We start from the raw sequence: 57,671 nt of genomic DNA on the forward strand, positions 1-57,671 counted from the left end.
TGGCAGAAGCGATCAGGGCGGCGGCGGCGGTCTTGGCGAAGAACTTGGTCATGTCGGTCTCCATCGGTTCGTTGGGGTGAGGCGTTGTTGCCTTCATGCGAACCAAGGATTGCAGCCGGAATGCCAAGTGCGGACACACCCTGAAAGTTGAGGGTTTCTGCGGCCTTTGGGTGTGTGGGGTATCTCGACTGATATATTGCATAACGCAAAAATGCGAAATGCATGTTGCTATATGCAAATACCCTTGCAAGGAGCAACTATGGTCGCTGCAATGGCACAACCTAAGCTAAAGGTTAGGTTTGTCGTGGAGGCCCGTCTATCCCCCACCCGGCACCCGCCCGCGTAACTGCTGACTTCCCGACCCTTCCTTTGCTATAATGGTCCTATCAACGCCCTCTTCGCGCCTGTCCGCATTCGGAGCTGCCGGCTTTCGGAGCTGGAAAGGTGTGAACTCCGTGAAACACCCTCTTATTTTATGGTTCACTTGGTTGCGTGGGATCGTCCGGAACGGTTAAGTCTTCCGACCCGTTCCTTTCCGGTCGCCCCTTACATGCGCTTCCTGCACGCCGCCGACATCCATCTGGACAGTCCCCTGCTGGGCCTTGCCGCACGTGCGGGGGACCGGGCGGAGATGCTGGTCGGCGCCACGCGCCGGGCGCTGGTGCGGCTGGTCGATCTGGCGGTGGAGGAACAGGTCGCGTTCTTGATCATCGCGGGCGACCTTTATGATGGCGACTGGCGCGATTTTATGACGGGCCTGTTCTTTGCCGAACAGATGGCCCGGCTGGAAAAAGCCGGCATCCCCGTCTATCTGCTGCGCGGCAATCATGATGCCGAAAGCACGATGACCAGGCGGCTGTCGCTGCCGCCCAATGTGCATGTCTTTGATCACCGCAAGCCACAGAGTTTCCGGCTGGATGATCTGGGTGTGGCGCTGCATGGCCGCAGCTTCCATACCCGCGATGTCACCGACAATCTGGTGCCCTCATATCCGGCCCCCGTTGCCGGCCTTCTGAATATCGGCGTGCTGCATACCGCGTTGGAGGGCAAGCCGCCGCACGCCCGTTACGCCCCCTGCTCGCCTGCCGATCTGAAGGCCAAGGGCTATGATTACTGGGCGCTGGGCCATGTGCATGAACGGGCCGTGATCGACCGCGCCCCCTGGATCATCTTCCCCGGCAACCTGCAGGGCCGCCACGCCAATGAAACGGGGCCGAAGGGCGCCACGCTGGTGACGGTGGCGGCGGGCCGGATCACCGATGCCGCGCATGTGGTGCTGGATGATGTGCGCTGGGTCCGGGTTGCGGTGGCACTGGACGGGGCGGAGGGGGAGCGGGATCTGGCCGACCGCATCGCCACCGCCCTGGCCGATGCGCGGACCGATGCCGGGGACCGCACCCTGGCGGCCCGTCTCACCCTGACAGGGGCCACGGCCCTGCACCGGCGGTTGAAGGCCGATCCCGTCTGGCTGTCGGCAGAGGCGGAACAGGCGGCGGCGCGGGCGGGTGGGGATATCTGGATCGAACGCATCGTTACCGATACGCGTGATCCGGCGCGGGGGCCGGCGCCCACGGGCGACGCGCTGGCCGAACTGACCGCCGTGCTGGCCGCGCTGAAGAATGATGAACAGGCACTGTCCCCCCTGCTGGACGATATCGCACAGCTGAAGGCGCGCCTGCCAGAACGTGCCCTGGCTGATCTGGGGCTGGAAGACGACGGCGCGCTGGCGGCGTTGCTGGAGGATGCGGAGGCTTTGTTGCTGGACCGGTTGTCGGCGGGGGAAGGCTGATGCGTATCAACCGCCTGGACCTGGAACGCTATGGCCATTTCGACGGGACCAGCCTGGACCTCTCGAACCCGGATGCGCGCCTGCATATCATCCATGGTCCTAACGAGGCCGGGAAATCCACGGCCCTGTCGGCCATCTGCGACCTGCTGTTCGGGGTGCCCGAACGGTCTCGCCTGGGCTTCCGCCATGGCAATAACGCCCTGCGCATAGGGGCGGCGCTGGCCCTGCCGGATGGGCGGGTGATGGAAGTGAAGCGGCGCAAGGGGCGGACGGCAACGCTGCTGGACGGTGATGGCGGGACGGCCCTGCCCGACAATATCCTGGCCCCCTGGCTGGGCGGGCTGGATCGGGCAGCGTTTGAGCGGCTGTTCGGCTTGGACCATGCCCGCCTGCGGGCCGGCGGTGAGGCCATGCTGGCGGCAGGCGGCGATCTGGCCCGCACCCTGTTCCAGGCTGGCAGCGGCCTGTCGGGTCTGGACCGCATCGTCACCCGCCTGACCGGCGACGCGGACGAGATCGGCAGCCCCCACCGCAAACAGGCCAGCAAGCCGCTGTGGCAGTCCATCGACGCCTATGCCGAGGCGGCGGCCCGCATGCGCAACGAGGCGACGAAGGCCGAAGCCTGGGAAGCAGCCGAAACGGCGGTGACGGGTGCACGCGAACAGCTGGCCGCCATCCGCGCCACCCTGGCCGAAGCGGAGACGGCGCGCAGCCGGCTGGAACGGCTGCGGCGTGTCCGTCCGCTGCTGGCCCGGCTGGACGATCTGGCTTCGGCGCTGGCCGGGGCGGGGGAGGGGCCGGACCTGCCCGAAAGTCTGGCCACCGACTGGCGCCGGGCAGAGGCGGAGATGCTGACCAGCGCCCGGCAGGCGGACGAAACGGCCAAGGCCCTGGCGGAGGCAGAAGCGGCACTGGAAGCCGCCGGTCCCGTTCCAGCTCTGCTGTCGCTGGCGGCGCCCATCGAGGCCCTGTACCAGCGCCAGGGGGAAATGGCGAAATCCGCCGCCGACCTGCCCCGACGGCAGCAGGAACAGGCCGCCGCCCTGGCCCGTCTGGCGCAGCTGGCCCGCGATATCGGGCAGGCGGAGGATATTGACCCGCTGTCGGCCCTGCTGCCCGACCGGCTGCTGATTGCCCGCATCCGCGACAAGGTGAAGGAGCATGCGCGCCTGGATCAGGCCTGGACCGACGCCACCCGCCGGCATGAAGCCGCCAGCCGGGAGGCCCGACAGGCCGAACGGCAGCAGCCCGCCACCGGACCCGATGCGGCCAGACTGGCCCGCGCCGATGCCGCCCTGGCTGCCGCCCGCCGGTTTGGCGAGGTGGAGCTGCGCCAGGACCGGGCGCGACGCGCCCTGGAGGATGGCACGGCGCGTCTGGCGCAGCTGACGGCCCGCCTGGGCCGTTTCGCGCTGCCGTCCGACCGTCTGGCAGCATTACCCCTGCCGCCGCCGGACGTGGTGGAGCGGCAGCGTCAATGTGAACAGGCGCTGGAGAATAAGCGCCTGCGCCTGATGGAGGATCAGCGCGCGGCAGAGGGGGAGGCGGGCCGCCTGCGTCAGGCGCTGCGCACCCTGTCCGGTGCCGGTGAGGTGCCGACCCCGGCCTTGATCGCCCAGGCAAGGCGGGATCGTGACGGGCATTGGGCCCGCTTGCGCCCCCACCTGACCCAGGGCACCCCGGCTCCCGCCGATGCCGTCCCGGCCTTCGATGCGGCCATCCGGGCGGCGGACGATCTGGCCGACCGCCGCGACCGCGACGCGCAGCGCGTGGCCGATTACCTGCGGGCCGAGAGCGATCTGGCCGCCAGCGCTGACCGGCTGTCTGCCTTCACCCGTGAGGCGGCAGCCCTGGAACAGGAGGAACAGCGCCTGTCGCAGGGTTGGGCCGACCTCTGGCGGCCCGCCGGCATCACCCCCGGCAGCCCTGCTGAGATGGCGGCCTTCCTGACCCAGACGGCAACAGTTCTTGCCGCACGGGATCAGCAAGCGCAGCTGCAGGAAACGCTCGACAGTGTCAGCGATGATGCCGGCCAATGTGCGGCCCATCTGAGGTTAGTCCTGACATTATGCGGGGGAGAGGATGACGGCAGCGACAGCCTGCCCGCCCTGCGCGTGGCGGCAGAGGCAGCATATGCCCAGGCGCGGCAGGCGGCGGATGCCGCCAGCAAGGCTGAACAGCGCCTGACCCTGGTCCGCGCCGCCCTGGACAATGCCGCCGATGATCTGGCCACCGCCGAGCGGGCGCTGGATGGCTGGGGCAACGGCTGGGCCGCCGACATGGCCAGCATCGGGCTGGCCGCACAGGCCCTGCCCACCGAGGCAGAGGCCGCCCTGCGCGTGTGGGAGGATATCGCGGGGGAACTGCGCCAGATCCGCGATCTGGATCACCGCATCGCCGGCCTGGATCGCGACATCGGTGCCTATCGCGCCGACAGTGCGGCCCTGCTGTCTGCGGCGGCGGAGATGGTGCCCGGCCTGGATGTGCCCGCCGATGCGGCGGCGACGGCCCTTTACGATGCGCTGCGTCAGGCCCGGACCCTGGCGGCACGCCGTGAAAGCCTGCAACAATCCCGTGATCAGGCGACCCGGCGGGCCGGGGACGCCGCACGGATCTCACGCGATGCCGCCGCCGCCCTGTCCGATCTGCGCCATCTGCATCGTGTGGCGGATGGGGATGATGTGCCGGCGCTGGTGGCGGCTGCATCGCGTCGGCGGGAGCTGCGGGCCAGCGCGCTGTCCTTGCAGGCGGAACTGCGCAAGGCCGGTGACGGTCAGGACCCCGAACAGCTTCGCCATGCCGTGACCGGCCTGGACCCCGACGCCTTGGCGGCGGAGGTGGCGGACCTGTCGACGCGGATTGAGCGTGCACAGAATGATCTGGCCGAAACCTCCGTCAGATTACGGGAGGCCGAACGCGCGCTGGAGGAAATGCGCCACCGCGCCGGCATCGGTAGGGCAGCGCAGGATGCGGCCGATGCGGCGGCGGGAGCGGCACAACTGGCGGGACGCTGGCTGCGGCTGCGGGCGGCATCGCTGCTGCTGACCCAGGCGGTCGAACGCTATCGCGACCGGAACGAGCATCCGCTGCTGCGCCGGGCGGGCGCGGTCCTGGCGGCCATGGCGGCCAGTGGGGGCAACCCGATCATCCGCCTGAAGGTCGATTACGGCGATGCCGACCACCCGGTCCTGGTCGGCGTGCGTCAGGATGGCAGCGACGCGCATGTGGAGGATATGAGCGAGGGGCTGCGCGACCAGCTTTTCCTGGCCCTGCGCATTGCGGCGGTGGAGGCGCATGTTGCGCAATCGACCCCGCTGCCCTTCGTGGCCGACGACCTGTTCATCACCTCTGACGAGACGCGGACCATGGCCGGTCTGCGGGCATTGGCCGAATTGGGACAGGCGACGCAGGTGGTTCTGTTCACCCACCATGAATATGTGGTGCAGGCGGGGCAGACGCATCTGGGCGGGCGGGTGCAGGTGCATCGTCTGCGCGCCTGACGCCCTATCCCATAGGTTAGGTTGTAGGGCTGGTTGGAGTGTCTGTTTCAATATGCAATGATATTTGCATTTTGAAACATGCATTATGCAATTTTGCAGAATGCAATATGTCAATGGAGGGTAAACGCTGCCTGAAAGGCGCGGAATCACTCAACTTTCAGGGTGTGCTCTTGGTTGGCACGCAAGCTGCATATCATGGTTCCCATGAAGGCAACAATGCCTCAGCAGTTGGAACCGATGGAGCCTAAGATGACCAAGTTCTTCGCCAAGACCGCCGCCGCCGCCGCCGCCCTGATCGCCGCCGCTGCCGTTACCCCCGCCCTGGCCCAGAACGCGTCCGGCACCATCCAGCTGAAGGGCAATGTCGCTCTGTCCTGCACTATCGCCGTCCAGGACCTGAACCAGTCCCTGGCGCTCAAGGCCGGCGAAACCGCCAAGACGGTCGGTTCGGTCACCGAGACCTGCAATTCCGGTTCCGGCTACAAGATCACACTGGCCTCGGCCAACGCCGGCAAGCTGAAGTCCGGTAACTTCACCATCAACTACACGGTCAGCTATGACAACGGCTCCGCCGGTGCGCTGACCAGCCAGATGGTGATCGACCGCGCCACGGCTCAGTTCGGCAAGAAGTCCGACCTGAAGGTCACGGTCCCGGCTTCTGACCAGTACATCGCCGGCGATTATGCCGACACCGTCACCGTGACGATCGCTGCCAAGTAAGGTCGCCAAGGAATGAAGCCCCCGTCCGGGATGTCCGGGCGGGGGCTTTTGCTATCCTCAACCCGCCCGGATCTGCGCCACGAAGCTGCCTACCTCCCGGTCGGCTACGCCGGCGCTGTCGCGGACCTGGGCTGCATTGTCCAGCGCCATGACGGCGGCCTCAGTGACCGCCAGCACCTTGTCGGCGATGCCCTGGATGGCGCGCGATGCCTCGTCGGTGCCATGGGCCGCCTCGTTGACATTGCGGGCGATTTCCTGGGTGGCGGCGGTCTGCTCCTCCACCGCACCGGCAATGGCGGTGGCGGTTTCGTTGATGGTGCGGATAGTGGTGGCGATGCCGACCATGGCCTTGGCCGCATCCGCCGACGATCCCCGGATAGAGGCGACCAGGTCCGCGATTTCGTCCGTGGCCTTGGCTGTCTGGGTCGCCAGGTTCTTCACCTCTGACGCCACCACGGCAAAGCCTTTACCGGCTTCACCCGCCCGTGCCGCCTCGATAGTGGCGTTGAGCGCAAGGAGGTTGGTCTGGCTGGCAATCTCGCTGATCAGGTTGACGACGGCACCGATGCGGTCCGCCGACTGGATCAGGGCATCGACGGTGCCGGTGGCGCTGCCCGCCTCGTCCGCCGCGCGCGAGGCGATGCTGGCCGACATCTGCACCTGGGAGCCGATTTCGGCAATGGAGGCACGCAACTGCTCGGCGGCTGCCGCCACCGTCTGCACGTTGCTGGCGGCCTCTGTCACGGCAGACGCACCCAGGGCGGTGCTTTGCTGGGTATCGGCGCAGTCGGTGGACATCAGTTGCGCCATCCCCACCATCTGCTCGGCACTTTGCGAGACGCCGCGCAGCAGGGCACCCACCTCCCGCTCGAAACGGTCGGCCAGGGCCAGACGGTCGGATCTCAGCTTGGCCTCGGCCTCCGCATCCTTGCGCTCCGCCTCCGCCCGCAGCTTCTCTGCCTCTGCCAGACCATCGCGGAAGGCGACGACGGCCTCGGCCATGTGCCCGACCTCATCGACCCGGTCGGTGCCGGGGATGGGGGAGCTCAGGTCACCGCGTCGCACCCGCACCATGGCGTCGGTCAGGGCCAGGACGGGTCGCGCCAGACTGTTGCCCATCAGCGCGAACAGCCCGGCGCCTAGCAGGATCAGCACGGTGGCGATGATGGCCAGCGTGGTGACGGACCGGGTCAGGGCGTCTGTCACGACGCTTGTCGGTACCGTCGTGATCAGGACCCATTGTTCCTGTACCCCATCAAACTTGATGGGCGTGGCAAAGATCAGCCGTTCCACCCCTTCCAGGATCAGGGTGGCATAGGTGGCCCGCCCGGCCTTCTGCGCCTGCGTCACCAGATCGGCCAGCGGTCCCTTGGCCAGCGGCTTGTTCAGAAGGCCGGCATCGGGATGCACCACCCAGTTACCATTCTGCGCCAGAAGCCGGACATCGCCGGCCTCCAGCGGGCGGAAGGCGGCGAACTGTTTTTGCAGGGCCGTCAGGGCCATGTCGGTGGTGACGATGCCGATGGGCTTGCCATCCCGGTGGATCGGCGTACTGACGGTGACCATCAGCACTTCCTTGCCCTCAATCGGATAGGGGTAGGGGGCCGTCAGCATGGTGCGGTTGGCCGCCAGCGGGTCCAGGTACCATTCCTTGATCCCCGCCTCTACTGTCATCACCAGCGCCTCGATCCCCACACTCCCATCGGATTTGCGGAAGAAATAGGGGACGAAGCGGCCATTGGCGTCGGCACCGGTATAGCCCTTGCCGCCCGCATCATTGCCGTCGAAGCCGTTGGGTTCGAAGGCGACAGTGACGCCCACAATGTCCAGGTTGGCCCCGACGGCGGCACTTGCCTGTTCGGAGATCAGTTCCCGGCTGTAGCCCTTGATCTTTAGTCCGCCCTCGGTCTGGGCGTTGATGATGCGGGCATTGTCGATGGCGTTTTCGACAAGGTCGGCGGCGATCAGGGCGAAACCGGTGGTCGCCTCCTTCAGGGCCTGACGGACCTGCTCCCCCGTCGTCCGCTGTGATTGTATCGCGGCCCCGATGGTCAGGGCCAGGCCCAGCCCCAGGCATAGCCCGACACCAGACAGAACAAGGCGGGTCTTCACCGAAGAACGAAGCGACAGGATCATGGGCCTTTTCCCTTGCCGTTGGGGAAACTGGTTTCGTCCGTGTGCTTTGAACGTTTCTATCCTGAAGTTACTGTATGTGTGTTTTGTTCCAATCGTTTGACGGTGCAGGACACTTGCCCCTTTGGCTATTGCCTTTCGTACGTGTGCAGAGGCCTCTTACACCGCTTTTTCGCAGGGCGTCACCTCCAGGCCACAGCCCTACACCGTCGGGGGACATGTTACCGTTGGGAGGGTGTCATGTCTGGCCTGGACGCACGTTTCCTTGCGCACCCTTCGCGGGCGCGGTAAGACCAGGATATCGATGGTTCCCCGCAAGGGGTGAAAAGGGAACATGGTGCGGCGCCGCAAGGTGTCAATGCCATGGCTGCCCCCGCAACTGTAAGCGGCGAGTACTGCCCGACATGGCCACTGGGAAACTGGGAAGGCCGGGCATGTGCGACGACCCGTGAGCCAGGAGACCTGCCATCGGCAATGCGTCGCGCGGCCATTGGGCGGGGTGCCCCGATGGGACGGTTCACCGTTTCGCGCTGGCGCTTCGGAAGGAGTGCGCGGGTGAACCGGTTCGATGCCGAACCCCCTTGGGGTTTACACAGGACCAGATTATCGACATGACGTGACACACGTGCCCATCGGGGCGCGGACGTGACGACATGCGCATGCCCTCCGAATTCGTCAACAAGAACGAAGCGGAGTTATGAAGTGAGCCGAGTATCCTATTTCCGCGCCGCCCTTCTGGGTGCCGCGGCCAGCCTGACTGCATCCGCTGCCCTGGCGGAGCCGATGCAGGTTGCCGAGATCATCGTGTCCGCCAACAAGGTGCCCACCGCACAGGAACGCGTGGGCAGCAGCGTCAGCATCATCGACAGCGCCGAGATTGAGCGCCGCCAGCAGGTGCAGGCGCTGGACCTGCTGAAGCGCGTGCCGGGCGTGTCCATCTCCCGCAATGGCGGTCTGGGCAGCACCTCCACTGTGCGTCTGCGCGGGTCGGAAAGCGGCATGGTCAAGGTGCTGATCGACGGGGTTGAGGTGAACGACGCGTCGGGCGCCAATAACGAGTTCGATTTCAACAGCCTGATGACCGGCGATATCGAGAAGATCGAGGTCCTGAAGGGCCCGCAGAGCGCGCTGTACGGCAATGACGCCATGGCCGGCGTGATCAATGTCATCACCAAGCGCGGTGAAGGCGAGACGAAGATCCGCGGCACCCTGGAAGCCGGGGCCTATGGCACCTTCCGGCAGCAGGCCGGTCTGACGGGCGGCACCGAGCAGGTGGATTATGCCCTGTCGGCAGCCAACCTGCACACGGACGGCTTCTCCCGCACGTTCGTCGGCAATGAAAAGGACGGCACCGATGCACGGTCGGTCAGTGGCCGCCTTGGCGTCAAGGCGTCGGACATTCTGCGTTTTGATCTGAATGCCGGCTGGTCCTGGCTGGACACTGAATTCGATCCGTTCGGCGGCGACGGCCCGTCCTCCCAGGAAAAGGAAACCTGGCAGGTCCGGGGTGCCGGCACGCTGAGCCTGCTGGACGGCGCGTTTGAGAATGTGCTGGCCGCCAGCTATGCCAGCACCGACCGCGACTTTGACGAGCCCACGGGCTTCTACCGCTTCTCCACCTTCGACAGCCGTCGCAAGGCCCTGGACTATCAGGGCAACCTGCGTCTGCGCGACGCCGATGTCGCCACCATCGGTCTGTCGGTCGATGAGGAGGATGGCAAGACCACCAATACGGTGGGCAACGCCACCAGCACGGGCCTGGATGACAGCGTCACCACCAAGTCGGCCTTTGTGCAGTATCAGGCCGCCGTGACCAGCGACCTGACCCTGACACTGGGTGGACGCGTGGATGATCATGAGCAGTTCGGGACCGAGGGTACTTGGCGCGCCACCGGTGCCTATCAGGTGCCGGCAACCGGGACCGTGCTGCGCGCCAGCTATGGCACGGCCAACAAGGCGCCGACGCTGTATCAGTTGTATGATCCGTTCTATGGCAACAAGAACCTGTCGGCGGAGGATGGCAAGGGGGCCGATATCGGCTTCGAACAGAAGCTGTTGGATGGTCGCGTCGGGTTCGGGGCCAGCCTGTTCCGCAACACCTATACGAACATGATCGGCTTCTCCAACGGCTATATCAACGTGGCCCGCGCCCGCACCAAGGGCGTGGAACTGACGTTTGAGGCGACGCCGGTGGAAACGGTCCTGATCCAGGCCAACTACACCTATCTTGACGCCAAGGACAGCCGTACGGGCCGTGACCTGCCGCGCCGTCCGCAGGACACGCTCAACGCGTCGGTTGACTGGACCGTCGTGGAGGGTATCGATCTGGGTGCCGCCCTGCGCTATGTCGGCAAGCAACGCGACACCGCCTCGGCTACGTCGCCCATCCTGGACAGCTATACCACCGTCGATTTCACGGCGCGGTGGGCCGTTCTGGACAATGTCAGCCTGTTCGGGCGGGTGGAAAACCTGTTCGATGAGGATTATCAGGAGGTTCGCACCTATCGCGCGCCGGGCCGGTCGGCCTTTGGCGGCGTGACGGTGACGTTCTGATGCGGGTCGGCGTCGCCCTTCTGGTGGCGGCCTTCATGGCGCTTCCCGTGGGGGCGGCGCCGGTCTTATCGCCCGCCACACGCGTCGTCTCCCTGTCGCTCTGCGCGGATCAGTTCCTGCTGGCGCTGGACGCGCAGACGCAGATTGCCGGGCTGACCCGGCTGGCGGGGGATGCACACCTGTCCCCCTATGCCGACCGGGCCGCCGGAATGCCCATCCATGATGGGACGGCGGAAAGCGTTTTGATGCTGAAGCCCGATCTGGTCATTGCCGGCGGTTATGCCCGCGCGCAGACGGTGGGCATGCTGGAACGGCTGGGCGTGCCGGTGCTGCGGCTGAAAACGCCGCAGACCCTGGCCGACATTCCGCCGCAGATCGAACAGGTGGCCGATGCCCTGGGCCGGGGCGGGCAGGGCCGGGCCCTGGCCGACCGGCTGCGGGCCAAGCTGTCGGGACCCAGTGACGGCCCGCGCCCGACGGCGGCGCTTTACCGTCCGGGTGGTGAGGTGCCGGGATCGCGTGGCATCGTCAATGACATGATGAAGGCCGCCGGTCTGGAGAATATCGGCGGGAAACTGTCGGGCCGGCCCAATGGAAGGGTGGCGGTGGAAACGCTGCTGCTGAACCCACCGGACCTGCTGGTGCTGGACAGCGTGCGGCCCGATCGGCCTGGTGTGGGCCAGTCGGTGATGGACCATCCCGCCCTGGCGGCGGCGCGGGGGGAAATGGCCGTCGCTGCCTTTCCCATCGCCTGGTGGCTGTGCGCCTCGCCCGCCTCGATCGAGGGGGTGGAGCGGCTGGCGGAGGTGGCGGGAAGGGCATTGGGAACGCACGAAGAGGCGGCCTATCAGCCCGCCGCCATCCCCAAGCCGTTACCTGCCGGGGAAGGATCAATCCGATGACCGTCACGACACAAGACATCCGTGCCCAATGCCGGGGACGCGGGGCGCAAGCAGCCGGCCAGTCTGGCCTTGCGCTTCTCCTGCTTCTGATCCTGTTCCCGATCCTGCTGACCGCCAGCTTCCTGATCGGTCCCGCCGATGTGTCGGCGGTGGACCTTTTGTCGGGACTGTTCAGCGGGCAGGCCAGTCCCGCCGCCCTGATCGCGTTCGAAATTCGTCTGCCGCGCGCCCTGCTGGGCGCCCTGGTGGGTGCGGGGCTGGGCATGGCGGGGGCGGCGTTGCAGGGATATCTGCGCAACCCGCTGGCCGAGCCATCGCTGATCGGGGCCTCGTCCTCTGCGTCCCTGGGGGCGGTGCTGGCCATCTATTTCGGGCTGTCGGCGACGGCGCCTCTGGCCCTGCCCGTGGCGGGAATGCTGGGGGCGGCACTTGCCATGCTGTTGATCCAGGGGCTGGCGGGGCGGGATGCGTCGGTCCTGATGCTGATCCTGGCGGGCCTGGCGGTACAGACGCTGGCGGGGTCGCTGACCTCGCTGGCCCTCAACCTTGCCCCCAATCCGCATGCCGCACTGGAGATCGCGTTCTGGCTGCTGGGCAGTCTGACCGACCGCACGAATGACCATCTGCTGGTGGCCGCCCCCTTCATCATCGCCGGCATTCTGGTGCTGGGCGGATCGGGCAGGGCGCTGGACGCGCTGGGCCTGGGCGAACGCACGGCGGGCAGCATGGGTGTGGACCTGAACCGCCTGCGCTGGCGCATCATCATCGGCACCGTCCTGTCGGTGGGGGCGGCGGTGGCGGTGACGGGCAGCATCGGTTTCGTCGGGCTTGTGGTGCCGCATCTGCTGCGCCGGGTCACGAGGAACCAGCCGTCACGGTTGCTTTGGCCGTCGGCCCTGGCCGGTGCGTGCCTGCTGCTGGCCGCCGACATTCTGGTGCGGCTCCTGCCCACCAATGACGAATTGAAACTGGGCGTGGTCACGGGTCTGATCGGCGCGCCCTTCTTCTTTCACCTGCTGCTGAAAACCAGGGAGCGGATGCGATGAGCCTGCTGTCAGCCCGCAATATCCGTTTTGCACGGGGCAACCGGCCTATCCTGGATGGTGTCGACCTGTCGGTCGGGGCCGGCGAATGTGTCGGCCTGATCGGGCCGAACGGGGCCGGTAAATCCACCCTGCTGTCGGTGATGGCCGGCCTGTTGAAGGCGGATGGCGCGGTCGCCCTGGACGACAGGCCGCTGGAGCAGTGGCCGCGGGCGGAGCGGGCCCGGCGCATCGGCTTTCTGGAACAGGGGGCGAATTGCCACTGGCCCCTGACGGTGGAGCGGGTGGTGACCCTGGGACGACTGCCGCATGCCAGCCCCTGGGGCGGGGAGGCAGAGTCCGACCGCGCCGCGATTGCCCGCGCCATGCAACAGTGCGACGTCACACACTTCGCCGAACGGAGTGTGACAAGCCTGTCTGGGGGCGAGCGGGCGCGGGTCATGCTGGCCCGTGCGCTGGCGGGCGATCCGGCAGTGCTGCTGGCCGATGAACCGGCGGCGGGCCTGGACCCGTATCATCAGTTGCAGGTGATGGAACTGCTGTCTGGATTGGCGGCGGGGGGCATGGCCGTGGTGGTCGTACTGCACGACCTGACCCTGGCACTGCGCCACTGCACCCGTCTGTGCCTGCTGGATGAGGCTGGCAAGGTGGCTGCGGATACCACGCCCGCCGACCTTCTGGACAGCGGCGCCTTGGGCAGGGTCTATGGCATCGAACTGGTGCGCGGCGGGCATGAGGGCGCACCCTTTGCCCTGCCCTGGCGCCGCCTGCCGGTGGAGATGCGGGCATGAGCACGGCCCTCACCCTGATCCTGGGTGGCGCGCGGTCTGGCAAAAGCCGGATGGCCGAACAGCTGGTCACCGCACTGCCCGGCCCTTGGGTCTATATCGCCACTGCCCAGGCCTTCGACGCAGAGATGCAGGACCGTATCCGGTTGCATCAGGGGGGACGGGCCGAAGGCTGGGTCACCGTGGAGGAACCGCTGGATCTGGTGGCAGCATTGACCCGCGCCAATGCCACGGCCCGACCTGTCCTGGTCGACTGCCTGACCCTGTGGCTGACCAATGTCATGCTGGCGGGCCGGGAGGTGGAGGCGGAGGCTGCACGGCTGATCGACCTGCTGCCCGGCCTGACAGTCCCGGTTGTGCTGGTCGGCAATGAGGTGGGGCTGGGCATCGTGCCTGACAATCGCCTGTCGCGCCTGTTCCGTGACCATGCGGGCCGGTTGCATCAGGATATCGCGCGCATCGCCGACAAGGTGCTGTTCATGGCCGCCGGCCTGCCGATGCAGTTGAAGTAAGGAGTTCAAGATGGAAGCCGTTGTTACGCCGGAAGATGCCGAACGCCACAAGGCCAAGATGCAGAAGCGCAAGGCCCTGATGGATCGCCGGGTCGGTGAACGTCAGAATGAAAAGGGCCTGCTGATGGTCCATACCGGCCCCGGCAAGGGCAAGTCCACGGCGGCGTTGGGCCTGATGATGCGTGCTGCCGGCCATGGGTTCCGTGTCGGCTTCATCCAGTTCATCAAGGGCACCTGGGCCACGGGCGAGCAGGTGGCGCTGGAACGGTTCGATGACCTGATCGACCATCATGTGATGGGGGAGGGCTTCACCTGGGAAACCCAGGACAAGGCGCGCGATATCCTGGCCGCCGGCCGCGCCTGGGATCAGGCCCGCGCCATGATGGTGGATCAGCTTTACCGCCTGATCGTGCTGGACGAGATGAATATCGCCCTGCGCTATGGCTATCTGGATATTGATGAGGTGGTGGCGACCCTGGTGTCGCGCCGTCCCGACCTGCATGTGCTGGTCACAGGCCGCAATGCCAACCCGCTGCTGATGGATGCCGCCGATCTGGTGACGGAGTTCCAATCCGTGAAGCATCCGTTCAATGCCGGGATCAAGGCCCAGGCCGGGATCGAATTCTGATGGCGACGCGGCCCCGCGCCCTGATGATCCAGGGGACCGGATCGGATGTCGGCAAGTCGCTGCTGGTGGCAGCGCTGGCCCGCGCCTTTGCCAACCGGGGCCTGTCGGTGCGGCCATTTAAGCCGCAGAACATGTCCAACAATGCCGCCGTCACGGCGGATGGGGGGGAGATCGGGCGGGCACAGGCGCTGCAGGCGCGCGCCGCCCGTGTCGTCCCGTCCGTCCATATGAACCCTGTCCTGCTGAAGCCGCAGAGCGATACCGGCGCGCAGGTGGTGGTGCAGGGCCGCATGCTGGGCACCGCCGAGGCGTCGGAATATCAGCAGCGCAAGGGCACGCTGCTGACCGCCGTGCTGGATAGTTTCGGCCGGCTGGGGGAGGGGGCTGACCTGATCCTGGTGGAAGGGGCAGGCAGCCCGGCGGAAACCAACCTGCGGGCCCGTGATATCGCCAACATGGGCTTCGCGCTGGCCGCCGATGTGCCCGTCATCCTGGCTGGCGACATCGACCGGGGCGGGGTGATCGCCAGCATCGTGGGCACGCATACGGTGCTGGACCATGCCGACCGCGCCGCCATCAAGGGCTTCATCATCAACAAGTTTCGGGGCGATGTCCTGCTGTTCGATGATGGCCTGATCGAGATCATGCGCCGTACCGACTGGCCCAGTTTCGGCGTACTGCCCTTCCTTCCCGCCGCTGCCCGCCTTCCGGCAGAAGATGCGGTGGTGCTGGACCATTGGCGGGCGGGGTCGGGCCGGGCGCTGCGTATTGCCGTGCCCATGCTGTCGCGCATCGCCAATTTCGATGATTTTGACCCGCTGCGGCTGGAACCGTCCGTATCGGTGACCATGGTGCCGCCGGGCCGTCCCCTGCCGCTGGATGCCGATCTGATCATCCTGCCGGGCAGCAAGGCCACTATCGCCGATCTGGCCTTCTTCTGCGCGCAGGGCTGGGACGTGGATATGCACGCCCATATCAGGCGCGGCGGGCGCGTGCTGGGTATCTGCGGCGGCTATCAGATGTTGGGCCGCACCATCGCCGATCCCGGCGGGATTGAGGGGCCGGCGGGTCAAGTGTCGGGCTTGGGCTGGCTGGATGTCGATACGGTTCTGACCGGGTCCAAGGTGCTGAAACCGGTCACCGGTATCGGTGCGGCGGGGGAGGGGATGTTTACCGGCTATGAGATGCATGTCGGCGTGACGACGGGGCCGGGCCGCGACCGCCCCCTGTTGCGCATCGATGGGTCTGGGGCGGAGGGGGCTATGTCGCCCGATGGCCGCATTGCCGGGTGCTATGTGCATGGCCTGTTTTCCAACGACGGATTTCGGGCTGGCTTCCTGTCCGGGTTTGGTGTGGCGTCGGGCCTGTCCTATGAAACGGCGGTCGATGCGGCGCTTGATGAATGTGCGGCAGCGGTGGAGCGGCACCTGGATTTGGACGGGCTGCTGGCGGTCGCGGGGTGAGGGGGCGATGGCATGTTGTAGGTCAGGTCGAGGTGTTAACCGAGCCCTGATAGTATGGCTTTCAATCCTTTGCTGTCAGGGCTCGCCTCCGGCTCGACCTGACCTACGCCTGCAGCGCCCAGAACGCAGCAAGCAACCACAGCAGCGCCAGCGACCGGCGGTACAGCCCCAATCCCGCCTCGATATCCGCCGCCGTCGCCGGCCTTCCGTCACCCATCCAATGATCATCCACCACCTGCCCGGCATAGCGGCGGGGACCGGCCAGCCGCAGACCCAGGGCGCCGGCCATCGCGGCTTCCGGCCAGCCGGCATTGGGGCTGCGATGCTTGCCGGCATCCCGCCACACGGCGCGCAGGGCCGCCCCTGCGCGCCGCCCTGCCGCCAGTGCCAGCAGCAGGGCGGTCAGGCGGGAGGCCGGCAGGTTCACCAGATCATCCACGCGGGCGGCGGCCGATCCGAAGGCCTCATGCCGGGGCGTGCGGTGGCCGATCATGCTGTCGGCGGTGTTGATGGCCTTGTAGGCCAGGATGCCGGGCAGGCCACCAACGGCCAGCCAGAAGGCGGGCGCCGTCACCCCGTCGGAGAAATTCTCCGCCAGGCTTTCGATGGCGGCCCGCGCCACCCCCGCGTCATCCAGGCTTTCCGGGTCGCGGCCCACAATATGGGCCACTGCGGCACGACCACCAGCCAGGCCGCCTTCATTCAGCCCGACCGAAACCGCGTTGACGAACCGATACAGGCTGCGCTGGGCCAGCAGGGTCGATGCCAGCAGCGCCAGGGGCAACCAACCAAGGGGCAGGGACAGCAGCCAGACCTGCAACGCTGCCCCCGTGCCGACCGCCCCGCCCACCAGGATGATCACCGTCACCACACCGCCCAGCCGCCGCAGCCAGCCCGGCCCCCGGTTCAGCATGCGGTCCAGGGCGGCAATCACGGTCCCGATCCAGACAACCGGGTGACGGATGACGCGGAAAACGGCGTCCGGATAGCCCAGCAGAGCCTCCAGAATCAGCGCACAGATCAACAGGGGTGGAAAAATCTCCATGATGGAACAAGGTGATAGCATGGATGGTGCGTGTGCGCAGCCCCATGGCGGTGACCTGGGTGTGATGTCTGCCCTGTTCCCCGATGCGCCCCGGCCCTGGATCGATCTGTCCACGGGCATCAACCCCTGGCCCTACAAGCTGCCCTCGTTGGAGCCGGCGCTGTGGACCCGCCTGCCATCGGCGGTGGGTGAGGCGGCGCTGACGCGCGCTTGCATGGCGGCCTATGGCGTTACCGATCCCGACGCGATCCTGGCGGCGCCGGGGTCGCAGGTGCTGATCAGCGGCTTGCCTTTCCTGCGACCGGCAGGGGCGGACGTGGCGATTGTCGGCCCCACCTATGGGGAACATGGCCCCGCCTGGCGGCGGGCCGGGCACCGGGTGCGGATGATCGCTGACCTGCCGCACCCCGTAGGGCCGCTGCCCGACGTGCTGCTGCTGGTCAATCCGAACAATCCCGACGGGCGCACCCATGATCCGGCCCGGCTGCGGCCGCTTCTGTCGGAAATCGCGCGGCGTGGGGGATGGATGCTGGTGGATGAAGCGTTCTGTGACCTGCGGCCCGATTTATCACTGGCTCCGCTCGCGGGACAACCGGGCCTGTTGATCCTCCGGTCCTTCGGCAAGTTCTTCGGGCTGGCGGGGCTGCGCCTGGGTTTTCTTCTGGCCCCGCCAACGCTGGTTTGTGCCATGGCGGCACGGCTGGGACCCTGGGCGGTGGCCGGGCCGGCGCTAGCCGTGGGGGTGGCGGCCCTGTCCGATGCGGGTTGGCAAGCGGATACAAGGCGTCGGCTGGCGGACGCCATGGATAGGTCATTGAGTCTATATCGAAAGACAGGCATGGATATCCTGGGGCACACTGATCTCTATGCCTTGCTCCGTGAACCGGAAGGGCGGGATCTGTTTCTTGGAATGGGGCGTGCTGGGCTGCTGATCCGGGCATTTCCCGACCGCCCTGGTTTGTTCCGGCTGGGCCTTCCCCCCGATTCTGTTGCATTCGATCGGGTCGCCTCTGTCCTAACCATCTGAAAATGCATATGTCTGACTGATTTTTATGCAGATTTGGGGATGGTTTGACATGTTTCGTTACAAATTATAGACTGTTAATCACTCGTTAAGCACGGGGTGCGGGTGGTGCTTTACAGAATTGGCACCATCCCTATCATTCGAAATGGCCTAGTCCGTTGGGACTAGGGCATGAGCGTTTTGCCGTGTGTGAGGGAACAGCCGATGGCGGTAGCGGAACTGACGGCCCAGGATACAAGCCTGACGGCGATGCGCCTGATGGCGTCGGGCCGCATGCGCGACGCGCGGGAGATGCTGGAAACTGCCCTGCGTCGCTTTCCCGGTGACATTTCGCTTTGGCTGAACCTGGCTGTCTCGCACCGGGCCAGTGGTGATCTGGCAAGCGCCTTGGCCACGCTGGACAGCGCGTTGCGCATTGATCCGCGCAATTTCCTGGCCCTGCTGATGCGGGCCAGCGTCCTGGAGGCGCAGGGGCAGCAGCGCCAGGCGGCACAGGCCTATGGCGTCGCCCTGACCCAGTATTCCCCGCACGGCCATTATGACGAGCCGACCCGCCGCGCCGTGGCCCGCGCGCAGCAGATCCATGAGGCGTATCTGCGCGAACTGGAAGGCAGCCTGCGCGGCTCCGTCGCTGAACTGTCCAGCCCGCGCGGATCGGCGGAGACACGTCGTATCGACCAGATGATCGATCATCTGGTGGGCCGGCGGAAGGTCTACACCCAGAAACCCACGCATTTCCACCTGCCGGGCCTGCCCTCCATCGAATTTTTCGAGCGTGAGGAATTCCCCTGGCTGCACCGGCTGGAAGGGGCGACGCGGGATATTCAGCGGGAACTGGCTGGCCTGCTGGCCGACCCGGATCAGTCCGGGTCCGTGCCTTATGTACAATATCCCGACTGGGCGCCGCTCGATCAGTGGAAGCCACTGAACCATTCCCCGCGGTGGAGCGCCTTCCATCTGCTGGAAAAGGGGTTGCCGGTGCCGGCCAATGCCGACCGCTGCCCCGTTACCATGTCGGTACTGGCCGATATGCCGCAGCCGCGTGTGCCGCAGCGGTCGCCCGTTGCCATGTTCTCCCTGCTGAAGCCGCGCACCCGCATTCCGCCGCACCATGGCGTGGCCAACACGCGGCTGGTGGTGCATCTGCCGCTGGTGGTTCCCGCCAACTGCGGCTTTCGTGTCGGGAACGAGACGCGCGAATGGAAGGTTGGGCAGGCCTGGGTGTTCGACGACACAATCGAACACGAAGCCTGGAACGACAGTGATGAACTGCGCGTCGTCCTGATCTTCGACATCTGGCACCCCTACCTGACCGAGGTGGAGCGGGAAGCCTATGCCCGCATCATGACCAGCATGGATGCGGTGACCGGGACGGTGGCCGACGCAGGCATCTGAAGGGCATATGAGTCGGTTCTGACGCTACACTCTCCCCCTTTCCGCCGGGCCGCCGCGATCTATCTCGCCGGCCCATGCAGATGATCAATTTCCCCCCAACGCGCGCTGCCGGTCTGGACCGGCTGTCCCGTTTCACCCCCCGTATGGGCCGCACCTATGCCGCTGGGCGCAACAGCGACCCCGGTCCCGGCAAGCGCCATGCGGTGTCCGAACTGTCGCCCTATGTCCGTCACCGTCTGGTGACCGAAGAGGAACTGCTGCAGGCGGCCATCGCCGCGCATGGGGCGGAGGCAGCGGAGAAGTTTGTCGCGGAAGTGTTCTGGCGCACCTACTGGAAGGGCTGGCTGGAAATGCGGCCCGGCATCTATGACCGCTATGCCCAGGGTCTGGACACGGCCATGAATGCCATGGCGCATGACCGGTCGCTGGCACGCCGGGTGGACCGGGCCTGCGAAGGCCGATCGGGTATTGAGGGTTTTGATGATTGGGCCGTGGAGCTGGTGGAAACCGGCTATCTGCACAACCATGCCCGCATGTGGTTCGCCAGCATCTGGATTTTCACGCTGCGCCTGCCTTGGGAACTGGGGGCCGATTTCTTCTTCCGCCACCTGCTGGATGGGGACCCGGCCAGCAACACCCTGTCCTGGCGCTGGGTGGCGGGGCTGCACACCAAGGGGAAAACCTATCTGGCCCGCCGCGACAATATCCGCGACCACACCTATGGCCGGTTTGATCCCGATGGATTGAGCGGGGTGGCAGTGGCGCTGGAGGAAGCGTCAACGCCGCCCGCCACCCCCATCGCGCCCATACCGGCCCCGGATCGGCGGGCAGCCACGGGCCTGCTGCTGCATGGTGATGATGTGGCTGGGGTGGGGTTGGATATCGGCGTCGATATCAGCGCCCTGGCCGGCCTGATCATTGATGATGGCCGGTCGGCCATGGTGCAGGACTGGACGGCGGCGGCGCTGGGCGATGGTGTGACGGAGATGGGGTGGCGTCTGGGCCTGTCTGGTTCATGCCTTGGCCTGGGTGATGTGCTGGCTTGGACCCGTGCCCATGGCCTGACGCAGGTGCTGGTGCCGGAGGCACCGGTGGGTCCGGTTCGGACCGCGCTGGGCCGCCTGTCGCTGGAACTGGGCCGGGCGGGGGTAAAGCTGCTGTCCCTGCGTCGACCCTATGACGCGCTGTGCTGGCCCCATGCCGGCAAGGGCTTCTTCGCCTTCAAGGAAAAGATCCTGACGCTTCTGACGCAGGTGATTTAGGCTGGAACAGGGCAAGTATCTCCCATTATATGATTTTCAATATCGAAAAATGGGAGGATGCGATGTGGCGTGTGATGGGTCGTTCCCTGTTGGCCGGGGCCTTGCTGATGGGCCTGTCGGCCTGTGTCACGGGTGGGCAGCAACCGGCAATGCAGGCATCGGTCTGGCGACCAGCCTGGGTGCTGGCCCCGCTGCCCCCCGGTGATACCCCCACTTATGACCGTCAGACGGTGCGCCAGACCCTGGTGCTGGATGCCGATGGCCAAGCCGTACGTCTGCGTTTCACGAATGAGCTGGGTGGGCAGGGGTTGAGCTTCGGCCCTGTCCGTCTTATCCCCCTGGACGCCAGGGGCGAGGCGGCGGGGCCGGCAGTTGCCGTCACCTTTGGCGGCAATGCGCAGGCCAGCCTGGCCATCGGCGCCCCGCTGTTGAGCGATCCGGTGTCCCTGCCCGTCGTGAAGGGCCAGCGCCTGGCACTGTCGATCCATTATCCTGGCCCCGCCATCGTGGCCGGCCACCGCCCGCAGGTGGAGATCGCGCCCGGTGATCAGACGGGGCAGCCCGGCCCGCTGCCGGGGGCAGAGGTGAAACGCTCGGCCAGCCCCCTGGCCACAGTAGAGGTCCTGGGACAGGCGTCCCCCGTCCTTGTCGCCATCGGCGACAGCATCACCGAAGGTGACGTCACGCATCAGGCCCCGCGCGGCACCTATCCGCGCCAACTGTCGACCCTGCTGTCCGCGCGCGGCGGGGATGTGGCGCTCACCATCGTCGTGAATCAGGGCATTGCCGGCAATCGCCTGCTGCGCCCCAATGCCGGGGCCAGCATGCTGGCCCGGTTCGATCGCGACGCCCTGGGCCAGCCCGGTGTAACCGATATCGTGCTGCTGATCGGCATCAATGATATCGGCAATGGCTCCATCAAACCGGGGGAGGAGGTGACGGCCGAGCAGGTGATCCAGGGCCTGTCACAGCTGCGTGACCGGGCACTGGCGCGCGGTGTGCGCATCCATGCCGGCACCATCATGCCCTATGAGGGGGCGAAATATTACCGGCCCGATGGCGAGGTGATCCGCCAGAAGGTCAATGAGTGGCTGCGGTCACCCGCCGCCGGCTTTGACGGGCTGGTCGATTTCGACCGGGGTATGCGCGATCCCGCCAATCCGGGCCGCCTGCTGCCCGCCTATGATATCGGCGACCGCCTGCACCCCAGCGAGGCGGGGTATGCAGCGATGGCAAAGCTGGTCGAGGCGGCCTTGTTTGCCCGGCCCTGACGCGGCGTGCGGCTGGGATACAGGGCGTTTCTTACTCTCCAAACGAACAAAAACCCCCGGCAGATTGTTCTGCCGGGGGTCTTCGCATTCAAGCCAGTTCGGCTGAACGACTGGGACTTAGAAGTCCATGTCGCCCATGCCGCCCATGCCACCCGGACCACCGGCGGGAGCGGCCTTCGGGGCCGGCTTCTCGCCGATCATGGCTTCGGTGGTGATCAGCAGGCCAGCGATGGAAGCGGCGTCCTGCAGGGCAGCGCGTACAACCTTCGTCGGGTCGATGACGCCGAACTTGAACATGTCGCCATATTCGCCGGTCTGGGCGTTGAAGCCGTGGTTGGTGTCAGCCTGCTCCAGCAGCTTGCCGACGATCACCGAGCCGTCGAAGCCGGCATTCTGGGCGATCTGACGGACAGGGGCCTGCAGGGCCTTGCGGACGATGTCCACACCGAACTTCTGGTCCGGGCCGTTGGTGGCCAGGGCTTCCAGGGCCTTGGTGGCGTACAGCAGGGCTACGCCGCCGCCGGCGACGATGCCTTCCTCGACCGCGGCGCGGGTGGCATGCATCGCGTCATCAACGCGATCCTTGCGCTCCTTCACCTCGACCTCGGTCGCGCCGCCGACGCGCAGAACCGCAACACCGCCGGCCAGCTTGGCCAGACGTTCCTGCAGCTTCTCACGGTCATAGTCGCTGGTGGTCTCTTCGATCTGGGCCTTGATCTGGGTGATGCGGGCCTGGATGTCGTCCTTGGAGCCTTCACCATCAACGATGGTGGTGTTGTCCTTGGAGATCGTCACCTTCTTGGCGCGGCCCAGCATGTCCAGGGTCACGTTTTCCAGCTTGATGCCAAGGTCTTCGCTGATGACCTGGCCGCCCGTCAGGATGGCCATATCTTCCAGCATCGCCTTGCGGCGGTCGCCGAAGCCCGGAGCCTTGACGGCGGCGATCTTCAGGCCACCGCGCAGCTTATTGACCACCAACGTGGCCAGGGCCTCGCCTTCCACATCCTCGGCCACGATGACCAGCGGACGCGAGGACTGCACGACGGCTTCCAGAACCGGCAGCATGGCCTGCAGGCCCGACAACTTCTTCTCGAACAGGAGAATGTAGGGGTTCTCCAGGTCGGCGATCATCTTGTCGGCGTTGGTCACGAAGTAGGGCGACAGGTAGCCGCGATCGAACTGCATGCCTTCGACGACATCCAGCTCGGTTTCCAGGCTCTTGGACTCTTCGACCGTGATCACGCCTTCGTTGCCGACGCGGGCCATGGCCTCGGCGATCTTGGCGCCGATGAAGGCCTCACCATTGGCGGAGATGGTGCCGACCTGGGCGATCTCGTCGTTGGTGGTGACCTTGCGGGAACGGGCCTGGATGTCGGCCACGACGGTGGCGACGGCCAGATCGACGCCGCGCTTCACGTCCATCGGGTTCATGCCGGCGGCGATGGCCTTGGCGCCCTCACGGACGATGGCCTGGGCCAGCACGGTGGCGGTGGTGGTGCCGTCGCCGGCCAGATCGGCCGTCTTCTGCGCCACTTCCTTGACCATCTGGGCGCCCATGTTCTCGAACTTGTCGGACAGTTCGATTTCCTTGGCGACCGAGACACCGTCCTTGGTGATGCGGGGAGCGCCGAAGCTCTTCTCGATCACGACGTTGCGGCCCTTCGGACCCAGGGTCACCTTCACGGCGTCAGCCAGAATGTCCACGCCGCGCAGCATCTTGGCGCGAGCGTCGGAACCGAACTTAACTTCCTTGGCAGCCATTGCTCTAATCCTTTGAATTCTATGGGGTCAGTGGGATCTAAAGTGATCCGACTCAGGCGTTCAGAACGCCCATGATGTCGCTTTCCTTCATGATCAGGTATTCGACACCGTCGATCTTCACTTCGGTACCAGACCACTTGCCGAACAGGACGCGGTCGCCGGCCTTGACGTCGAGAGCCACCAGCTTGCCGGACTCGTCACGAGTGCCGGAACCCACGGCGACCACCTCGCCCTCCTGGGGCTTTTCCGACGCGGTGTCGGGGATGATGATGCCGCCGGCCGTCTTCTTTTCGGACTCAACGCGCTTGACCACGACGCGGTCGTGCAGCGGACGGAACTTCATAGGATCTCTCCCTGAAAAGGCAAAAGGGTTTGGGCGTGAGCCTGTTGTTAGCACTCACGCTCGGTGAGTGCTAATGACCTAATCATCCAGGTCCCAACTGTCAAGAAGCGCTCCGTCATATTTCGATGAAGTTGCCATGACGCTGCCGAAGATCAGCAGCGGGACGGGTTGCCAGTAACCGCCAGCGGGAGTATGGCAGGGGCATGAGCGACGCCGATACTATGTTCCTTTTCGACCGCCCCCTGATCCGCCAGCGGCGCGACCGCGCGGCACCGGGGCTTTCTGCCTATGATTTCCTGCTGCGAGAGGTGGCGGAACGGCTGGGTGAACGGCTGGACATGATCCGCCGGGAGTTCCCGCGCGTCCTGAGCCTGGGCAGCCATGGTGGCGAGGTCGAGGCGGCCTTGAAGGGCCGCAACGGCGTCACGCAGGTGGTGCATGCCGATCTGTCCCCCGCCATGGCGCGGCTGGCCGGGATGAATACAGGCAGCCCGGCTGTGGCCGCGGATGAAGAGGCGCTGCCGTTTGCGCCCGGTTCGTTTGACATGGTCATTTCCAACCTGTCGCTGCATTGGGTCAACGATCTGCCGGGCGCCATGATCCAGGCGCGGCAGGTTCTGCGTCCTGACGGGCTGTTCATCGCGTCCATGCTGGGCGGCGACAGCCTGTTTGAGTTGCGCCGGTCGCTGATGGAGGCGGAGATGGAGGTGACGGGCGGCGTGTCGGCCCGGATAAGCCCCATGGCCGGCTTGCGCGATGCGGCGGGCCTGCTGCAACGCGCCGGCTTTGCCCTGCCCGTGGCGGATATGGACACGCTGACCGTCAACTATCCTGACCCGTTCCGCTTGATGCGCGACCTGCGTGGCATGGGGGAGACCAATGCCGCCCTGTCACGCCTGAAACGGCCGACCCGGCGGGAGGTCATCGTCCGCACCGCCGAACGCTATATGGAGCTGTTCCGCGAGGCGGATGGCACCGTGCCGGCCACGTTCGAGGTGATCTTCCTGGCCGGATGGTCACCCGATGCATCGGTGCAGCAGCAGCCCGCCAAACGGGGCAGTGCCTCGCACCGGCTGGCCGAGGCCTTGAACAGCATTGAGCAGTCGACGGGCGTAAAGCCGCACTGAAGAGGAGTTACAGGGTCCCGGCCCTACACCCATTCCTTCCACATCTGCCGATAGGCCGCTTCCACCTGCGCCGCAAAGCCGTAGGCATCGCAAAGCGGGCTTGCCTGCATGCGGGGGCGCAAGGTCTGACGCAGACTTTCCAGCCGGTCCAGATCACCCGCCAGCCCGGCGGCAATGTCGAGATAGGCATCGGGGCTGTCGGCGACCAGATCGTCATGGCCGAGACGGTGCAGCAGGCTGGCCGTGACCCGGGCGACATGGTGGGTGCCGCGCAGGCTGACCACGGGCACACCCATCCACAACGCCTCGCAACTGGTCGTGGTGCCATTATAGGGGAACGGGTCCAGCGCGATATCCAGCCGGTCATAGGCGCGCAGATGATCGCCCTGGTCCGGGGTCTGCGGCAGCAGGTCCACCCGGTCAGGTGTGACACCATTGGCAGTAAACAAAGACTGGTAACGGGCCAGCGTGGCCGGATCGGCGAAGGGCTTGCTTTTCAGGATCAGGCGCGAGCCGGGCACGCGCAGCAGAAGGGCTGACCAAAGCGCCACCACTTCCGGTGTCACCTTTGCGTTGTTGTTGAATGAACCGAAGGTGATGTGGCCGTTGCGCCGGGCGGGCAGGGGGCCGGCGGGTGCGTTTTCCTGCGCCGGGCGGAAGCAGAGGAAGCCATCATCCAACCGCACCAGCTTTTCCAGATGCCAGCCATCGGTCACGCCCGGCGGATCGGCAATGGCGTCGGTCAGGCGGTAATCCATGGCTGTCATGCCGCTGCCGTCGGGATAGCCCAGCCAGGAGACCTGGATGGGAGCCGGCTTGCGCGCGAAGATCAGTGGGCGGCAGTCACAGGTATGGCCCGCGACATCGACCAGAATGTCGATATTGTGGGCGCGAATGCGTTCCGCCGCCTCGTCATCGGTCAGGCCCGTCAGGGGGACCCAGTGGCCGGTGATGGCCTGGAACCGTGCGGTGACGGCATCGCTGCGCCGGGAGATGGGATAGCAGAAAATCTCCACTTGGCTCCGGTCATGCCCGCGCAACAGCGGTTCCAGAAAGCAGGAGACGGCATGGCCGCAGAAATCCGGCGATACATAGCCTATGCGCAGCCGGCGATCCGGTGAACGGTCATTGCCGAAGGCTTTGCTGCTGGACGCCGTGAGGGGGGCCGCATGACGTTCGCCCCAATGCCGGTGGGCACGGAAAATCACCTCCGGCGGGACATGGGGCGTGTAATGCAGGGCGAACAGCAGGTTGGAATGCAGCAGCGGCAGGGCCGGGTGCTGTTCCAGCGCATGTTGCAGCAGGGTGATGGCATCCGTGACACGGCCCTGCTCCTTCAGCACCTCGCCCAGATTGACATAGGGTTCCGGCATGCCGGGGTTCAGGCGCAGAGCGGTGCGGTAGCACTCCATGGCCTGTGTCAGCTCGGAGGAGGATTTGTATGTATCCCCCAAGTTCGACCAGGCCTCCGCCATATCCGGGCGCAGACGGACCGCGCGGCGATAGGCCTGGCGGGCTTTGTCGCTTCCCCCCAGGTTGCGCAGGATATTGCCTAGATTGAACCAGGCCTCCGCATAATCGGGTTTCAACGCTATGGCCATCATGGCGACTCGGGCCGCCTTCGCCTCCTGCCCCAGGTCGGACAGGACACAGGTCAGGTTGTTGAAGACATGCGCATCCTCCGGATTGGCGCGCAGGGCCCGCTGATAATAGGCGACAGCCTCGTTCCAGCGCCGCTGCGCACGCAGCAGGATGGCGTAGTTGTTATTGGCAAAAGGGTGATCGGGATTGGTGGCCAGCACCTGCCGGTAAAGGCTTTCCGCCTCCGCCAGCTTGCCGTCCTTATGCCGGGCCATGGCCGTATCGAACAAGTCGGTCACGATGCTCCCCCCTGGCGCAGCAGGCCGGCGTCGGCCAGGATGCCGCGCAGTTTGTGCGCCGCCTGGCCCCAGGTGAAATTGTTCAGCAGATGGGCGCTGGCATCGGGCAGGGCGCTGTCTCGCCCGGCAATGATGTCGGCGATGATGGCGGCCGCCGCATCCTCATCCGGGTTCCACCAGTCCAGCCCGAAGAACGGTTCCCAGGGCTCCCCGCTATAGGGCAGATGGGCGGGGCCGGTGCTGGACGGGATCATCCGCGCAAAGCGGTCATCCAGATAATCCAGGTAGGAGCTGTGGGCCGGTGCAATCAGGCCCATGCCCATGGCCCCAGCCTTGGACAAAGGCAGGTCCCAGCCCTCACCATGCGACAGGCTCCAGTAATAATTGGCAGTGCGGAAAAGGCCCGTCATCTCCAGTTCCGTTAACGGCTGATCGACCAGCACGATGGGCGCGGCGTCAGCGAAGGAGCGGCCCACATGTTCCTGCGTCTGCCGCACGATGGTCTGCAAATGCCGGCGCGCCGCCTCGTTCCCGCCCTTGCCGGGCTTCAGGATCAGGACGGCATCGTCGCCGCGGTTCGTGGCGCGCAGCCAGACGCGCAGCACCCCATCCAGGTTCTTGCGCGGGATGGCGTCCGACACATTCAGGAAACGGTGGCGGTAGCTGGCCACCGACCGGCCGGCGCCATCCACCAGCACCAGCGGTAGGGCGTCCGCCACCGCCGGTTCCGCGTCCACGCCCAGGGGGCAGACGCGGATACGATCCTCCGGGTAGCCCTGGCTTGCCCAGGCAACCCACGAGCTTTCAGTGGGCACGATCACCATGTCGGCCGTTAGGCTTTGCCGTGCCCAGGTGGGGGAGATGCGCGGCCCTTCGAACATGGAATAGAGGATGGTCGACAGGCCCGGGATTGGTTCCACGGCCAGCGGGACCATGATGTTGATGGCGACCTTGGAACTCACCGGCGCCTCCAGTGGCTCCTCACTCCAGGTTTCATGTCCGAAAACACCTATGACCTGCAAAGGCACCGATTGCTGCCGCAGCGTCTGGATATAGCGGCGGCCCATATGGGCGTAGCCGGACGCGGTGGCGAAGGGGCCGCGCAGCACGATACCATCGCCGGGTCCTGGCCCCTGTGCCACCGCCGCCTGGCTGGCGGTAAGGTAGCGCTGGCACCGCATCACATGCTTAATTGCGTCGTCATATGTGGGGTCGAGTTTCAATGCACGCCGTAGTGGGGGCAGGGCTGCCTGCAACCGTCCCTGTCGCAGCAGGGCCCCGGCCCGCTGCACATAGGGATAGGGGTTCTGTGGGTTCAGTACGGCGGCGGCATCCAACGCCCGGATGGTGCGGTTCAAGTCATGAGGCGCCCAGGCCAGGGACTGGTCGATCCGGATGCCTTCATCCTGTGGCGACAGGCGCACGGCGCGGTCGGTCAAGCGGGTCGCTGCCTCCCGGTCGCCCCGCCAGGTGTTGCACAGCAACCCCAGTCGGTCGAAGGCAATGGCGCTGGCAGGGTTCAGTACGGCCAGATGTCGCAGTCGGTGCCATGCCGCATTCTGCTCACCCGCGTTCAGCAGGGCGATGGCAAGATTGCTGACCAGCTGCTCATGATCCGGCCAGCGGGCGATGGCGGCGCGCAGCACCTCGATCCCTTCGGCCGACAGCTGCCCCGTGGTCAAGCAGACGCCCAGCAGATTATGGGTAAGCGGATCGTCGGGCGCTGCCTCCAAGGCCTGACGGGCTGCGGCAAGCGCTTGCGTCGCCTGTCCGGCGCGGTGAAGGGCGACGGCGTGGGTATAGGCATCCATCGCGTTACCTGTAGGGATCGGGCTGGGACAGGAAGTGGCGGACATAGTCTGTCACCCCATCCTCCAGTCCCGTCATAGGGGCTGTGTATCCGGCGGCGCGCAGCCGGTCCAGCTTACCTTTGGTGAAATACTGGTACTTGGCGCGCAGATGATCGGGCATGTCGACATAGTCGATGGCCGGTTCGCGGTCCACCGCACGGTACAAAGCCGTGATCAGGTCGGCGAAGGATCGTGCCTGACCGGAGCCGACATTGAAAATGCCGCTGATATCAAGATGGTCCAGCAGCCAGAGGACGACATCCACGCAATCGCGGACATAGACGAAGTCCCGTAATTGTCCGCCATCGGCATAGTCGGGGCGGTGCGACTTGAACAGGCGCACGCTGCCCCCGTCGGCGGCAATGGCGTAGTTCTTGGCCACCACGCTCATCATCTCGCCCTTATGATATTCGTTGGGGCCATAGACATTGAAGAATTTCAGCCCGGCCCATTGCGGCGGGCGCTGCCGCCCCCGGCCCACCTGATCGATCACAAAACGGTCAAAGGCCAGCTTCGACCAGCCATAGGCATTGAGCGGACGCAAAGCCGCCAGTGCCGCCGGATCATTGTCGTCGGAGAAGCCCTGGCTGCCATCGCCATAGGTGGCGGCGGAGGAGGCATAGATCAGCGGCACGTCATGGGCGGCACACCAGTCCCAGAGCAGGGTGGAAAAGCCGATATTCGTTTCAACAATCAGGTCGGCATCGGTTTCCGTGGTGGCGGAGATCGCACCCATATGCAGGACGGCCTTCACCGACCCGGCCCGTGCAGCCAGGAACGAGGGCAGTTGATCAGGCGCCACGAATCCGGTCACCAGATGCTTTGCCAGATTGCGCCATTTGTCGCCGGACCCCAGCCGGTCGCAGACCACCACCTCTTCCCCGCGCGCGGCCAGGGCTGCGACGAGGTTGGAGCCGATGAAGCCGGCCCCGCCGGTTATGATGGTCAAGCCGGTCATCGCGTCATACCTGCTGATCAAGCTGCCGCATCAATAAAGCTTTCCGCAAAATCCCGCCATGTACGTTCGGTGCGGATGAAGATCTTGCCCCGGTCACCGATGGCCCGCGCCTCCTGCCGGTTCGCGTAAAGCGTTTCCAGATGGGCCACCGCTTCGTCCACCGAGCTTTCACACCAGCCCTGGCGCGCGCCGCGTGGGTTGGGCACGGGCGTCTGCCGGCGCAAGGGCAGGCAATTCCCCTCCCGGATCAGGTCGCGATGGCCGGTATTGTCCGACAGGATGACGGGAACGCCACAGGCCATGGCTTCCATTGCGACCAGATTGGTCGCCCCCTCACACCGGTTGGGGAACAGGGCGGCATGGCATTCGGCCAGGATGGGCGCGATCTGGGCGCGGGTCAGAAAGCCGAGATCGACAAAGGCGTCGGAAGGCACGCCATGGTCCACCGCCCAGTCGGTGATGCGCAGGCGGTGGGTGGCCGGATCGATGCGCGGCGCGCGCACCGCGAGCGGCGATTCCGCGATGTCGGCGGATGTGTGCGGCCAGGCATTGTGCCAGGCGGTGATCAGCAGAGCATCGGGATGGCGTTCGTGGAAGATGCGGAACGCCGCCAGCACAACATCTTGCGCCTTGCGATATTCGATCTTGCCGCCGGAAAACACCACAAATCGATCACCGAACAGGCCGGTACGCGGCAGCAGCGGCATTTCCGACGGGTCCACGCCCTGGAAGGTCACGCGCACATCGGGCAGCCCGCGTTCGGCCAGCAGGTCGCTGTTATAGGTGGAATGGACGATGATCCGGTCATATTGGCTTGCCCGTTCCAGGGTAGCCTTGTCCAGGCTTGTATCCTCGAACGCGATGACACCGATATTGCCCTCGCCTTGATAAAGGTTGCTCGTAGGGCCGGGTTCGAAATGGTTGCCCAAGGCATGCAAGGCTGTGCAGTCATGCAGCTTAAGCTTCTTGCCGCCATGCTTGGCGGAAAGCGCCGAAATCTGGTTGTAGCCATCCATCAGCGGTTCCAGCTTTTCCCGCGTGGACGGGCGCATGGTGATGAAGGCCGGCTTTTCCAGCAAAAGCGGCGGCTGATTGCGGTCGACCAGGCACAGGGCCGTATGGACACCCACCAGGCCCCAGCCATGGATTTCCGTCAACTGCCAGGTCAATGCCAGATTACGCGCCAAATCCTGTCCCCGAAGCCAGTGCCACCATTACTATCTCCCTCATACGCCGGGCGGGCGCATCCGCGCCCTTGGCTTGCGCGATCATGTGATCGCGGGCGGCAGTCGCCGACCATTCACGGCATGACCCAATAGCTCTTGCCGCCACATGCAAAGGGGCCGGCCGGCAGCTTGGCACCGGCCGGCCCCCTTGTCAGCATCTGGAATTATCCCCCGAAGGAGATGTTGCTGCTGTTCAGCTTGGCGTTGGATACGACGCCAAGCAGCTTGATTTCCCCGGACGTGATGCTCTGCTCTCCATTGGTCTTGGTGACCATGTAGATCCCGGTATCGGTCTCGTCGCTGGCCAGGACCATGACGCTACCGCCGGCACGCGGGTTCTTCAGGGCACCGATGGCGGTGCGGATGGCAATCAGGCTGTCATCGGTCAGGCTGCTGCTCGTGGTGGTCAGGCGAACCACCTCGTCATTGGCCATATCGACCTGTCCGGTTGTCCGGTCGCCTCCCTGGACCACACCGTCGCCGTTGCGGTCCAGCAGGCTGCGCAGATTGCCGACCAGTACCAGACTGTCCAGTGCCGTCTGGAAGTTGGTGATACGGTCGAAGCCTGTGTTGGCGCCCGCCGCCGCACCGTCGCCGGCATTGCGGTAGACGATCTGGTCCGCCACCTGGCTTGTCCCCAGCGCGATCTGGTCGGCCCCCGCCCCGCCTTCGAAGCGGATGGCCTTGGCGTCGGCCACGGTGACGATATCCGCCCCGTTGCCACCCGTCAGGGTCTCCACTCCGCTGACGCGGATGGTGCCGCCCTGGCTGCCCAGGGTGATCACTTCCCGTGACGCGCCACCGATCAGGGTTTCGATACCGCTGACCAGCATCGTGGCGCCGCTGTTGCCGATTGTGACGATGTCGGTGCCATTGCTGCCAGTCAGGGTCTCCAGACCACGGACCAGCAGGCTGTTGCCACCGTCGGCCAGACGGACCGCATCCACTCCGCTGCCGCCGACCAGGACATCGATGCCCTTGGCCCACAGCGTGCCACCCACGGCACCGGTGAAGACGAAGTCGGTGCCACTGCCGCCGATCAGGCTTTCGATGCCTTCAACGGAGATGGTGGCACCGCCACCGGACAACGTGACCTGATCCAGGCCACGCCCACCGATCAGCGTCTCCAGGCCGGAGACGGCAATGCTGTTGCCGACATCGCCCAGGGTGACACGGTCGCGGCCACGGCTACCCACCAGTTCCTCGATCTGCTGGATCCAGATGGTGCTGCCGGCACCACCCAGATAGATCAGATCGGTGGCCGGGGAGCCGGTCAGGCTTTCCAGCATTTCCACACTCATCGTGGAACCCACACTGCCGCTGCTGGTCACCACGTCGTTCTGGGCGCTGCCGATCAGCGTTTCCAGCTGTGTCACGGCGATGGTGGTGCCGGCCGGACGGGCCAGCGTGATCACATCCTGACCGATATTGCCGATGACCGTGGCATAGCGGTCGAGGCTGAGCGTCGCACCGGAGGCCGGCAGACGCAGCACATCGTCCACCGCACGGATGGTCAGCAATGTCTCGCTGTCCATGGTGCGGGCATCCAGATCGGAGGTCTGCACCAGCAGCTGTGCCGTCTCCACCCCGTCAACCGTGGTGAAGAGCAGCGTCGCCAGGGTCGCGTTGACATCGGCGATGTTGCCCGTGACACGGATCACCGTGTTGGAGACCTGGGTCAGGGTGGCGGTGCCGATAGCCGTCAGGGCCACAGTGCCGCTGGTCGGGGTCAGTGTGACGGACAGGACGGGGCTGTCTGTGTCAGTGACGCTGATGCCCGTGACCGCCGACGGGGTGCCGCGCGGGATGGTGACGCCATCGGGGATGACCGTCTGCGGCGGCTGCAATACCTCGATCAGGATCAGGTCGCTGTCATTGGGTGTGACAGGGTCGTGATCATCCGTCTCGATCCGCAGCGATGCCTGGGGCTTGCCCAGCACACCGGTGAACTCCAACGTCGCCAGCGACTGCTTTACAGCAGCGGTGGAACCGGTCAGGACCAGCACTCCGCTATCGCTGCGTGTCACACTGACATCGCCCATGGCGGTCACGGAAACCGATCCATCGGTGGGGGTCAAGGTCACAGTCAGGGTCGGGCTGTCCGTGTCAGAGACGCTGACGCCGATGATTTCACCTGCGATGCCGGCGACGACGGCTGGCTTGACGGGCAGGATATTCTCCGGTGCCGTCGCCACCCGCACGTCCAGCGTCGCCACGTCGCTGCGCGGGACGGTGCCGTTGCCGGCCACCACCTGGATGCTGCCTGTGGCGCTGCCGCTGTCGGGCGTGAAATACAAGCCCGAGAGAGTGGCATTCACATCGGCCAGCGTGCCCGTCAGGGTGACGGCCCCGCTGCCCCGGCTCTGGCTGGCCGGGCCTACCAGGGTGATCGAACCACCGGTGGGGATCAGGGTGACGGTAACGGTGCCGCCCTGCGCGGCCTGAACCACGATACCGCCCACCACGCTGCTGCGGCCCGCCAGGATGGCGGTGGCTGCCGGCATGGACAGGCGCGGATTGGCCGGATCGTCGTTCAGAATAGTGGCATTGGCCTGGGCAACCAGGATGTCCATGCCGGACGACGGGTTGGACAGGGTGACGGTGAACCGTTCATCCTGCTCGATTGCCGTATCGGCGGTGACCCGGACCGTGATGGTCTTCACCGTCTCGCCAGCGGCGAAGCTGACGGTACCGGCGGGCAGGGTGCCCCCGAAGTCGGCAGCATCCAGACCGGAATTGCCGCTGACCCGGTAATCCACCGTGGCCGCCTCCAGGGCCGTACCCGAGCGGGTGACCTGGAAGGTGAAGTTGGTGAAGCCGCCGTCGCCTTCCGCCTTCGCGGTGTCGATTGCGGTGATGGAGAGACGGGTGGGAACAACGGTTCCAACCTGTGCGCCCGCCACCGCCGCATCGAGATTGCTGCCCGTCAGGGCAGTAACGGCGGCGTCCAGGTTACCCGCGGCGGTGCCGTTCCGCAGGGCGGTGACGGTCGTCGTCTGGGCCACGACCTGAACCCGAGCGATGGCGGTAAGGGCCGCCAACGGATCGGTCAGCAGAGCGGCGGCATTCACCTGGGCGTTGCCGGCCCCGATGATGGTGCCTGCATTGCTGGCAACGGCCCCGACCTTGCCAGCATCGACGCCCGGCAGCCGGGCGGCAGCGCCGCGCAGGATACCGGCCAGCGTACCCGCATCGGCCAGATTGAGGGTCGAACCTGCCGGCAGGGCGCGGATGGCATCGGCCAGCGCGTCCAGAATGGCCTGGCCCGCTTGTCCCGGCGCCAGCGTGTTGGTGGCCGCACCGTTCATCACGGCCGCCCCTTCCACGATCAGATTGGCAATCTTGACCGCTTCGGCCTGGGCCTTCACGGCAGAGGCCACCTGTGTGGCGCTGGCACCCGATGCCGTCGCCGCCTGCAGCGGGTCGACATTCAGCAGATCCAGACCCGCATCGATACCCAGTGCCGTCTTCAGCTGTGCCGCCGCCGCCAGATTGGCGGACGCGGTTGCCTGCCGGCCGGCCAGGCCGACAATCGCGCTGGTCAGCGGGTTAATGACGGTGGCGCGGGACGGTGCCTCATAGACACCGTCAAAGACCTGGCCCGTGGAGATGTCGGTGCCGCCCACCATGACATAGGCACCGCTGCCACCGCCGATGGTGTAGTTGCCGGTCGCATCGGTGACCGACGACGCCTCGCCCGCATCCAGGACGCCATTGCCGTTGGCGTCCGCGAAGACGGTGGCGCCGCTGATATAGCCGTCCACGGTCTTGCCGCGCACGAAGTTGATGATCACGCCACCGAAATCGGCACCCGACAGGGTGAAGTCGGCCAGCGAGGCGTTGCCAGCCGCATCCTTGATCGCTCCGGCATTGACAATGTTGCCGGCGACGGAGATGCCGTCGCCATCCAGATCGCCCGCACCGACAACATAGCGGAAGGTCAGGACCGAACCGCCCGAGCCGCCGACATAGACTGCCTGACGATTGGCAGAGCCGACCAGCAGGGACAGGGCCGGTGTGCCGTCGACAGTCACGGCCTCGCTGAAGCTCAGGCTGATTTCCACGCTGTCGCCGGGGAAATAGGTACCGGCGGCGGGCGCGGAAACACCCGTGACCTGCGGCGGCAGACGGTCACGTGCGCCATCCAGGATGGTGCCGGACACGCTGGACGGGTCATTGATGCGCGGGGTCAGGACCAGACCGGAGGAGGACAGGCCATCCAGCTTGACCGTGAAGGTTTCGTCGCCTTCGTTCAGGGCGTCGGCCTTCACCAGGACGGTAATTTCCTGGCTGGACTGACCCGGCGCCAGAGTGACCGTGCCGGAGGGTAGCGCGTCGTCCGCGAAGTCGAACCGGTCGATGCCGCCGCCTTCATCAATGCGCCAGTTGACCGTCACCGTGCCGTCCGTGGCCGGGGTCTGACCGGCACTGCGGCTGATGGTGAACCGGTAGGCGACCAAGCCGTCGCCCGTCGGCTCCACCTGCACCGACGGGGTGCCGCCGGTGACGCCAATGGCGATCAGTTGTTCCTCGGCGATGGTGATATCCACCGCACTGGCAATGTCTTTCTGCCCATCGCTGACGGAGTAGGTTACGCGGCCCGCCGATCCGGCGAAGCCGGGATCGACACGGAACGTGAGGCCCGCCAGTTCCGTGGCGGACACCACGGCGCCCGCTGCAACCGCACGGCCATCGGCATATTGCAGAACGCCGTGGCTGGGCAGTTCCCCGATGGTCACGAACAGTTGGTTGCCATCCGGGTCCAAGGGCATGTCGATGGACAGGCCGATGGCACCGGAATTCTTGGCGATGATCACCTGCTTGGGGGCCTGAATGACCGGGTCGTTATTCTCACCATCGATGGTGATAGTAACGGTGGCCGTGGAGGTCAGGCCGCCCTTGTCGGCGATCGTGTAGGTGAAGCTGTCCTGGCCCTTGCCACCCAGCGGGAGCGACTTGAAGGCGCCGTTGGGGTCATAGGTGTAGGTGCCATCGGCATTGACCTGGATCTTTGCCCCGGAGGCCAGGGTGATCAGGCTGCCGACCGCCCCGTCGCCATTGACGCCGATAATGGTGCGGGTGTCGCCCAAATCGATATCGGTGTCGTTATCCAGCAGGCCGGACCCGTTCAGGAAGCCTGTTTCACGGACAGTGCCAGTGTCATCCTTGGCCACTGGGGCCTGGTTGACGTCGGCGATGGTGACGGTGAAGCTCTGTGCGACAGAGGCACCGGCCTTGTCGGTCGCCGTGACGGTGATCCCCAGCGCCCCGGCATCGTTGAAGCCGGGCGTGCCGCTGAAGCTGCCGGTGGCTGCGTCGAAGGACAGCCAGGCGGGCAGGGCGCCACCTCCCGCCACCGTGGCGGAGAAGGTCAGCGTGTCATTGGTATCCACATCCCTGAAGGCCGTCGCGGGCAGGGCGAAGGAGAAGCCTTTGCCCTCGATGGCGCTCTGGTTGCCGATGGCCGTCCCGACCACCGGCGCATCGTTCACCGGCGTCACAGCCAGCGTGATGGTGCCGCCGACGGGCGCGTTGCCGGCAATGTTGTCGGTGACCAGCAGGCTGATGCTGGTTGGCTTGTCATTGTTCAAGGCCGGCACGAAGCTGGCTGCCGCCAGTGCCGCATTGATCTGCGCCATGGTGCCGATGGTGGTCCAGACACCGGTCGCGGCGTCATAGCTGCCACCACCCTCAATCCGGCCCGTGGATGGGTCGGCCAGGGTCAGGGTCGCTGTCAGAGCGGCGTTGGGGGCCGCGGTCAGGCTGGTACCGGCCAGCGAGATGGCGCCGCTATCTTCGACATAGGATAGTTCACGCGACAGGCCCGTGGCCTTGATCTGGCTCTGGCCGATGATGAAGGGTGTGCTGGACGCCGCACCCGCGACATTGTTGCCGGCAATGTCGGTGATGCGGCTTCCATCCAACGTCAGTGTCACGGTACCGCCGCCCGTCAGGCCAGTGGCCGTGATTTCGATGGTCTGTGCGTCCACGATGCTGACGGAACCGATGCTCCCCTTCGCCGTGCCGGTAGTGGCCAGTCCGAAGGCAGCAGCTGTGGCACCGCTGACCATTTCGGAGAAGCTGACCCTCCAGGTCAGGCTGGTGCTGTCCGGCGCCGGCGTACCAACCAGTGCTAGGCCGGTTACGCTGGGGGCGAGACCGTCGATGGTGATGGTGGTGGCTGTGCTGGCCTCGCTCACCAGACCGGACTTGCCGGTGGCCGTGGCGCTGAGGCTCAGTGTACCGGTCGTGGCGCCGGCATCGATGGTGAAGCTGTAGGCGCCATTCTCATCCGCAACGCTGGTCAGGCCGCTGGCGGTGCCGCCGATCAGCAGGCTGACCTTCGCGCCGGCTTCCGCCGTGCCGGTCACGACCAGGTTGCCGGGCTTGGTGATCCCGTCACTGCTGGAGGTGCCGGTATCACTGCCCGTGGTCAGGACAGGGGCGCTGGGCGCCTTGGTCTGGGCTTGCACGGCCAGGGTAAAGCTTTCCTGGCTGAGGCCGCCCTTGCCGTCGCTGGCCTGGACGGTGACGATCCGGTCGCCGGAAAGGACACCGGTCCAGTTCGCGCCATCCTTGACGGTGACGACACCGGTCTTGCCGTCGATTGCCACCAGACCACCTGCATCGGCCAGCAGGCTGTAGGTCACGGCGCTGTTGCCCGGATCGATGGCGGACGCGGTGATGCCAACCGATGTGCCGGCCGCGGACCCCGTCATCACGGTGTTGGCGGCGCTGTCCTTGTCGACCGGGGCCGTCGGGGGAGCATTGCTAACGGCGATGGTGAAGGTCTGGTTGCTGACCCCGCCCTTGCCGTCGCTTGCCTGGGCCGTGATGGAATGGCTGGTGGCCGTTTCGAAGTCGATCTTGTCGGCGTCCTTTACCGTCACGACGCCGGTCTTGGCATCGATCTGGAAGCGTCCGTCGGCATCGTTGGTCAGGCTGTATGTCACCGGCGTGGTGCCGGGGTCCGTGGCCTTCACGGTCAGGCCGACACTGCTGCCGGCCTTGGAACCCTCCGCCACACTGTTGGCCATGCTGTCATCATCGACCGGGGTGGTCGGCACGACATTGGTCAGGTCGATGGTAAAGATTTCGGTGCTGAGCCCACCCTTGCCGTCGCTGGCCTGAACCGTGATCGCATGGCTGGCTGACGCCTCGAAATCAAGCTTCTCGCCATCCTTGACGGACACAACACCGGTCTTGGTGTCGATCTGGAAGCGGCCACCGGCATCGTCAGTCAGGCTGTACGTGACCAGGGTATTGCCCGGATCGGTCGCCTTTGCGGTGATCCCGACCAGGGTGCCGGCCTTGGCCCCTTCCACCACGCTGTTGGCGGTGCTGTCGCCATCTACGGGCTTGGTGGGCGGCGCGTTGGCAACATTGATGGTGAAGCTCTGGTTGCTGATGCCGGAATGGCCGTCGCTGACATGGGCGATGATCGTGTGGCTGGACGCCGTCTCGAAATCGAGCTTGGTTCCATCCTTGACAGTGACGACACCGGTCTTGGCGTCGATCTGGAAGCGTCCGCCAGCATCATCTGTCAGGCTGTAGACAAGGTTGGTGCCGCTGTCGACGGCAGTTACCGTCAAGCCTACCGCTGTACCGGTTGCAGTGCCCTCGACAACGCTATTGGGCGCGTTGTCGGTGTCGACCGGCACCATTGGCGCGACATTGGTGATGTTGACAGACAGCGTCTGCGTCGTGGTCAGGCGACCGTCGGAGACCTCTACCGTGATGGCGTGGCTGGTCGCTTTATTAAAGTCGAGCAGCTTGCCGTCGGCGACGGTTACCATACCGGTTGCGCTGTCGATGCTGAAGCGTCCGCCAGCATTATCCGTCAGTCGGAAGGTAAGGCTGCTAACGTCGGTCGCCTGCACCAGCCCCACGATGGTGCCGTTGGTGGCCCCCTCCGGCACGGGCACAAATGAATTGCTGACAGACGCCGGAGCGACGGTATCTACGAGATATTCAGTACTCTTGCCTCCGACGGTCAAGGTGTTGCCGGCCAAGTCCTTGATGCCGTTTGGCAACAAGTCAAGGCGCATAATACCTTCGCCGCTGATGTTATTGACGGTGACGGTATAGGTATCACCGCTACCGTTGACGGATGCCATATTGAACAGCATTGGCCGACTAAAGTTACTTACATTGCTGACGGTAAAGTCAGACAAGTCGACACCGGTAACGTCTTCCGAGAACTTGACCAGGAAAGTGAAGGTGTCGGAGATCGGTGAATCAGAACCGGTTACAGCTGACGAAATGAAGGTAGGCCGGATCGTATCGACGGTGATGAGGGTCGACCCCCCGCTCTCCGTCACATAAATGTTGTCCAGGGTCAGGTCGGAGCGACCGGTCAGGGTGATCTGGTTGCCGCCATAGCTGAGGATGGTGTCGCTGCCGCTGGCGGTCAGCGTCATCTGGCTTTCGGTGAAGACCGAACCGCTGATGCGCAGCTTCTCGGTTTCGGCGATGTCGGTGACGGTATCGCCATTGCCGACATCGAAGAGATCAATACCGGCACCACCCGTCAGCGTGTCGCTGCCGTCGCCGCCGACCAGCGTGTCATTGCCAGCCCCGCCGACCAGAGTATCGTTCCCTGCCTGTCCGTCCAGGTAGACATCTGTGACGCCGACTGACGCGCCCAGCGTGGTTACCGTCACCATGTCCGCCCCGGCACTGCCGGTAACGGTTTCAAGCAGCCAGACAGCAATGCTGTTGCCGCTGCCCGACAGGGTCGTGACGTCCAGACCCGCACCGCCCACCAGCGTTTCCAGCTGAGAGACATTCATGGTGCTGCCGTCGGACCCGGTACCGGTCACGACATTGATGCTGCCATTGCCGATAAGGGTTTCCAGCTGGGTCACGGAGGTCGTGAAGCCGGAACCGGAAAGTGCCCGCAGAGTGTCCGTGCCGGCCCCGCCCTGGATCACGTCCAGCATCGAGAAGGCAAGCGTATTTCCGTTGGAGTCGAGCTTCACCACGTCACGGCCAGTATTGCCGATCAGCGTTTCCAGCAGCGACACCAGCATGGTGGAACCGCTGCTGCTGGAGATGGTGACATTCTCGACATAGGAGCTGCCGGTCAGGGTTTCCAGCAGTTCCACGGCGACCTTGGAGCCACGGGTGTTGTTCAGCGTGACCACATCCTTGCCGACGTCGCCCACGATGGTCTGATAGGCATCCACGCTGACTGTCGCACCCGCAGACGGCAGGTACAGGATGGTGGCGGGAACGAAGATGGTTACCGTCGTCAGCGCGCCGCCCAGCGACAGGGTCTCGGTCGGGGTGTAGACCGTCTCCAGGCCCGACACCAGAATGGTGGCGCCGGTATCGGTGAAGGTGACGACATCGTTGCCGCTATTGCCGATGAGCGTTTCCAGGCCGATGGCGCTAAGCGTGCTGCCGCCGGTGTTGCCCAGCTTCACAATATCGACAGCGGCGGCGGAGCCGATGACGCTTTCGACATCGGTGATGGTGACGATGGATTCCACCAGCGTCACGGTGACGGTCGTGCTGCCGTCCAGTTCCTCACGGTCGACCGAGGTTCCCTTCAGGACAAGCACGTCATTGCCGCTGCCGCCGGTCAACGTGTCGATCAGCGAGACGGTGAGCGTGGTGCCGCCCGTCGCCGGGCTGACCAGGGTGACGATGTCGGTGCCGGTACCGCCGGCAAGTTCTTCCAGGGCCTCGATCCGGATGGTGCTGCCGGATGTGCCACCCAGGGTGACGGCATCATACCCGCTGCTGCCGGTCAGGGTTTCCAGACCGGTGACGGTCAGGGTTCCGCCCCCACCGGCCATGATGACATGGTCATCACCGGCCCCGGCATTAACATTCTCCATCAGCGAGACGGTGACGGTATCGTTGCCGCTGCCCAGGGTGGCCGTATCCGTTCCCTTGCCGCCGATGATCGTTTCAACATCGGAAATGACGATGTTGCTTTGCAGGGTCGGGATGCCGTCGACGGTGACGAAAGTGGCTTCCAGGGTCACGACATCGGTGCCAAGACCACCCGTAAGGGTCTCAACCTGCGACACCATGATCTGGTTGCCGCTGCTGCCCAGCGTTACGCTGTCAACGCCGCTATTGCCGATCAGGGTTTCGACCAGCGAGACATGGATATTGTTGTTGCTGGTGCTGGTCAGGGTGATGGCATCGGTGCCGGAACCGCCGATCAGGGTTTCGACACCCTGCATCGCCAGCGTGATGCCATTGGTTCCCGTACCGGTAACGACATCAAGGCCGCCGCCGCCGGTGAGTGTTTCCAACAGGGCGATGGCGAAGGTGCCGCTGGCCGCCGCCGTGACGACATCCTTGCCGGCACCGCCCGCCAGGGTCTCCAGCGCCTGAATCAGCAGGGTGTTGCCACCGGTGCCCAGGGTGATGGCATCGACACCGCTGCCGCCGGTGATCGTCTCGAAATTGACCAGCGTGGTCTGGTTGTTGCCGGACAGGGTGACGGCGTCATTCCCGCTGCCGCCGATCAGGGCATCCAGCCCCGTGGCGGTTACCGTGTTGCCACTGCTGCCCGACAGGATAACAACCGCGCTGCCGGCACCGATCAGGTTTTCCACCAGCGTGGTGGTCAATGTGCTGTTGGACACACGGACAAGGTCAGCACCGCTGCCGCCGGTCACGGCCTCGAACCCGTCCAGATAGATTGTGCTGCTGGTATCGGTCAGGATCGCCACATCATTGGCGCCGTTGCCGATCAGCGTATCGATCAGGGTCAGGGACAGTGTCCCGCCGCTGGTATCCAGGTTCGTTATGACATCGAGGTCGGTGCTGCCGGTGATGGTTTCGAACCGTGCCACGGACATGGTGCTGCCGCCCGTCAGCAGCTTGACCTCGTCAATACCAGTGCCGCCGATCAACGTTTCCAGGTTCTGGACCGTGACCGTCCCGCTGGTGGACAGGGTGATGGCGTCGATGCCGGTCGCGCCCAACAGGGTTTCGACCGACGACACCAGCATGGTGACGCCGAGCGTGCCCGTGCTGGTGATGACGTCCGTGTCGGATGTACCGACCAGTGTTTCCAGCAGTTCGATGGTCAGGGTGCTTGCAGCGGCGAGTGTAACGACATCACGCCCGTCACCAGTGCTGGTCAACTGCTCCATGGCGCTGATGGTCAGCGTATTACCTGTGCTGTCCAGGAACGCAATATCTCTGCCGATACCCCCGATCAGCGTTTCCATGAGGCGCATGGAAACTGTGCTGCCGAAGGAACGATAGCTGATGACGTCCACGCCGGCGCCGCCCGTCAGCGTTTCGATATGGAAAACATTAATGCTGTTGCCGGTATCGGCCAGTGTGACAATATCAAGGCTACTGTTACCGTCGAGGGTCTCTATACTGGACAGATTGATAGTCACACCGCTAGTAGTGAGCGTGATGAAATCTGTGCCGCTGCCGCCCGTCAATGTCTCCAGGCGCCCAACGAGCATTGTGTTGCCACCGTTGCCTAGCGTCACCACGTCGGTGAATGCACCGCCGTTGGCGCCGATAAGAGACTCTATATTCTCAGCGTTGATGGTGCTGCCATTGCTGGACAGGGTGATAGCTTGAGTACCGCTGCTGCCGATCAGTGATTCGATGGCGCCAACTGACATGGTGACGCCCTCTGTGGTGGTCACCAGCACATCTGTACCGACGCCGCCCAGGATCGTTTCCAGTGCTGAGATGACCAGCGTGGTACCTGTCGATGCCAAGCTGACGACGTCGATATCACTGACGCCGGTACCGCCGGTCAGCGTCTCAATACCCCCGACCATTATGTTGTTACTGCTGGACCGCAGGGTCACTATGTCAGTGCCGCTACCGCCGATTAATGTCTCCAGTTTCCAGATGTTGATGCTATTCCCCTGGTTGCCCAGGCTGACTGCATCAGTACTATCGCTCCCGGTCAGAGACTCCACCAGCGTTACCATCATGGTGGCGCCGCTGCTGGCGATGGTGGCCCTATCGGTGCCGCTGCCGCCGGTCAGGGTTTCGATGTTGCCCACGACATAGTTGCCGGCGGTTGTGGCCGTCAGCACGTCGATGCCGCTGCCGGTGCCAAGCAGGGTTTCCACGGCGCCGAAGGCCAGGGTGCCGCCCTGGCTGCTTAGTATAACTGCTTGGATGCCGGACGCGCCGACCAAAGTCTCAATCAACGAGACCTGCGTGGTGGCAGTAGTGCCAGTGGCGAAGGTGACCACATCATTGGCCACGCTGCCGGTCAGGCTCTCCAGATTCTGGATGGTGATGCTGTTGCCACTGTCGGTCAGGGTCACGGCATCAGTGCCGATGCCGCCAACCAGCTGCTCCACACCGGCTACCGCCATGGTGGCGCCCTGGTTGGTGAAGCCGACAACATCCAGACCGCTGCTGGCGATCAGGGTTTCCAGCAGGCCGACAAAGATTGTTTTGTTGCCGCTGTCGGTCAGGCTTGCCACGTCGGTGCCAGAAGCACCGATGATGGTTTCCACCCCGCTGACGGACAGGGTGACGCCGAACGTGCCGGTGCCATTGATGGTATCCGTGCCGGCGGAGCCGATCAGCGTCTCGATCAATGCCACGGCAAGGGTGGTGGCACTGGCCAACGCGACGATATCTTTACCTGCACCACCAACCAGCTGTTCGATCAGCGAGACAGTGGTTGTGGTGCCAGCCGTGGTCAGCGTGACATTGTCACTGCCGGTGCCGCCGATCAGGGTTTCAACCCCGATGGCCAGCAGGGTCGTGTTCTGGCCATTGGCAAAACGGACGGCATCCTGTCCCGTGCCGGTGGTGAGGGTTTCCAGCAGCGCGACGGTGATTGTGTTACCGGCATTGCCATCCACGGTGACAATGTCGGTGCCGCTGTCGCCGATCAGGGTGTCGATGGCGCTCACGGCCAGGGTGACACCGGCAGTGCCGGTACTGGTCACTACTTCTATGCTAGCGCTGCCGGTCAGGGTTTCGATCAGCGCGATGGCAAAGGTGCTGCCGCCTGTCGCGACCGTCACGATTTCGGTGCCCGCTCCGCCCCGCAGCGTTTCGATGTTCTTTACAGTGAACGTGTGGCCGCCGGAGGTCAGGGTGATATCATCGTTGCCGCTACCGCCGTTCAGCACCTCCACCGCCGAGATGGTGATGGTGTTGCCCAATTCGGACAAGGTGACGGCGTCGGTGCCGGCGCCACCCCGTAGCGTCTCCACGCCACCCATGCTGACCGTATTGCCGGATGCCGACAGAGTCAGATCGTCGATGCCCGTGCCGCCGAGAAGGGTTTCGACCTCTTCCACCAGCATGGTGGAGCCGGACGTGCCGGTTGAGGTGACAACCTGTGCGCCAGTACCGCCGACCAGGGTCTCAATGGCGCTGACTGTGAAGTTACCGACGCCGAACCTGGTGACGACATCCTTGCCGGACCCGCCGATCAGGCTTTCCACCAGGGAGACGGCGATCGTGTTGCCCGACGCGTTCAGCAGGACCGTATCTGTGGCGGTGCCGCCGACAATCGTCTCCACAAGAGAGACGCCCATCGTGCCGGCTGTGTTGTCCAGCAGTATATGGTCCAGACCGGTGCCGCCATTCAGGCTTTCGATCCCGCTCACCATGATGGTGATGCCGTTGGTTCCTGTGGTCGACACAAGATCGGTGCCGCTTGACCCGATCAGCGTTTCCAACGCCTGTACCGCGATGGTGGACGCCGCGGTGAGGGTGACAACATCCGTTCCGTTATGGCCGATGATCGTGCGATAGCCGGTAATATCTTCGTTTCCGGTACCGGATAGATTAATGATCTGGTTATTGATGTAGACCCAGGTGCCGTTGGTCAATTTGGTGCCGTCAAGCACCTCTGTACCGTTGGGCTTGTGGATAGTCTCGATCCCCTGCACCCAGATGCTGGTATCGGAGTCGGTCAGGGTCACGACCGTGCCGGCCCCGCTGCCGATCAGCGTCTCCACGCCCACGGAGGTTATGGTGCTGGCCGAGGTCAGGATAACCGTATCGACGCCGGTCCCACCAATCAGGGTTTCGATGCTGGAGAGCACGGTGGTGATGCCGCCGGTGCCGAACGTCACCGTATCGCCGCCCGTTCCACCGATCAGGGTTTCCAGCAGCCGGACAAGGATGGTGTTGCCGCTGTTGCTCGACAGGGTCACTTCGTCATTGCCGGACGAGCCGTAGAAGGCTTCAACCCGGGTCACGCTGGTCGTGATGCCGCTCCCGAATGCCGTCAGGGCGTCGGTACCGGAACCGCCAGCAACGGATTCCACGTCGCTGATGGAGGTTGTGTTGCCGCTGCTGCCCAGGGTGAGCAGTTCGTTGCCGACGTTGCCAATCAGGGTGTCGATCAGGGAGGCAAAAAGGCTGGCGCCGCCCGTTTCCGCGATGACGACACTGTCCTGGCTGGTGGTGCCGATGATAGTATCGATCAGCGATACGGACAGGGTGCTGCTGTCTGTGGTCAGGGTGATGCTGTCGGTTCCGGTACCGCCGATCAGGGTGCTGTACTGCCCGACCTGCATGGTGGTGCCGCCATCGCCCAGCAAGGCGACGTCGGTACCAAAGCCGATGGACCCCACCAGGGTTTCCAGGCCGCTCACCGACATGGTCGAGCCAAGCGTTCCCGTGCTGAGGATGACATTGACGGCGCTGTTACCGACGATGGTGTCCAGGTCGCTCACATGCATGGTGAAGCCGCTGGTACCATAGGCCTGAAGGGCATCCGTCGCATTGCCGCCGATCAGGGTTTCGAGCAGCGTCACAGCCAGCGTGTTGCCGTTGCTGGAGAGAAGCACGCGGTCAAGGCCGGAATTACCGATAATTGTTTCCATATCGGAAACATTCAGGGTGGAGCCGTCCGTGCTGATGTTGGTGGCCACGTCGTTGCCGCCGCTGCCGACCAGCGATTCCAGCAACTGTACGGCCACGGTCGAGGCCTGGGTGAAGGTAACCACATCCGTGCCAGCCTGACCGATAACGGTCTGATAGGCATCGACAGTGACGGTATTACCGCTGGCGCTGGGTACCGTCAGGATCAGTTGAGCGGGGCTAAGTACGATGGTGGTGGCCGCCCCGGCCAGGGCCAGGGTACGGTCCGTGGTGTGAACCGTCTCAACGCCTGAAACGACGATGGTGCCGCTGGTTTCGGTGAAGGTCACCAGATCAGTGCCGGACCCGCCGATCACGGTCTCCAGGCCGACGACATTGACGGTATTGCCGCCAGTGCCGAGTTGCACCACGTCCAGGCCGGTATTGCCGATGATGGTTTCCACCAAGCTGGTGGAAATCGTGTTGCCGCCGCTGGTCAGCAGAACAATGTCGGTGCCGCCACCGCCAGTGAGGCTTTCTACCAGGGAGACGGACAGGGTGACGGTGGTCCCGTTGGCGCTGGCGGCGGTGACGGTATCGGTGCCGATGCTGCCGGTGATGGTCTCCACCGCAGTGACGGCCAGGGTGCCGCCAATTCCGCTCAGCGTCACGCTGTCGGCGCCGCTGCTACCCGCCAGGCTTTCTACCCCACCAACGGCGATGGTGGCGCCGCTGGTGCCGCCCAGGGCGACGATATCGGTGCCGTTACCGCCCGTCAGGCTGTCGATCAGCGAGACGGTGATGGTGCTGCCGGAATTGTCATTGATGCTGGCAACATCGTTGCCGACCGTACCCGTCAGGCTTTCGATCAGGGAGACGGCAATGGTGCCGCCACCAGTTGCCATCCGCACATGGTCGACGGTGGCACCGGAATCGCCGATGACGCGTTCCACGGCCGCAACGGTAACGTCGTTGCCACTGGTGTTCGCGGACAGGCGGATCGTGTCATTGCCGGTATTGCCGACGATGTTTTCCACCAGATCGACCAGCAGCGTATTGTTGCCGGCACCCAGCGCGACCATATCGGTGCCCGTGCCGCCGCGCACGCTTTCAACCAGCGAGACAGTCAGGGTATTGGCCGCCGTCTGGTCGATGGTGACCAGATCGCTTCCGCTGCTGCCCGTCACGGCCTCGACACCGGTGATCGACAGGGTGCCGCCAGCAGTGTTGCTCATGGTGGCGACATCGCGGCCTGTGCCGCCGACCAGGCTTTCGACCAGCGACAGAGCCAGCGTGCTGCCGACGCTGCCCGTATTCACGACATCGGTGCCGCCGCTGCCGATAATGGCCTCTATCTGCCGGATCTGGATGGTACCGCCGCTGGTGCCAGCCATGGCAACCAGATCACTGCTAGACGCGGCACCAATCAGCGTTTCGATCTGGCTGACATTGATCGTATTGCCGTCGGGGCTCAGGGTGACAATGTCAGTGCCGATACCACCCACTAGGCTTTCAATCTGTGCTACGGACAGCGATCCGCCCACAGTGCCGGTGGTGACGAGATCGACCCCGGCGCCACCGAGCAGTTCTTCGATGCCGGCGATGTCAATCGTGTTGCCACCGGAATCCAACTGAACCTGATCCACGCCGGCACTACCCAGCAGGCTTTCAATCTTGGAAAGCGTGACCGCCCCGGCGTTGGTGCCCAGGCTGACAATGTCGACGCCGGTGGTGCCGATCAGGGTATCCACGGCGCGGATCAGGGTGGTGCTGCCGTTGGTACCGGCCAGGAAAACCCTTTCGACCCCGCTGCTGCCCGTGATGCTTTCAATGGCGCTGACCGTTAGGGTGCTGCCCGCCGTGCTGATCAGCCCGAGAACGTCTGTACCGGCACTGCCGATCACAGTTTCCGTGCCAGCTACAGCGATGGTGCTGCCATTGTCGCCAATGATCAAAACTTCTGTCGCGGTGTCACCCGTAAAAGTCTCGATAAAGGAGACAGTTGCGGTTGTGCCGAAAGTGGACGCGATCTTCACTGCATCTGCGCCACTGTTGCCGACGATGGCTTCGAAGGACGTGACAGTGGTCGTCGATCCGTTGGTGCGCAGGATAATGGCTGTATCGGTACCGGTGTTGCCGCGCAGCGATTCTACATTGAGGACCACCAGCGTGTTGCCGTCGGTGCTGTTAAGGATGGCCGCATCAGTGCCGCTGCTGCCGATCAGAGTTTCCAGCAGGGAGACTGTGATATTGCCCGACGCGCTCATGATCGCAACGTCGGTACCAGATCCGCCGAACAGGCTTTCGACCAGGGAAGTCGTGATGGTGTTGCCACCGCTGCCGAGCGTGATGGTATCTCCGACACCGGCGCCGCCGATGATCGTCTCAAACTGCGAGATGACCATGGTGTTGCCACCATCGACCAGCTTGACGATGTCGTCACTGCTGTTGCCGATCAGCGTCTCGACGCGGGTCACGAACAGGGTGGCACCGGCGACACCGGTATAGGTCGCCACGTCGTCGCCCGACGCGCCGCCGATCAGCGATTCAATGGCGGATACGGTGATGGTGCTACCGAAGGTGCCCAATGACAGGACATCAAGACCGACGCTGCCCACCACGGCCTCAATACCCGCGACTGTCAGGGTATTGGCATCCGTTCCTTCCATCGCCAGCGTGTCATTGCCGGCGCCGCCCGTCACGCTCTCCAGCAGCGAGACACGGATGGTGCCGCCGGTGGTGCCGGTGCTGGTGATGACATTGGCACCGGCGGTGCCGACGATGGTTTCGATGCCATCGACGGCGATGGTGAAGCCGGAAGCGGCCCAGGTGACGACATCATCGCCGCTGGCGCTGCCGATGATGGTCTCTACGGCGGTCAAGGCCATGCTGGTCGTACCGGCAGCATACTGGACGACATCCGTGCCGGTATTGCCGATAAAGGTTTCCACCTGCCCGACCAGCATCGTGCTGCCCACGGTGCCCGTGCGCAGGATGATATCGTTCTGTGCTGTGCCGATCAGGGTTTCCAGCAGCTGCACAGCCAGGGTCGTGCCCTGGGTCTGCGTCAGGGTGACGATGTCGGTGGCGGTATCGCCCAGCACCGTTTCATAGGGCAGGGCCACGCTGCTGCTGCCGCCGGTGGCGGGCATCTGCAAGATGTTGGTGACGCCGCCGATAGTGATGGTCTGGGCGGCACCGGCCAGGGACAGGGTCTGGGTCGCCGTGATGACGGTATCCACGCCCGACACAAAGATGGTCGCGGCACTGTCGGCGAAGCTAATGACGTTGGTGCCGCCACTGCCGATCAGTGTCTCCACCAGAGAGACGGTGGTGGTGCTGCCGGTGCTGAGCAGGGAGACCACATCCTTGCCGCTGCTGCCGACCAGGGTCGACAGTTCACCCGCGCTAATGGTGTTGCCGCTGCTGGCCAGCATGACGGCGCCGGAACCGGTGCCGATCAGGGTTTCGACGAAGGAGACGGCGGTGGTGACGGAGGTGCTGCCCTGGCCGACGGCCACGGTGTCGTTATACGCGCTGCCGATCAGGGTATCGATATTGAGCAGCGTCAGGTTTGTGGCACCCGACACCAGTGTGACCAACTCCCGCTGATGGGACCCGATCAGAGTGCCGACCATGTCAACGGTCAGCGTGCTGCCCGTCGTCAAACTGATAATATTGGCGGCCATACCGCCAAGCAGCGTCTCGATGCTTGTGACGATGGCGCTGGTCTGCGCGCTGGTACCGAATATGGCGGTATCATCACTGCTGCTGCCGACCAACCGCTCGATAGCGCTTACCGACAGGGTGCTGGCGTTGGTGAACTCAACCCAGTCAGTATTGCTGCTACCAATGATGGTTTCGACACCAGCAATCTGAATGGTGTTGGATGCCATCGCAACAGCTGACATCACGACAACGTCAGTACCACTTGTACCGAGCAGCGTTTCCACCAGGCCGATCGTCATCGTCTTGGCATTGGTATCGGCCAGGATAACGTAATCGTTGTAGCTGAAACCGTTCCCGTGGAGGGTTTCGATCTGCGATACGCGGATAGTGTTACCGTTAGACGACCCTGCTGCGGTCAGGGAGACAATGTCCTGCCCGGCCGAGCCGATCAGGGTCTCGATCAGCGACACCAACATGGTGCCAGCGACGGTGGCGGTCGCGAGGGCTGTATCACCGATGAGCTGGGTTGTCCGGCGTTCGTCCATCGTGACAACGTCAGCGCCACTGCTGCCGATCAGCGTGTCGATATCGGCGATGGTAATCGTGGTATTGACATCGCCCAGCATAATCGCGTCGCGGCCACCCGTGCCGCCGGCAATATACTCAATGCCGGATATCAGCATCGTCATGGCGCCGGTGGAGCGATTGATCGAGCCAGACTTGAACCCACCGGTAACGATGTCATAGCCGCTGCCGCCGATCATCGTATCGACGAACGCCACACCCATGGTGTTGCCGCCGCTGCCCAGCGAGTAGGCATCGTTCTTGCTGCCGTTGCCGAGCAGAATCTCGGCACCGATCACCAAGGCAGTGTTGCCGTCGACGCTTGAAATGGTGGCGAAGACATCCAGGGCGCCGACGCCAATAATGGTTTCAACCAGCCCGACGGTGGTAGTGGTGCCAATAGTGCTAGTGGTCAAGGCGACGTCGTTGCCGCTACCGCCCAACAGCGATTCGATAAAGCTGACGGCGACGGTAGTGCCGCCGGTATTGGCCAAGGTGATGAAATCTGTACCGGTGCTGTTCCCGATGAAGGTTTCAATGCTGGTTGCATTGATGGTGTTGCCGGAGACGGTGAATGTCAGGACATCACGGCCGATATTGCCGATCAGGGTTTCAAGTTTGGAGATACCCAGCGTATTGCCGCTGGTTCCCCCCAGGGTTATGACTTCGGGCGCCTTTAGGTTGGTGCCGCCATACAGATGGTCCAGGTTGGTGACGGTCATGGTCTGGCCGGTGCTGTTCAACACCAGGCCCTGGGTGCCGCCGACACCCTTCACGAAGGAATACACGGTACCCGTCGTAAGGGTTATGTCCGCGCCACCCGAGAGGGTCAGTGTACCACCAGCAGCCATGTTCTTTCCCTCGCCCCACCTGATGGGAACCAGCCTATGCGAAAGGCGTAGGTTCCAAGCGCGACCGACAGAGTCGGCCGAACGATAATTCATACTGCGGTATTACCCTATCGGAGCGGATACGGAAACATAAAAACCAGCACTGAAGCAGACTACAGGTATATCTTCGGGATACATGTCACAGCATACCGCGAGAGATAGGCGGTGTTGCCCTTGGGCGCGAACTATTCATCGGGATAGAAAAGCGATGAAAGTGAAAATTTTAACCAAAATTTCCACTTTCATCTTCTTAACATGAACTGGTTAATGTGTACTTGTTAACACGCGCAATTACATTTCTGAAATGGCTATGCCAAAAGGACAGGAGAGGCCCAGGGCCTATAGGGCTTCAGTTCTTGGTGCCCACGATCCGGTCGCATGAATTGGCGGGCCCGGTCGTTCAGCAGGCTGGCCGTGAAGGAGAAGGTGCTGTTTGAAATGGCCAATATGTCGGCAGCGCACAGCGCCTGGAAGTCGTCCAGGAACGTGGCCCCGTCAATCGGGGGAAGATCCAGTCTCGCCGCCGTAAGGGGCCGGAAGCGGGCAAGGGCCGTGACGCTGCCGGGATCGTCCGTAGCCACATAAAGGACCGGATTGGGCAGGTCGGTCCATATGCCCTGCAGCCAGTCCAGATACCAGGCTTCCGGTGCAATCCAGAAGGGACCCCAGCCGAAATCGCCGCGCCGCAGATGCAGGCAAACAATCGTATCCCCGGCCTGCCGCAACCGCGCCTGCACCTGATCGAAACGGTCGCGCCAACGGGGGGCGTGCGTGAAGAAACGGCGGAAACGATCGGCGTGTGGTGCCAGCGGGCTGGTATCGCCACAGAAATAGCCGTCGATATCATGGCCGGCAGCGGTGGGTTTGGCCTTCGCCGCCAGCCCGACCGCCAGCGCCGCCTCGTCCTCCGACAGGCGGGGCAGTGGGGGACCCGGCAGGGGATCATCCAGGTCGAAAAGATGCCGCCCGGCCCATGGCGCCGTTTCCAGGGTCAGTCCGTGATGTTCGGCATATAGCCGTGCTACGCCATATTGCAAGATCTGGTTGCCGAAGCGGCCATTGCTGCCCAACCGCGTCACGGCCAGCCGGCGTGTGGTTTCGGTTGCTCTGGCGCGCGGTGCAGGTGCTGGTCCCCATTGCCGTTCCAGCAACAGCATTGCCCGGCGTGTGAAGGCCTCTCCAAAACCGGCATTGCAGGTAATGGCTCGCTCCCAGGTGGACAGTGCTTCCGGTTTGCGGTCCAGCGCTTCCAGGACGGCTGCCCTGGCGGCATGGGCATCATAAAGATCGGGAGCGTGTTCTGCCGCCTGTTCGGCAGCGGTCAGTGCAGCCGGTCCATCGCCCTTCTGCAACAGAAGACCAGACCATTCGGCCAGATACTCGGCCTTTGCGGGCGAGGCAGCGATTACCTGTCGCAGGTTGTCTTCGGCCTCCGGCAATTGCCCCGACCGGCGCTGGGCACGGGCCAGCAGGAAACGGGCGTTGATGTTGCCGGGCGCCAGTTCCAGGGCACGGCGCAGATGGGGCAGTGCTGCCGTTGCGTCACCATCCTCCAGCATCAGCAGGCCCAGATTGACGCGGGCCGGCGCCAGGTGTGGCCTCAGGCCGCTGGCCCGGGCGAAGGCTGATTTCGCTTCCGCCCGCCGTGACAGCCGCAGCGATGTCATGCCCAGTTCGAACCATGCTGTGAACAGACCAGGGTCAATATCCGTGGTCTGGCGCAGCAGGGCATGGGCGCCCGCGTGATCCCCGACCGCTGTCCGCGCTGCGGCCATGGATATCAGCGTCCTGGCCGTCCTGGCCCGGTCTTGCTCACGGACCTCCTGCGTGGCCGCCAGCGCCTGGAGGCGGCGGCGGATCAAAATTTCGATGGCCATGAAGCGGCTATCGACCTCCGCCCCTTCACCGGGCTCTCGCCCGCTGACCATTTCCGCCTGCATCCGGTCCAGGACATTGCCGGGGCTCATACGGTAGAAGACGGTCTTGAGGCCGATCTTGACGCCTTGCAGTGCCAAACTGATGGCGCGGGAATAGGCGACATCGTCGGCGGTGGCTGGCCAGAAAGGCGTTTCCTCGGGAAATCCGCCGGTCCGTGCATGCGCCTCCCGCCGGATGCAGAGATTACAGGGATAGGTGCGCACCGACGCCTCCCGCCAGGAGGCGGAAACCTGATCGTCGATCCGATCGAACACCATGTCGGTGCGCACATAATCCCATTGCGGGTTGGCATCCAGCATGCTGGCCGTGACGTGGAAATGCCGTTCCAGGAAAAGATCGTCGGCATCCAGGAACCAGAGATAGGGCCCCATGGCCGCCGCCACACCGGCATTGCGGGCCCGACCGGCCCCCCGGTTCTGGCTATTGGCAATCAGGGACAGGCTCTGTTCGGGATGCGCGCGCCCCCAGGCGCGGACCACATCCACGGTATCGTCGGGTGAGCAATCATCCACCACCACGATATGGACCTGCGCGTCCTCCCGGCCCGAGGCAAAGCGGTAATGGCCAAGCGTTTTCTGGATGCTGTCCAGGCTTTCCCCGATGGTGCCCGCAGCCTTGAAGGCGGGTATGACGACGGTGCCAATCACGCCATAGTGACGGCGATGGGTGTCCAATGCCGCCAGCGCCACGCCGACGCCGGTATCGGATGGCGATCCGGCGCCGATGTTCGGCAGCATCGCGATGGCATCACCATCCCGGCCCAGAATGCACCAGACGGTGGCCAGCAACCGCGCCAGATGACCGGTAGGGGGGATGAACGTCGCCAGCCATTCCAGATGTTTCGCCGCCTCATCGAACCGGCCCGGATCCAGCAGGCTGGATATCTGGTTTAGGGCGATATGCAGCGTGCTATCAGTCTGCTGCAAGAAGATATCTGTGTTTCCATGCAGGCGATAGGCACGGCGAAACAGCCGTATAGCCCGCAGCCCGTCGCCCGCATCGCGCAGGTCCGCAGCCAGATGCTGAAGCGCTATCACATCGGTCGGCTCGTTCGCCAGAAGTCGGCGGCATTCCACCGGGTTCATTCGCATAGCCGTGCCCATGCCGATTTCGTCACGCATTCCATAGCAACCAAACTATGCTAACAGGAACGAAAAGCTGAATGGCGTTGTGGTTCAAAAGGTCATGAAACTCGCCTTCCTCGACACGACATTCGGCGATTACACGCCGGATACGACACGCACCGCGCCGCTGGGCGGCATGCAGTCGGCTGCGTGTTATCTGGCGCCTGCCCTGTCCCGCCTGGGGGCAGAGGTCACGCTGGTCAACGGGACCTCTGCACCGGGATTGGTGGATGGTGTCATGTGTCGGCACCATGCCACCATGCCCGTTTCCCTGCTGACGCGGTATGATGTGCTGGTGGTGATGGGGGGCTGTGACAGCGACAGCGTGCGCAACCTGCACGCGGCCAGCGATGGACGGTGCCGACTGCTGCTGTGGACACAGCATGCCGGTGACCAGCCCGCTGTTGCCGGCCTGGCCGACCCCGATATTGTCGGCCTGTGGGATGGCTTCATTTTCGTCAGCCTGTGGCAGCGGGAAGATTTCATCCGGCGTTTCAACTTGCCCCGTCACCGCTGCCATATCGCGCGCAACGCGCCGGCCCCCTGCTTTGCCGAATTGTTCGCAGCGGAGGACAGGATCATCGCGGCCAAGCCATGGCCCCCGGTTCTGGCCTATACCAGCACGCCCTTCCGGGGGCTGGATGTGCTGCTGGCGGCCATGCCCCTGATCCGCGCCGCCATACCGGGAACGCGGCTGAAAGTGTTTTCGTCACTGGAAACCTATCAGGTGCCGCTGGAGCGTGATCCCTATGCCGCGCTTTATGAACGCTGCCGGGACACGGATGGCGTTGACTATATCGGCAGTGTCTCACAGCCCGCCCTGGCGGCGGGATTGCGGGATGTCACGGCCCTGGCCTATCCCAACCGTTATGCCGAAACCTCCTGCATCAGCGTGATGGAGGCGCTGGCAGCGGGCTGTCTGGTTGTGTCCAGCCAGCTTGGCGCCCTGCCCGAAACGGCGGCGGGATTCGGTCGGCTGTTGCCTGTGCCGTCCGACCCGGCCCGGCACGCGGCCCAATTCGCGGAAGTCATGGTCACGGAACTGCGCCGGTACCAGGAGCAGCCGGAAGGGGTAGAGAGGCATCTGCGCGCCCAGGTCCGGCATACCGATGCAGGCCAGGGCTGGGCCCGGCAGGCGCAGTGTTGGCTGTCTTTCCTGTCGGACAAGGCCAGTTGGCAGCCGCCAGCCCAGGAGGTCATGGACCTGCTGGGGCAACTGAAGCGACCGGCGGTGGTGAACGACCATGACGCGATGGCCGATCTGTGTATGCGCATCCTGTCGCTGGACCCTGCCCATGCCGGTGTCTGGCGCGTGTTGATGCAGGTTCAGGCGGCACAGGCCCGTTATGCCGATGCGCTGCTGTCGCTGGGCCGTGCCAGTCGTCTGGAAACGCCCGATCCTGCGGAATGGCGGGACTGGATGCCATCCATGCTGGCCGGTGTGGCGTCAGGTGCCGATGGGGCGCCCCTGGCCGCGCGGGTTGCAGCCTTGCGCGCGGTGTGGCCGCTACTGTCGGGTGACGCGTCATGGACGGCATCGCTGGCCGTCGCTGGACGGCAACTGGCGGCGCAGGCCCGGGCGGTGGATGATGCCGTGGCGACGCTGTCGGCCTGTCTCCTGGTGGCGGAATTGACACCCGATGACGCCGGTATCCGCATTGCCGCCGCCATCGCCGGCCATACGCTGGGGGATCATGCGCTGACCCTGGAACTGGCGGCGCAGGTGCTGCGGATCGACAGCGCCGCCATCCTGTCTGCCCGTCCCATGCGCGCCATGCTGACCGGATGGCTGGCCGATGCCGAAAAGGCGACGCTGAAGGACGCGGAGACGCTGGCCGCTGCCTCGGCGGCGCGGTTGTTCAATGCCATGGCCCTGGTGGCCGGCGCATTGGGGGAGGATGCCAGCCTTGCCCGCCAAGCCGCGGCCGCACAGACGGTACCCGTGCGCCGGGCCCTGCTGCTGCGCATGATTGCGGCGCGGCATCGGCTGGCGGGGCGGCGGGCGGATCAGGTGGAGTTGCTGCGCCAGGCGGCGGCCTTGGATAATGATCCAGAGGCCTGGCGCCGGCTGGGTGCCGCGCGTTTGGCGCTGTCGCAGCGGCTGCTGCTGGAAAATCTGGGCGCGGTGCTGAATGAGGGGGCCAATGGCCGGCTGGGCCCCGGCTGGCGGGAGCAAGCGACGGCGCTGATCACCCAGATCGAAAGCCTGCTGCATCTGGAAGGCAATGACGAGGGCGAGCGTTCCGCGATGTGGGGCACGCTGCGCGGTTATGACGCCTTCCGGGCCTGGTTTGACGCTGCGGGACCAGGGGCACCGCCCTTGCCCGCCCCACCGCCAGAGGGGCGAAAGCTTTATGACTGTTTCCAGTTCTATAATGAACTGGACCTGCTGGAGATCCGTCTGGCCGAACTGTCGCCGGTCGTCGATCATTTCGTACTCGTGGAAGCCGCCTATACCCATGCGGGTACGCCGAAACCGCTTTATTACGCGGAGAACCGGGAAAGGTTTGCTCGCTATGCCGACAAAATCATCCATGTTGTGGTGGAGGATGTTCCGGGCGGTTTCGCCTGGGTTCGGGAGGCGCATCAGCGCCAGGCGATCCTGCGCGGCCTGACCCAGGCCGGACCCGCCGACATGGTGATCATCAGCGACGCCGACGAGATTTTGCGGCCCGAGATAGCGGCGCAGCTGCGGTCGGTGGCTGCGGAAGGCCCGTCCCTGTTCGCACCACATCTGGATATCCATCTCTATTTCCTGAACCTGCGATCACAGGAACCCTGGATTTCGGTGGCGGCAGCGCCCTTCGCCCTGGTCCGTCAGGTCGGGGCCAACAATATGCGCTATCTGGCCAAGCAGGGTATCGGGCAGACCATCCCGGCGGCGGGCTGGCATTTCACCTGGATGGGCGGGATTGAACGGTTCCTGGCCAAACTGGATGCCTTTGCCCACCGCGAAATGATCGACAGTTTCGGCAATGACGGTGATGTGAATCGCGCGCGGCTGGAGAAATTCTTCGCCACGGGCCGGTTTGAGGAAGGGGCCATTCCCGGCATGTGGACCGCCCTGCAGCGGGTCCCCATTGATGACGGCTTCCCCGCCACACTTCGCGCCCGCCGTGCGCAGTTTGAGGAAATGGGCTGGATCGCACCGGAGGGCGGCGCGTGAAGGCCAGCGCCAATGACCTGATGGCCCAAGCGGTCGCCCTTCAGAATGCGGGGCAACTGGCGCAGGCCGACTCCCTGTTCCGCCGGGTGCTGGAACAGTGTCCGGAGGACCCGGATGTGCTGATGGCGTTGGGTGTGCTGTCGCTGCTGCGTGACGATGCGGCGGGGGCGGTGCCCCTGCTGGCCCGCTCCCTGCGGCAACGCCATCACAATGCTGCCGGCTTCTCCAACCTATGCGCGGCATTGCGGGCGCTGGGCCGGCTGGAACAGGCGGAGGTGGCGGGCCGGGAAGCGGTGCTGATCGATCCCGGTCTGGATATGGCCCAGCATAATCTGGCCAGTGTCCTGCTGGACCGTGGTGACC

General features: G+C 64.6%; 27 protein-coding genes and 1 riboswitch (1 of these 28 running past the window's edge). Of the genes, 17 read left to right on the forward strand and 10 right to left on the reverse strand.

The window, feature by feature from the left end:
* Positions 1 to 550 precede the first annotated feature (550 nt).
* The 3 genes from ACT6Q8_RS20690 to ACT6Q8_RS20700 all read left to right on the forward strand — a co-directional run bounded on the left by ACT6Q8_RS20690 (position 551) and on the right by ACT6Q8_RS20700 (position 6,009).
* A complete protein-coding gene (locus ACT6Q8_RS20690) occupies positions 551 to 1,789 on the forward strand; it encodes a metallophosphoesterase family protein (protein ID WP_444734281.1) in 1,239 nt (412 codons plus the stop codon).
* Positions 1,789 to 5,289 (forward strand): AAA family ATPase, encoded by a 3,501-nt coding sequence (locus tag ACT6Q8_RS20695; RefSeq protein ID WP_444734282.1) that lies wholly within the window; start codon positions 1,789 to 1,791, stop codon positions 5,287 to 5,289. The genes ACT6Q8_RS20690 and ACT6Q8_RS20695 overlap by 1 nt, the downstream gene beginning before the upstream one ends.
* A 249-nt stretch (positions 5,290 to 5,538) precedes the next feature.
* Positions 5,539 to 6,009, forward strand: coding sequence for a spore coat protein U domain-containing protein (locus ACT6Q8_RS20700; protein ID WP_444734283.1), 471 nt, complete (start codon positions 5,539 to 5,541; stop codon positions 6,007 to 6,009).
* Positions 6,010 to 6,066: 57 nt separating this feature from the next.
* Here ACT6Q8_RS20700 and ACT6Q8_RS20705 read toward each other — a convergent pair whose 3' ends face one another.
* Positions 6,067 to 8,145 (reverse strand): methyl-accepting chemotaxis protein, encoded by a 2,079-nt coding sequence (locus ACT6Q8_RS20705; RefSeq protein ID WP_444734284.1) that lies wholly within the window; start codon positions 8,143 to 8,145, stop codon positions 6,067 to 6,069.
* A gap of 285 nt (positions 8,146 to 8,430) precedes the next feature.
* Positions 8,431 to 8,626, forward strand: a riboswitch (cobalamin riboswitch).
* Positions 8,627 to 8,844: 218 nt separating this feature from the next.
* On the opposite strand from ACT6Q8_RS20705, the gene ACT6Q8_RS20710 reads away from it, so the two are divergent.
* From ACT6Q8_RS20710 to ACT6Q8_RS20740, 7 genes are read left to right on the forward strand one after another with little or no spacing between them, the layout of a single operon-like run.
* Positions 8,845 to 10,695, forward strand: a complete 1,851-nt coding sequence (locus ACT6Q8_RS20710) for a TonB-dependent receptor plug domain-containing protein (RefSeq protein WP_444734285.1) — start codon at positions 8,845 to 8,847, stop codon at positions 10,693 to 10,695.
* A complete protein-coding gene (locus ACT6Q8_RS20715) occupies positions 10,695 to 11,597 on the forward strand; it encodes an ABC transporter substrate-binding protein (protein ID WP_444734286.1) in 903 nt (300 codons plus the stop codon). The genes ACT6Q8_RS20710 and ACT6Q8_RS20715 overlap by 1 nt, the downstream gene beginning before the upstream one ends.
* Positions 11,594 to 12,643 (forward strand): FecCD family ABC transporter permease, encoded by a 1,050-nt coding sequence (locus tag ACT6Q8_RS20720; protein ID WP_444734287.1) that lies wholly within the window; start codon positions 11,594 to 11,596, stop codon positions 12,641 to 12,643. The genes ACT6Q8_RS20715 and ACT6Q8_RS20720 overlap by 4 nt, the downstream gene beginning before the upstream one ends.
* Positions 12,640 to 13,431 carry an ABC transporter ATP-binding protein gene (locus ACT6Q8_RS20725; RefSeq protein WP_444734288.1) on the forward strand — a complete coding sequence of 264 codons (792 nt, stop codon included), beginning with the start codon at positions 12,640 to 12,642 and terminating at the stop codon, positions 13,429 to 13,431. The genes ACT6Q8_RS20720 and ACT6Q8_RS20725 overlap by 4 nt, the downstream gene beginning before the upstream one ends.
* Positions 13,428 to 13,940: a bifunctional adenosylcobinamide kinase/adenosylcobinamide-phosphate guanylyltransferase gene (gene cobU / locus ACT6Q8_RS20730; protein ID WP_444734289.1), complete on the forward strand. Its 513-nt coding sequence runs from the start codon at positions 13,428 to 13,430 to the stop codon at positions 13,938 to 13,940. The genes ACT6Q8_RS20725 and cobU overlap by 4 nt, the downstream gene beginning before the upstream one ends.
* Positions 13,941 to 13,950: 10 nt before the next feature.
* Positions 13,951 to 14,568: a cob(I)yrinic acid a,c-diamide adenosyltransferase gene (gene cobO, locus ACT6Q8_RS20735; protein WP_444734290.1), complete on the forward strand. Its 618-nt coding sequence runs from the start codon at positions 13,951 to 13,953 to the stop codon at positions 14,566 to 14,568.
* A complete protein-coding gene (locus ACT6Q8_RS20740; protein WP_444734291.1) occupies positions 14,568 to 16,031 on the forward strand; it encodes a cobyric acid synthase in 1,464 nt (487 codons plus the stop codon). The genes cobO and ACT6Q8_RS20740 overlap by 1 nt, the downstream gene beginning before the upstream one ends.
* A 103-nt stretch (positions 16,032 to 16,134) precedes the next feature.
* Here the strand turns inward: ACT6Q8_RS20740 and cbiB are convergent, their stop codons facing one another.
* Positions 16,135 to 17,076, reverse strand: a complete 942-nt coding sequence (gene cbiB / locus ACT6Q8_RS20745) for an adenosylcobinamide-phosphate synthase CbiB (RefSeq protein WP_444734292.1) — start codon at positions 17,074 to 17,076, stop codon at positions 16,135 to 16,137.
* Between cbiB and ACT6Q8_RS20750 the strand changes: the two genes are divergently transcribed.
* The 4 genes from ACT6Q8_RS20750 (at position 17,075) to ACT6Q8_RS20765 (ending at position 22,028) form a co-directional block, all read left to right on the forward strand.
* A complete protein-coding gene (locus ACT6Q8_RS20750) occupies positions 17,075 to 18,103 on the forward strand; it encodes a threonine-phosphate decarboxylase (RefSeq protein ID WP_444734293.1) in 1,029 nt (342 codons plus the stop codon). The genes cbiB and ACT6Q8_RS20750 overlap by 2 nt on opposite strands.
* A 168-nt stretch (positions 18,104 to 18,271) precedes the next feature.
* A complete protein-coding gene (locus ACT6Q8_RS20755; RefSeq protein ID WP_444734294.1) occupies positions 18,272 to 19,495 on the forward strand; it encodes an aspartyl/asparaginyl beta-hydroxylase domain-containing protein in 1,224 nt (407 codons plus the stop codon).
* An 80-nt stretch (positions 19,496 to 19,575) separates the two neighbouring features.
* Positions 19,576 to 20,757 (forward strand): FAD-binding domain-containing protein, encoded by a 1,182-nt coding sequence (locus tag ACT6Q8_RS20760; protein WP_444734295.1) that lies wholly within the window; start codon positions 19,576 to 19,578, stop codon positions 20,755 to 20,757.
* 62 nt (positions 20,758 to 20,819) lie between these two features.
* The gene (locus tag ACT6Q8_RS20765) at positions 20,820 to 22,028 is read left to right on the forward strand and encodes a GDSL-type esterase/lipase family protein (RefSeq protein WP_444734296.1); all 1,209 of its coding nucleotides are present in this window, start codon (positions 20,820 to 20,822) and stop codon (positions 22,026 to 22,028) included.
* A 117-nt stretch (positions 22,029 to 22,145) separates the two neighbouring features.
* On the opposite strand, the gene groL is transcribed toward ACT6Q8_RS20765, so the two are convergent.
* The gene (gene groL, locus ACT6Q8_RS20770) at positions 22,146 to 23,789 is read right to left on the reverse strand and encodes a chaperonin GroEL (RefSeq protein ID WP_054170094.1); all 1,644 of its coding nucleotides are present in this window, start codon (positions 23,787 to 23,789) and stop codon (positions 22,146 to 22,148) included.
* A gap of 52 nt (positions 23,790 to 23,841) precedes the next feature.
* A complete protein-coding gene (gene groES / locus ACT6Q8_RS20775) occupies positions 23,842 to 24,132 on the reverse strand; it encodes a co-chaperone GroES (RefSeq protein WP_054170093.1) in 291 nt (96 codons plus the stop codon).
* Between the two features lie 203 nt (positions 24,133 to 24,335).
* Here groES and ACT6Q8_RS20780 point away from each other — a divergent pair, with 203 nt between their 5' ends.
* Positions 24,336 to 25,259: a methyltransferase domain-containing protein gene (locus ACT6Q8_RS20780; protein WP_444734297.1), complete on the forward strand. Its 924-nt coding sequence runs from the start codon at positions 24,336 to 24,338 to the stop codon at positions 25,257 to 25,259.
* Positions 25,260 to 25,282: 23 nt separating this feature from the next.
* Here the strand turns inward: ACT6Q8_RS20780 and ACT6Q8_RS20785 are convergent, their stop codons facing one another.
* The 6 genes from ACT6Q8_RS20785 to ACT6Q8_RS20810 form a co-directional block, all read right to left on the reverse strand.
* A complete protein-coding gene (locus ACT6Q8_RS20785; protein ID WP_444734298.1) occupies positions 25,283 to 27,139 on the reverse strand; it encodes an O-linked N-acetylglucosamine transferase, SPINDLY family protein in 1,857 nt (618 codons plus the stop codon).
* A complete protein-coding gene (locus ACT6Q8_RS20790; protein WP_444734299.1) occupies positions 27,136 to 28,950 on the reverse strand; it encodes a tetratricopeptide repeat protein in 1,815 nt (604 codons plus the stop codon). The genes ACT6Q8_RS20785 and ACT6Q8_RS20790 overlap by 4 nt, the downstream gene beginning before the upstream one ends.
* 4 nt (positions 28,951 to 28,954) lie before the next feature.
* Positions 28,955 to 29,938, reverse strand: a complete 984-nt coding sequence (gene rfaD, locus ACT6Q8_RS20795) for an ADP-glyceromanno-heptose 6-epimerase (RefSeq protein ID WP_444734382.1) — start codon at positions 29,936 to 29,938, stop codon at positions 28,955 to 28,957.
* 26 nt (positions 29,939 to 29,964) lie between these two features.
* Complete coding sequence (locus tag ACT6Q8_RS20800; RefSeq protein ID WP_444734300.1) at positions 29,965 to 31,134, reverse strand: glycosyltransferase family 4 protein; 1,170 nt, start codon at positions 31,132 to 31,134, stop codon at positions 29,965 to 29,967.
* 203 nt (positions 31,135 to 31,337) lie between these two features.
* Complete coding sequence (locus ACT6Q8_RS20805) at positions 31,338 to 51,041, reverse strand: cadherin domain-containing protein (RefSeq protein ID WP_444734301.1); 19,704 nt, start codon at positions 51,039 to 51,041, stop codon at positions 31,338 to 31,340.
* 347 nt (positions 51,042 to 51,388) lie between these two features.
* Complete coding sequence (locus tag ACT6Q8_RS20810; protein WP_444734302.1) at positions 51,389 to 54,139, reverse strand: glycosyltransferase; 2,751 nt, start codon at positions 54,137 to 54,139, stop codon at positions 51,389 to 51,391.
* 64 nt (positions 54,140 to 54,203) lie between these two features.
* Here ACT6Q8_RS20810 and ACT6Q8_RS20815 point away from each other — a divergent pair, with 64 nt between their 5' ends.
* Entirely contained in the window at positions 54,204 to 57,308 is a 3,105-nt protein-coding gene (locus ACT6Q8_RS20815) for a glycosyltransferase (RefSeq protein WP_444734303.1), read from the forward strand.
* Positions 57,305 to 57,671 carry the 5' portion of a tetratricopeptide repeat protein gene (locus tag ACT6Q8_RS20820; RefSeq protein WP_444734304.1) on the forward strand. 1,403 nt of this gene lie beyond the right edge of the window, so 367 of the gene's 1,770 nt are visible here — the first part of the coding sequence; the start codon lies at positions 57,305 to 57,307; its stop codon lies beyond the right edge, outside the window. Before ACT6Q8_RS20815 ends, ACT6Q8_RS20820 begins: the two co-directional genes overlap by 4 nt.

The organism is Niveispirillum sp. (genome assembly GCF_052437035.1).
Lineage (GTDB): Bacteria > Pseudomonadota > Alphaproteobacteria > Azospirillales > Azospirillaceae > Niveispirillum.

Excerpts from the sequence above, each read along its gene's own strand:
- cobO (WP_444734290.1), top strand. The coding sequence starts at position 13,951 with ATGGAAGCCGTTGTTACGCCGGAAGATGCCGAACGCCACAAGGCCAAG.
- cbiB (WP_444734292.1), bottom strand. The coding sequence starts at position 17,076 with ATGGAGATTTTTCCACCCCTGTTGATCTGTGCGCTGATTCTGGAGGCT.
- ACT6Q8_RS20700 (WP_444734283.1), top strand. The coding sequence starts at position 5,539 with ATGACCAAGTTCTTCGCCAAGACCGCCGCCGCCGCCGCCGCCCTGATC.
- ACT6Q8_RS20765 (WP_444734296.1), top strand. The coding sequence starts at position 20,820 with ATGTGGCGTGTGATGGGTCGTTCCCTGTTGGCCGGGGCCTTGCTGATG.
- ACT6Q8_RS20805 (WP_444734301.1), bottom strand. The coding sequence starts at position 51,041 with ATGGCTGCTGGTGGTACACTGACCCTCTCGGGTGGCGCGGACATAACC.
- ACT6Q8_RS20815 (WP_444734303.1), top strand. The coding sequence starts at position 54,204 with ATGAAACTCGCCTTCCTCGACACGACATTCGGCGATTACACGCCGGAT.
- ACT6Q8_RS20725 (WP_444734288.1), top strand. The coding sequence starts at position 12,640 with ATGAGCCTGCTGTCAGCCCGCAATATCCGTTTTGCACGGGGCAACCGG.
- ACT6Q8_RS20695 (WP_444734282.1), top strand. The coding sequence starts at position 1,789 with ATGCGTATCAACCGCCTGGACCTGGAACGCTATGGCCATTTCGACGGG.
- groES (WP_054170093.1), bottom strand. The coding sequence starts at position 24,132 with ATGAAGTTCCGTCCGCTGCACGACCGCGTCGTGGTCAAGCGCGTTGAG.
- ACT6Q8_RS20705 (WP_444734284.1), bottom strand. The coding sequence starts at position 8,145 with ATGATCCTGTCGCTTCGTTCTTCGGTGAAGACCCGCCTTGTTCTGTCT.
- ACT6Q8_RS20715 (WP_444734286.1), top strand. The coding sequence starts at position 10,695 with ATGCGGGTCGGCGTCGCCCTTCTGGTGGCGGCCTTCATGGCGCTTCCC.
- ACT6Q8_RS20760 (WP_444734295.1), top strand. The coding sequence starts at position 19,576 with ATGATCAATTTCCCCCCAACGCGCGCTGCCGGTCTGGACCGGCTGTCC.
- ACT6Q8_RS20750 (WP_444734293.1), top strand. The coding sequence starts at position 17,075 with ATGATGGAACAAGGTGATAGCATGGATGGTGCGTGTGCGCAGCCCCAT.
- groL (WP_054170094.1), bottom strand. The coding sequence starts at position 23,789 with ATGGCTGCCAAGGAAGTTAAGTTCGGTTCCGACGCTCGCGCCAAGATG.
- ACT6Q8_RS20780 (WP_444734297.1), top strand. The coding sequence starts at position 24,336 with ATGAGCGACGCCGATACTATGTTCCTTTTCGACCGCCCCCTGATCCGC.
- ACT6Q8_RS20790 (WP_444734299.1), bottom strand. The coding sequence starts at position 28,950 with ATGGATGCCTATACCCACGCCGTCGCCCTTCACCGCGCCGGACAGGCG.
- ACT6Q8_RS20810 (WP_444734302.1), bottom strand. The coding sequence starts at position 54,139 with ATGCGTGACGAAATCGGCATGGGCACGGCTATGCGAATGAACCCGGTG.
- ACT6Q8_RS20740 (WP_444734291.1), top strand. The coding sequence starts at position 14,568 with ATGGCGACGCGGCCCCGCGCCCTGATGATCCAGGGGACCGGATCGGAT.
- cobU (WP_444734289.1), top strand. The coding sequence starts at position 13,428 with ATGAGCACGGCCCTCACCCTGATCCTGGGTGGCGCGCGGTCTGGCAAA.
- ACT6Q8_RS20755 (WP_444734294.1), top strand. The coding sequence starts at position 18,272 with ATGAGCGTTTTGCCGTGTGTGAGGGAACAGCCGATGGCGGTAGCGGAA.
- ACT6Q8_RS20720 (WP_444734287.1), top strand. The coding sequence starts at position 11,594 with ATGACCGTCACGACACAAGACATCCGTGCCCAATGCCGGGGACGCGGG.
- ACT6Q8_RS20690 (WP_444734281.1), top strand. The coding sequence starts at position 551 with ATGCGCTTCCTGCACGCCGCCGACATCCATCTGGACAGTCCCCTGCTG.